53 protein-coding genes and 1 pseudogene (1 of these 54 running past the window's edge) are annotated in these 57671 nt (G+C 66.4%); 32 read left to right on the top strand and 22 right to left on the bottom strand.

The window, feature by feature from the left end; all coding sequences use genetic code 11:
• The 4 genes from ELI80_RS15070 to ELI80_RS15055 all read left to right on the top strand — a co-directional run.
• Positions 1-61: the 3' end of a DUF6362 family protein gene (locus ELI80_RS15070; protein ID WP_136653130.1), read on the top strand. Its footprint begins 368 nt before the window's first position; the window shows 61 of its 429 coding nt (coding positions 369-429); its start codon lies beyond the left edge, outside the window; it ends in the stop codon at positions 59-61.
• 461 nt (positions 62-522) lie between these two features.
• Positions 523-1917 carry a site-specific DNA-methyltransferase gene (locus ELI80_RS15065; protein ID WP_136653129.1) on the top strand — a complete coding sequence of 465 codons (1395 nt, stop codon included), beginning with the start codon at positions 523-525 and terminating at the stop codon, positions 1915-1917.
• A gap of 1 nt (position 1918) precedes the next feature.
• A complete protein-coding gene (locus ELI80_RS16495; protein WP_236641533.1) occupies positions 1919-2794 on the top strand; it encodes a DNA cytosine methyltransferase in 876 nt (291 codons plus the stop codon).
• Positions 2791-3015, top strand: a complete 225-nt coding sequence (locus ELI80_RS15055) for a DUF7220 family protein (RefSeq protein ID WP_036717954.1) — start codon at positions 2791-2793, stop codon at positions 3013-3015. The genes ELI80_RS16495 and ELI80_RS15055 overlap by 4 nt, the downstream gene beginning before the upstream one ends.
• Positions 3016-3068: 53 nt before the next feature.
• Here the strand turns inward: ELI80_RS15055 and ELI80_RS15050 are convergent, their stop codons facing one another.
• From ELI80_RS15050 to ELI80_RS15040, 3 genes are all read right to left on the bottom strand, one after another.
• On the bottom strand, positions 3069-3275 hold the full coding sequence (locus ELI80_RS15050) for a hypothetical protein (protein WP_036717957.1): 207 nt from the start codon (positions 3273-3275) through the stop codon (positions 3069-3071).
• Positions 3272-3808, bottom strand: a complete 537-nt coding sequence (locus tag ELI80_RS15045) for a DUF3489 domain-containing protein (protein WP_136653128.1) — start codon at positions 3806-3808, stop codon at positions 3272-3274. Before ELI80_RS15045 ends, ELI80_RS15050 begins: the two co-directional genes overlap by 4 nt.
• Positions 3809-3904: 96 nt before the next feature.
• Positions 3905-4213, bottom strand: coding sequence for a hypothetical protein (locus ELI80_RS15040; protein WP_136653127.1), 309 nt, complete (start codon positions 4211-4213; stop codon positions 3905-3907).
• Positions 4214-4324: 111 nt separating this feature from the next.
• Here ELI80_RS15040 and ELI80_RS15035 point away from each other — a divergent pair, with 111 nt between their 5' ends.
• The 24 genes from ELI80_RS15035 (at position 4325) to ELI80_RS14920 (ending at position 26553) form a co-directional block, all read left to right on the top strand.
• Complete coding sequence (locus ELI80_RS15035; protein WP_136653126.1) at positions 4325-4921, top strand: hypothetical protein; 597 nt, start codon at positions 4325-4327, stop codon at positions 4919-4921.
• On the top strand, positions 4869-6872 hold the full coding sequence (locus tag ELI80_RS15030; RefSeq protein WP_136653125.1) for a phage terminase large subunit family protein: 2004 nt from the start codon (positions 4869-4871) through the stop codon (positions 6870-6872). Before ELI80_RS15035 ends, ELI80_RS15030 begins: the two co-directional genes overlap by 53 nt.
• A gap of 2 nt (positions 6873-6874) precedes the next feature.
• Positions 6875-7084 carry a phage head-tail joining protein gene (locus ELI80_RS15025; RefSeq protein ID WP_136653124.1) on the top strand — a complete coding sequence of 70 codons (210 nt, stop codon included), beginning with the start codon at positions 6875-6877 and terminating at the stop codon, positions 7082-7084.
• Positions 7084-8625 carry a phage portal protein gene (locus tag ELI80_RS15020; RefSeq protein WP_136653123.1) on the top strand — a complete coding sequence of 514 codons (1542 nt, stop codon included), beginning with the start codon at positions 7084-7086 and terminating at the stop codon, positions 8623-8625. Before ELI80_RS15025 ends, ELI80_RS15020 begins: the two co-directional genes overlap by 1 nt.
• Before the next feature lie 4 nt (positions 8626-8629).
• Positions 8630-10684 (top strand): prohead protease/major capsid protein fusion protein, encoded by a 2055-nt coding sequence (locus ELI80_RS15015; RefSeq protein WP_136653122.1) that lies wholly within the window; start codon positions 8630-8632, stop codon positions 10682-10684.
• Between the two features lie 77 nt (positions 10685-10761).
• Positions 10762-11097: a DUF2190 family protein gene (locus tag ELI80_RS15010; protein ID WP_136653121.1), complete on the top strand. Its 336-nt coding sequence runs from the start codon at positions 10762-10764 to the stop codon at positions 11095-11097.
• A complete protein-coding gene (locus ELI80_RS15005) occupies positions 11097-11408 on the top strand; it encodes a head-tail joining protein (protein ID WP_136653120.1) in 312 nt (103 codons plus the stop codon). Before ELI80_RS15010 ends, ELI80_RS15005 begins: the two co-directional genes overlap by 1 nt.
• A 5-nt stretch (positions 11409-11413) precedes the next feature.
• Positions 11414-12037 (top strand): DUF6441 family protein, encoded by a 624-nt coding sequence (locus tag ELI80_RS15000; RefSeq protein WP_136653119.1) that lies wholly within the window; start codon positions 11414-11416, stop codon positions 12035-12037.
• A 144-nt stretch (positions 12038-12181) separates the two neighbouring features.
• Positions 12182-13267, top strand: coding sequence for a GTP pyrophosphokinase (locus tag ELI80_RS14995; protein ID WP_136653118.1), 1086 nt, complete (start codon positions 12182-12184; stop codon positions 13265-13267).
• 13 nt (positions 13268-13280) lie between these two features.
• Entirely contained in the window at positions 13281-13700 is a 420-nt protein-coding gene (locus tag ELI80_RS14990; protein ID WP_136653117.1) for an acyl-CoA transferase, read from the top strand.
• Positions 13701-13724: 24 nt separating this feature from the next.
• Positions 13725-14666 carry a phage tail tube protein gene (locus tag ELI80_RS14985; RefSeq protein WP_136653116.1) on the top strand — a complete coding sequence of 314 codons (942 nt, stop codon included), beginning with the start codon at positions 13725-13727 and terminating at the stop codon, positions 14664-14666.
• Positions 14666-15103: a phage-derived protein YdaY family protein gene (locus ELI80_RS14980; RefSeq protein ID WP_136653115.1), complete on the top strand. Its 438-nt coding sequence runs from the start codon at positions 14666-14668 to the stop codon at positions 15101-15103. Before ELI80_RS14985 ends, ELI80_RS14980 begins: the two co-directional genes overlap by 1 nt.
• Positions 15104-15201: 98 nt before the next feature.
• Positions 15202-15330, top strand: coding sequence for a DUF7697 family protein (locus ELI80_RS16550; protein ID WP_268939896.1), 129 nt, complete (start codon positions 15202-15204; stop codon positions 15328-15330).
• Positions 15323-17740 (top strand): phage tail tape measure C-terminal domain-containing protein, encoded by a 2418-nt coding sequence (locus ELI80_RS14970; protein ID WP_136653113.1) that lies wholly within the window; start codon positions 15323-15325, stop codon positions 17738-17740. The genes ELI80_RS16550 and ELI80_RS14970 overlap by 8 nt, the downstream gene beginning before the upstream one ends.
• Positions 17740-18366, top strand: coding sequence for a DUF2460 domain-containing protein (locus ELI80_RS14965; RefSeq protein ID WP_036718000.1), 627 nt, complete (start codon positions 17740-17742; stop codon positions 18364-18366). The genes ELI80_RS14970 and ELI80_RS14965 overlap by 1 nt, the downstream gene beginning before the upstream one ends.
• Complete coding sequence (locus tag ELI80_RS14960) at positions 18363-18713, top strand: hypothetical protein (protein WP_036718001.1); 351 nt, start codon at positions 18363-18365, stop codon at positions 18711-18713. The genes ELI80_RS14965 and ELI80_RS14960 overlap by 4 nt, the downstream gene beginning before the upstream one ends.
• Positions 18706-18837 (top strand): hypothetical protein, encoded by a 132-nt coding sequence (locus tag ELI80_RS16545; protein WP_268939895.1) that lies wholly within the window; start codon positions 18706-18708, stop codon positions 18835-18837. The genes ELI80_RS14960 and ELI80_RS16545 overlap by 8 nt, the downstream gene beginning before the upstream one ends.
• 4 nt (positions 18838-18841) lie before the next feature.
• Entirely contained in the window at positions 18842-19501 is a 660-nt protein-coding gene (locus ELI80_RS14955; RefSeq protein ID WP_136653112.1) for a lysozyme, read from the top strand.
• A gap of 3 nt (positions 19502-19504) precedes the next feature.
• Positions 19505-19735 (top strand): hypothetical protein, encoded by a 231-nt coding sequence (locus ELI80_RS14950; protein WP_021099101.1) that lies wholly within the window; start codon positions 19505-19507, stop codon positions 19733-19735.
• A gap of 86 nt (positions 19736-19821) precedes the next feature.
• Positions 19822-20052: a hypothetical protein gene (locus tag ELI80_RS14940; protein WP_136653110.1), complete on the top strand. Its 231-nt coding sequence runs from the start codon at positions 19822-19824 to the stop codon at positions 20050-20052.
• A 126-nt stretch (positions 20053-20178) separates the two neighbouring features.
• Entirely contained in the window at positions 20179-21063 is an 885-nt protein-coding gene (locus ELI80_RS14935) for a phage/gene transfer agent baseplate hub protein (protein ID WP_136653109.1), read from the top strand.
• Positions 21060-21491 (top strand): NlpC/P60 family protein, encoded by a 432-nt coding sequence (locus ELI80_RS14930; protein ID WP_136653108.1) that lies wholly within the window; start codon positions 21060-21062, stop codon positions 21489-21491. The genes ELI80_RS14935 and ELI80_RS14930 overlap by 4 nt, the downstream gene beginning before the upstream one ends.
• A 9-nt stretch (positions 21492-21500) precedes the next feature.
• Positions 21501-25466, top strand: coding sequence for a baseplate multidomain protein megatron (locus tag ELI80_RS14925; protein ID WP_136653107.1), 3966 nt, complete (start codon positions 21501-21503; stop codon positions 25464-25466).
• A gap of 10 nt (positions 25467-25476) precedes the next feature.
• Complete coding sequence (locus tag ELI80_RS14920; protein ID WP_136653106.1) at positions 25477-26553, top strand: DUF2793 domain-containing protein; 1077 nt, start codon at positions 25477-25479, stop codon at positions 26551-26553.
• 38 nt (positions 26554-26591) lie between these two features.
• Here ELI80_RS14920 and ELI80_RS14915 read toward each other — a convergent pair whose 3' ends face one another.
• Positions 26592-27044 carry a very short patch repair endonuclease gene (locus tag ELI80_RS14915; RefSeq protein WP_136653105.1) on the bottom strand — a complete coding sequence of 151 codons (453 nt, stop codon included), beginning with the start codon at positions 27042-27044 and terminating at the stop codon, positions 26592-26594.
• A gap of 67 nt (positions 27045-27111) precedes the next feature.
• On the opposite strand from ELI80_RS14915, the gene ELI80_RS14910 reads away from it, so the two are divergent.
• On the top strand, positions 27112-28668 hold the full coding sequence (locus ELI80_RS14910) for a DNA cytosine methyltransferase (protein ID WP_201740669.1): 1557 nt from the start codon (positions 27112-27114) through the stop codon (positions 28666-28668).
• On the opposite strand, the gene ELI80_RS14905 is transcribed toward ELI80_RS14910, so the two are convergent.
• The 8 genes from ELI80_RS14905 to ELI80_RS14870 all read right to left on the bottom strand — a co-directional run bounded on the left by ELI80_RS14905 (position 28658) and on the right by ELI80_RS14870 (position 41278).
• Positions 28658-29545 (bottom strand): DUF2971 domain-containing protein, encoded by an 888-nt coding sequence (locus ELI80_RS14905; protein ID WP_136653103.1) that lies wholly within the window; start codon positions 29543-29545, stop codon positions 28658-28660. The genes ELI80_RS14910 and ELI80_RS14905 overlap by 11 nt on opposite strands.
• Before the next feature lie 20 nt (positions 29546-29565).
• On the bottom strand, positions 29566-31371 hold the full coding sequence (locus ELI80_RS14900) for an AIPR family protein (RefSeq protein WP_136653102.1): 1806 nt from the start codon (positions 31369-31371) through the stop codon (positions 29566-29568).
• A 1-nt stretch (position 31372) separates the two neighbouring features.
• Entirely contained in the window at positions 31373-32377 is a 1005-nt protein-coding gene (locus tag ELI80_RS14895; RefSeq protein ID WP_136653101.1) for a PD-(D/E)XK motif protein, read from the bottom strand.
• The gene (locus tag ELI80_RS14890; RefSeq protein ID WP_036731428.1) at positions 32361-35228 is read right to left on the bottom strand and encodes a Z1 domain-containing protein; all 2868 of its coding nucleotides are present in this window, start codon (positions 35226-35228) and stop codon (positions 32361-32363) included. Before ELI80_RS14890 ends, ELI80_RS14895 begins: the two co-directional genes overlap by 17 nt.
• On the bottom strand, positions 35225-36691 hold the full coding sequence (locus ELI80_RS14885) for an ATP-binding protein (protein WP_231572720.1): 1467 nt from the start codon (positions 36689-36691) through the stop codon (positions 35225-35227). Before ELI80_RS14885 ends, ELI80_RS14890 begins: the two co-directional genes overlap by 4 nt.
• 32 nt (positions 36692-36723) lie before the next feature.
• Entirely contained in the window at positions 36724-39159 is a 2436-nt protein-coding gene (locus ELI80_RS14880) for a sigma-70 family RNA polymerase sigma factor (RefSeq protein WP_136653100.1), read from the bottom strand.
• A complete protein-coding gene (locus ELI80_RS14875; protein ID WP_036731421.1) occupies positions 39143-40003 on the bottom strand; it encodes a BrxR family helix-turn-helix transcriptional regulator in 861 nt (286 codons plus the stop codon). The genes ELI80_RS14880 and ELI80_RS14875 overlap by 17 nt, the downstream gene beginning before the upstream one ends.
• Before the next feature lie 120 nt (positions 40004-40123).
• Positions 40124-41278 (bottom strand): tyrosine-type recombinase/integrase, encoded by a 1155-nt coding sequence (locus tag ELI80_RS14870; RefSeq protein WP_136653099.1) that lies wholly within the window; start codon positions 41276-41278, stop codon positions 40124-40126.
• A gap of 218 nt (positions 41279-41496) precedes the next feature.
• Between ELI80_RS14870 and ELI80_RS14865 the strand changes: the two genes are divergently transcribed.
• Complete coding sequence (locus ELI80_RS14865) at positions 41497-42936, top strand: DUF6880 family protein (RefSeq protein ID WP_136653098.1); 1440 nt, start codon at positions 41497-41499, stop codon at positions 42934-42936.
• A 186-nt stretch (positions 42937-43122) separates the two neighbouring features.
• On the opposite strand, the gene ELI80_RS14860 is transcribed toward ELI80_RS14865, so the two are convergent.
• The 7 genes from ELI80_RS14860 to ELI80_RS14835 form a co-directional block, all read right to left on the bottom strand.
• On the bottom strand, positions 43123-44394 hold the full coding sequence (locus tag ELI80_RS14860) for a recombinase family protein (protein ID WP_136653097.1): 1272 nt from the start codon (positions 44392-44394) through the stop codon (positions 43123-43125).
• Between the two features lie 75 nt (positions 44395-44469).
• Positions 44470-44673, bottom strand: a complete 204-nt coding sequence (locus ELI80_RS14855) for a helix-turn-helix domain-containing protein (RefSeq protein WP_136651096.1) — start codon at positions 44671-44673, stop codon at positions 44470-44472.
• Positions 44648-44824, bottom strand: a complete 177-nt coding sequence (locus ELI80_RS16120) for a hypothetical protein (RefSeq protein ID WP_161596489.1) — start codon at positions 44822-44824, stop codon at positions 44648-44650. The genes ELI80_RS14855 and ELI80_RS16120 overlap by 26 nt, the downstream gene beginning before the upstream one ends.
• Before the next feature lie 42 nt (positions 44825-44866).
• Positions 44867-45658, bottom strand: coding sequence for a hypothetical protein (locus ELI80_RS14850; protein WP_136653096.1), 792 nt, complete (start codon positions 45656-45658; stop codon positions 44867-44869).
• Positions 45659-47000: 1342 nt separating this feature from the next.
• Complete coding sequence (locus ELI80_RS14845; protein ID WP_136653095.1) at positions 47001-50264, bottom strand: error-prone DNA polymerase; 3264 nt, start codon at positions 50262-50264, stop codon at positions 47001-47003.
• Positions 50261-51784, bottom strand: a complete 1524-nt coding sequence (locus ELI80_RS14840) for a Y-family DNA polymerase (protein ID WP_136653094.1) — start codon at positions 51782-51784, stop codon at positions 50261-50263. The genes ELI80_RS14845 and ELI80_RS14840 overlap by 4 nt, the downstream gene beginning before the upstream one ends.
• Positions 51699-52460 carry an ImuA family protein gene (locus ELI80_RS14835; RefSeq protein ID WP_136653093.1) on the bottom strand — a complete coding sequence of 254 codons (762 nt, stop codon included), beginning with the start codon at positions 52458-52460 and terminating at the stop codon, positions 51699-51701. Before ELI80_RS14835 ends, ELI80_RS14840 begins: the two co-directional genes overlap by 86 nt.
• A gap of 250 nt (positions 52461-52710) precedes the next feature.
• Here ELI80_RS14835 and ELI80_RS14830 point away from each other — a divergent pair, with 250 nt between their 5' ends.
• A complete protein-coding gene (locus ELI80_RS14830; protein WP_236641542.1) occupies positions 52711-53379 on the top strand; it encodes an SOS response-associated peptidase in 669 nt (222 codons plus the stop codon).
• A gap of 93 nt (positions 53380-53472) precedes the next feature.
• Here the strand turns inward: ELI80_RS14830 and ELI80_RS14825 are convergent.
• The 3 genes and pseudogenes from ELI80_RS14825 to ELI80_RS14815 all read right to left on the bottom strand — a co-directional run.
• Positions 53473-54777, bottom strand: a pseudogene (locus tag ELI80_RS14825) (ATP-binding protein); the annotation flags it as partial.
• 232 nt (positions 54778-55009) lie between these two features.
• A complete protein-coding gene (locus tag ELI80_RS14820; RefSeq protein ID WP_136653092.1) occupies positions 55010-55984 on the bottom strand; it encodes a Bug family tripartite tricarboxylate transporter substrate binding protein in 975 nt (324 codons plus the stop codon).
• A gap of 32 nt (positions 55985-56016) precedes the next feature.
• Positions 56017-56760: an RraA family protein gene (locus ELI80_RS14815; RefSeq protein WP_201740668.1), complete on the bottom strand. Its 744-nt coding sequence runs from the start codon at positions 56758-56760 to the stop codon at positions 56017-56019.
• Here ELI80_RS14815 and ELI80_RS14810 point away from each other — a divergent pair.
• Positions 56759-57640: a LysR family transcriptional regulator gene (locus tag ELI80_RS14810; protein WP_161596488.1), complete on the top strand. Its 882-nt coding sequence runs from the start codon at positions 56759-56761 to the stop codon at positions 57638-57640. The genes ELI80_RS14815 and ELI80_RS14810 overlap by 2 nt on opposite strands.
• Positions 57641-57671 lie beyond the last annotated feature (31 nt).

Genomic DNA, 57671 nt, shown 5'->3' with positions numbered 1-57671 from the left:
GCGTCGGTTCAATCGCAACCTGTCGAAGCGGAAGGTGATCGAGCTGGCTGGTGGCGCGTAGCTCTGCGCGCCACAGGGGAAGGTGTGCGGCGGACAGTTTTCGACGGGACAGAAAACCGGTTCAGGGGCTAGGTTCGGGATAAGCTCGGGAGAGGCGCGCGCGGCGCAGCCCCGAACGAAACCATCTTTTCGTTGGCGAGGGCCGTTGGAAAAGGAAAGGCGCTGATCCTTTCCTTGCGGGCCGCTGTCCGCCCCCACTACGCCCCCTCAGACGACTTCGCGGTTCCTTCTGCGCGACATTCGTATGCTGGCGGGCGAAGCGCGGGACATCGCCAGCGACAGGGCCGGATTTTTGGGAAGCCACCCGGAAGCCGGACCCACTCACGCCGCGCACAAACGCCAATGAACGCTGGCCTTCCGACCGGACACCGTTGGTGGCCGCTGGACCCCGCGTGGAGTCCAGCCCGGCATCCGGAGTCCGGAAGCCACCGGCATCCACCCGACCTAGGAACCTTGCCCGCCATGACGCTGAGCTTTGCCCCGGAGGCGATCGAGACGTGGCCGCTGTCGCGCCTGCAGCCCTACGCGAAGAACGCGAAGGCGCACGGGCCGGACCAGGTCGCGAAGATCGCCGCCAGCATGGCCGAGTTCGGCTGGACCGTGCCGTGCCTCGTGGGCGAGGACGGGGAACTGATCGCAGGGCATGGGCGCGTACTGGCCGCGACGCAGCTCGGGCTGACCGAAGCGCCGGTGATCGTGCTGGGCCACCTGACCGAGGCGCAGCGGCGGGCCTACCGGATCGCGGACAACAAGCTGACCGAACTCGGCACTTGGGACGAGGCGCTGCTGTCTGCCGAACTGAACGACCTGCTGGCCGATGATTTCGACCTGTCGCTGGTGGGCTTTTCCGACGGCGAGTTGGACAAGCTGCTGGCCTTCGTGCCGGAGGGGAACGGTGAAGAGGGTGGCGCCGGGGGCTCCGTGCCGCCGGTGACCATCCCTGAACCACCGCGTAATCCTGCGTCGCGCACCGGCGATCTGTGGATCCTTGGCGAACACCGCCTGCTCTGTGGCGACAGCACCAGCGCTGCCGATGTGCGCCGCCTGATGAACGGCGAGCGAGCGATCCTGTTCGCGACGGACCCGCCTTATCTGGTCGATTACGACGGCTCGAACCATCCGACCCGCAACAAGGATTGGTCCGCGTCCTACGGCACGACCTGGGACGACAGCAGCCAGGGCGCCGAGCTCTACGACGGCTTCATTGCCGCCGCGGTAGCCGAGGCGATCACAGAGGACGCGGCCTGGTACTGCTGGCACGCCTCGCGCCGCCAGGCGATGCTGGAAGCCTGCTGGGAAAAGGCCGGCGCCTTCGTCCACCAGCAGATCATCTGGGTGAAGGACCGCGGTGTTCTGACCCGCTCGCATTACCTGTGGAAACACGAGCCCTGCTTCATGGGCTGGCGCCGCCCGAACCGGCCGCCGAAGGTGGCCGAGGAAACGCTGCCATCGACGTGGGCGCTGCCCAGCTTCGCCAAGGACGACCGGCCCGACCATCCGACACCGAAGCCGCTCGATGCGTTCGGCATCCCGATGCGCCAGCTTGTGGCCCGGGGCGGGCTCTGCTACGAGCCGTTCTCGGGTTCGGGTTCGCAGATCATGGCGGGCGAGGCGAACGGCCGACGCGTCTTCGCGATGGAGATCAGCCCGGCCTATGTCGATGTCGCCGTGGAACGCTGGCAGGCGGACACCGGTCGCGAGGCAATCCTCGACGGCGATGGCCGGACCTTCGCCGAGGTGAGGACCGAGCGGCTGGGCGACAGCGTCGAAGCCCCCGCCGATGTTCCGGACGGCGACGTCGCTCCGGTCACGGACGCCGCCCCTGAACCCGCGCGCAAGCGCAAGACCGCCGCGTGACATGGATGACCTGGCTTTACCTTCCTCCGGACGCGCTTCCGGAGCCGGAGACGCATGCCTCTTCGGCCTCTCCCTCTGCTCCGGCGCGGGCGGTCTCGACCTCGGGCTCACCATCGCCATCCCCGGATATCGTGCTGTGGGCCATGTCGAACGGGAAACCTACGCCGCAGCCACTCTCGTGGCGCGGATGGAAGACGCGTCCATGGATCAGGCTGCTGTCTGGGACGATGTTGGAACCTTCGACGGCCGCCCGTGGCGCGGCGCGGTGGACATCGTCACTGCGGGATATCCGTGCCAGCCGTTCTCCGTCGCGGGCAAGCGCCGAGGCGCGGACGATCCGCGCCACCTCTGGCCGCATGTCGCCCGCATCATCGGCGAGGCCGAGCCGCCCTTCGTCTTCCTCGAGAATGTCGCCCATCATCTCCGCCTCGGCTTCCCCGAAGTCGCCGGCGGACTGGTCGGCATGGGCTACCGCCTTGCGGCAGGCCTCTTCACGGCGGCGGAGGTCGGCGCGCCGCACAAGCGCGAGGGTCAGCGCCGGCGGTTCGATTGGCGCGATCTCGCATGCCTTGCAGTCATGAGAGTGCTGAGGAAGCACTCACTATCGTTAGACGGGATGGCGCTGTTCGTCTCGGACCTGCGCGACGACCTCGCCGGGATGAACGACATCTCCGACATCTCGGGCCGGTCCTTCTTCTGCGCGGACTGGGGCAAGAAACAACCCTGTCCGACCGTGGGGCTCGTCACCGAAACGGATCTCTTCGCGGTGCTGAAACGGCGACCCGAGACCGTGATCATCGTGGACGTTGCGACCGTGTACCGTGATGCTGCTGGTGCAATCCCCGTCGTTACGGCCGCGGGAGGTGCCGCGCTGTGAAGCAGAGCCGGATCATGTCGATGGTCGAGGCCGCGACGAATGTCGTCGTCGGCTATGTGCTGGCCATCGCCACGCAGATCGTCGTGTTCCCGTGGTTCGGGATCGAGACGGGGCTTGCGGAGCATCTGACCATCGGCCTCGCCTTCGTCGGCGTCTCGCTGGCGCGCGGCTACCTGCTGCGTCGGTTGTTCGAGGCGATCCGGGTCCAGAGCGCAGAATGAGACACCGCCGCCCAGAATGCGGGGCGGCGGCTCATGGGCATTGGCTGACCGATCTACGCGTCCCCTTGGCGGAGCGTGGCGTGGACCGCGCGCCAATCCACCCCTGCGTCCCTGAGGACCTCGCGCAGCTCCTTGATGAGGCGCCATGGCACTCGGGCCTCGTAGGAATGCTCGTGCTTGCGGAGCGGGGGATATGCCGCCAGCTGCAGCGCGATCCCGAGGATGCGGTGCTGCGGGTCCGGGCGGTCGGCGGGGCTCAACGCCCGGCCCCCTCGCGCATGTCGCAGATGCGGTAGCGACGTGCGCCGCCATCGACCTTCTCGGAGATTATGGTCAGCCCGAGCTTCTTTTTCAGGGCGCCGGACATCGCTCCTCTGACTGTATGACTCAGCCAGCCCGTTTCGGCGACGATCTCGTCGATGGTCGCGCCGCCCTCGGCGCGGAGCATCTCGATCAGGGTCTCCTGCTTGGTGCCCTTCCGGCGCTGGACCGGGGCGGTTGGCGTCTCAGCCGGCAGCGTGTCGTCCTGCTCGTCCGTGATCCCGAGGGTGCTGTAGGCCAGAGGGGTGGCGCGCAGCGTGATCGGGCCGCGCTCCTCGTCGTGCCGCCAGACCGTGTTGACGTCCGTGGCGCCGATTTCCTCGATCAGGCCCTGCTTCAGAAGGCTCTTGCAGACGTTGCCGACGGCGCCGCCCTTGAGGCTGGCGGTGACGGGAAAGACCGCCCCGTCCTCGCGCGCGCAGGCGGTGGACAGGATGACGGCTTGGGCGTCGGAAAGCTGAATCTGGGTCATGGGGTCGTCTCCTTGCTCGAGGCCCGCGTCATGCGGCGCCTTCTACGACCCCGAGCCGCGCAGGGCGCGCGGCGGGAGTTCCGGCAGCGCCGGAGATCAGCGGGCGTGCTCGCCCTCGCCGAAGGCGCTGTCGGTGATGCGCTTCAGGAGGCTGGCGTAGTGTTCGAGGGTGCCGACCATGGCCCAGCCCACCTCTTCGGGGTGGCAGTTGAAATGGTCGTCGCTGAGCGCCTGCAGGCGGGCGAGCATCTCGTCGATCTCGGCCTTCTTGCCGATGAAGGCTGCGAGCGCGTTCGCCCGGTTCCTCGAACCGGTGGCGGAACTGGGCTCACCCTTGTTCCGGCGCGCCTTCTCGGCGCGGGCCTCAAAGCCCGGGGTGGTGATCGGGTTCAGGCGGGTGGTCATCGTAGTGGCTCCTTGGTGAGTTGCATCGCTTCGTTGGAGTGACGTTCGCTCTGTCCGCCGTGCTTATCAACTCGATAAGCACATGATCTTGAATGACAATCGGAGCCGTCGATGCAGGGCATGAGCGAGCGCCAGTACGCCGCCCATGTCGGGCTGTCGCGGGGCGCGATCCAGAAGGCGAAGACGGCCGAACGGCTGGTCCTCCATCCCGACGGCAGCATCAACGCGGCCGCCAGCGACGCCCGGCGTGCCGAGACGACGGACCCGTCGAAGACGAGGAAGCCGCCCGCGCCGAAGCTGAAACCCGTCCCCGAGGCGGCGGTGGCGGCCGTCGGCGACACGCTACGCGAACAGGGGCTGGCAGTCCCCGCCGTCGGCGGCGGGACGACCTTCCTGCAGGCGAAAACCGCGAACGAGGTGCTGAAGGCACAGGAGCGGCGCATCCGTCTCCAGAAGCTGAAGGGGGAGTTGATTGAGCGGGCCCGCGCGCTGGCGCTGGTGTTCCGGCTGGCGCGGGAGGAACGGGACGCGTGGGTGAATTGGCCTGCACGCGCGGCGGCGCTGATGGCGGCCGAGCTCTCGGCCTCGTGCAGCGACGCGACGGGCCAGCAGATCACCGTGGAGCCAGCCGCGATGCAGAAGGTGCTGGAGAAACATGTACGCGCCCACCTCGACGAACTCGCCGAGGTCCGGCCCGACTTCCGGTGAAGATGACGCGCTGACTGACTTCGACGGCGCGGGCGAGATCCTGCGCGCCTGGGGCAACGGGCTGCGGCCTGATCCGGACCTGACCGTCTCGGAATGGGCGGACCGGCACCGGATGCTCTCGGGCCGCGCCTCGGCCGAACCGGGGCGGTATCGCACGGTGCGTACGCCCTACATGCGCGAGATCATGGACCGGCTGTCGCCCGGCGATCCCACGCAGCGGATCGTATTCATGAAGGCCGCACAGGTCGGCGCGACCGAGGCAGGGAACAACTGGATCGGCTTCGCCATCCACCAGGCGCCGGGCCCGATGCTGGCGGTCCAGCCGACGGTAGAACTGGCCAAGCGGAACTCGCGCCAGCGGATCGACCCGCTGATCGACGAGAGCCCGGAGCTGCGGGAACGGGTCAAACCGGCCCGGTCGCGCGACGCGGGCAACACGATGCTGTCCAAGGAGTTCGCGGGCGGCATCCTGATCATGACCGGGGCGAACTCGGCGGTCGGGCTGCGCTCGACCCCGGCGCGGTACATCTTCCTCGACGAGGTCGACGCCTATCCGGCCTCGGCCGACGAGGAAGGCGACCCGGTGACGTTGGCCGAGGCCCGGTCGCTGACCTTCGCGCACCGGCGCAAGGTGCTGCTGGTCTCGACGCCAACGATCCGCGGGCTGAGCCGGATCGAGCGGGAATACGAGGCCAGCGACCAGCGGCGGTTCTTCGTGCCGTGCCCGCATTGCGGGGCGATGCAGTGGCTGAAGTTCGACCGGCTGCGCTGGCAGAAAGGCCGCCCGGAGACGGCCGAGTATCACTGCGAGGGCTGCGACGCGGCAGTCGCGGAACACCACAAGACGGCGATGCTGGAGGGCGGCGAATGGCGGGCGACCGCCACGGCCGCCGATCCGACCACGGTCGGGTATCACCTCTCGGCACTCTACTCGCCGATCGGCTGGCTGAGCTGGGAGCGGATCGTGCGGGCATGGGACGCGGCGCAAGGTTCGGACGAGGCGGTCAAGGCGTTTCGGAACACGATCCTCGGCGAGACATGGGTCGAAACCGGCGAAGCCCCAGACTGGCAGCGGCTCTACGACCGCCGCGAGCGCTGGACCTCCGGCACGGTGCCTGCGGGCGGGCTGTTCCTGACGGCCGGGGCCGACGTGCAGAAGGACCGGATCGAGGTCGATGTCTGGGCCTGGGGTCGCGGGCTGGAAAGCTGGCTCGTCGATCACGTCGTCATCGAGGGCGGGCCGGATCGGCATGACGCTTGGTCGGAATTGACAGCGCTGCTGGACAGAAGCTGGCCGCATGAACGCGGCGCTCATCTGCGCATTGCGCGGCTGGCCATCGACACCGGCTACGAGGCCCCGGCGGTCTATTCCTGGTCGCGCGCGCAGGGGTTCGCGCAGGTGTCGCCGGTCAAGGGCGTCGAGGGGTTCAACCGCTCGAGCCCCGTCTCGGGGCCGACCTTCGTCGACGCGACCGAGGGCGGGAAGCGGCTGCGCCGCGGCGCACGGCTCTGGACCGTGGCGGTGTCGACCTTCAAGGCCGAGACCTACCGCTTCCTGCGGTTGGCGCGTCCGACCGACGAGGACATGGCCGACGGGGCGGCCTTCCCGCCCGGCTCGGTGCACCTGCCGCATTGGGTCGAGAACGAATGGCTCAAGCAGTTCGTGGCCGAACAGCTGGTGACGGTGCGCACGAAGCGCGGCTTCGCCCGGCTGGAGTGGCAGAAGCTGCGCGAGCGCAACGAGGCGCTGGATTGCCGGGTCTACGCCCGCGCCGCCGCCTGGATCGCGGGCGCGGACCGCTGGTCCGACGAGAAATGGCGCGACCTCGAGGATCAACTCGGGGCCGCCCCCACCGACACCGATCCCGCCGGGCAGATCAACCGGCCGGGACAGGCCCCGCAGGGCAAGCGCCGCTCCGACTGGCTCGGACGGCGCGGAGGATGGTTTTGAACATGACCGACTGGACGGAATCCGAGCTCTCGGCGCTGCGCCGCGCCTATGCCAGCGGCACGACCCGCGTCAGCTATGACGGCAAGTCGGTGGACTACGGCGCGGCCGCGGACCTGCTCGCCCGCATCCGAACCATCGAGCGCGCCATCGCGGGCACGACACGGCCGCTGCCGGTGGCCGGTCTCGCGGGCTTCTCGCGCGGGGACCGGTGATGTCGGCGACCTGGTTCGATCACGCCATCGCCACGGTGGCGCCGCGCATGGCGGCCCGCCGCGTGATGGCGCGTCAGGCCTTCGAGACGCTGACGCGCGGTTACGATGGCGCCGCACGCGGACGGCGCACCGAGGGCTGGCGCGCGCCGGGATCCTCCGCCGACACCGAGATCGGCGTGGCCGGGGCGCTGTTGCGCGACCGGATGCGCGATCTCGTGCGCAACAACCCGCACGCGGCCAAGGCCGTCGCGGTGCTGGTCAACAACATCATCGGCGCGGGCATCATGCCCCGCGCCGCGAGCGGCGACGACACGCTCGACCGCAAGGTCGACGCGCTCTTCGAACGCTGGACGGCGGACTGCGACGCCGACGGCCAGCTCGACTTCTACGGGCTGCAGACGCTGATCTGCCGGGAGATGGTCGAGGCGGGCGAGGTTCTGGTGCGCCGCCGCCTGCGCCGATCCTCGGACGGCCTTCCGGTGCCGCTGCAATTGCAGGTGCTGGAGGCCGACTTCCTCGACGCCACCAAATCCGGCGTCCTCGGCGCGGGACGCCTCGTGCAGGGGATCGAGTTCGACCCGGTCGGCAAGCGTCGCGCCTATTGGCTGCACCCGGAACACCCCGGCGATGCCCATGGTGTCTTGCGCGGTGGGCTCGACAGCCGCCCGGTTCCTGCGACCGAGATTGCCCATGTCTATGAAAAGCAGCGCACGCAGGCGCGTGGCGTTCCCTGGGGTGCGCCGGTGATCCGCTCTTTGCGCGACCTCGACGATTACGAAGTGGCCGAACTGGTCCGCAAGAAGACCGAGGCCTGCGTCACCGCCATCGTCTTCGGCGAAGACGAGGCGCAGCAGGGCATCGCGCCCTCGGTGGTCGATGCCGACGGCAACCGGGTCGAGCAGTTCGAACCGGGGCTGATTGCCTATGCACGCGGCGGCAAGGACATCCGCTTCAACCAGCCCTCCGCCACCGGCGGCTATGGCGAATACAAGCGGGCCAGCCTGCACACGATCTCGGCCGGGTTCCGGGTGCCCTACGAGTTGCTGACCGGGGACCTGTCCCAGGTGAACTATTCCTCGATCCGGGCGGGGCTAGTGGAGTTCCGCCGCCAGATCGACGCCGTCCAATGGCAGCTGTTCATTCCGATGTTCTGTGCGCCGGTCTGGCGGTGGTTCACCGAGGCTGCGTGGGCGGCGGGTCAGATCCCGTCGCCCATCGTACCGGTCGAATGGTCGCCGCCGAAGTTCGAGGCGGTCGATCCGCAGAAGGATGCGATGGCGAACCTGCTGTCGATCCGGTCCGGCACCATGACGCTGGCCGAGGTGATCGCCAAACAGGGCCGCAATCCCGACGCCGTGCTGGCCGAGATCGCGGCGACCAACGCCAAGCTCGATGCGCTCGGGCTGGTGCTCGACAGCGACCCGCGCCGCGTCACCAAGACCGGCAGCGCGCAGAGCAACGATCCGGCGACCGATCCCGCCGCCGACGACACAATTGCCAACGCGGAAACCGATCCGGCGCAGGCCGACCAACAGGACTGACCTCATGGACACGATGATCGAACTGCCGGCCATGCGCCGGTCGGCGGAGCTTGCGCCGAACACGGCTGATGCCGACAGCCGCACCGTGGAGGTGGTCTGGTCGGCCGGGGCCCGCGTCCGCCGCGCCACCTTCTTCGGCGAGCCCTATGACGAGGAGCTGAGCCTCGACCCGGCCCATGTCCGGCTCGACCGGCTGAACGCGGGTGCGCCCTTCCTGAAGGTGCACGAGCTCGACACGCTCGACGCGGTGATCGGCTCTGTCGTCCCCGGTTCCGCCCGGATCGAGAACGGGCGCGGCATCGCGCTGGTGCGGATCAGCGAACGCGCCGACGTCGAGCCGATCTGGCGCGACATCCAGGCCGGGCACATCCGCGCGGTCTCCATCGGCTACCAGGTCCACCGCTTCGAGGTCTCGAAGGCCGAGGCCGCCCGCGAGCTTTGGCGGGCGGTCGACTGGACGCCGTTCGAGGTCTCCGCTGTCGCGGTGGGCGCCGACCCCGCCGCGGGCTTCCGCGCCCAGCACCCCCTTCACGACTGCGTCCTCCACCGCCGGGACGCCCCCACACCGCAAGGAGCATCCCCGATGACGGACAAGACCCAGACCGCGGCGCGCAACGCCGCCGCACCCGCCACCACCCAGCCGACCGAGCCGGTCGAAACCGAGGACACCCCCATGACCGAACTGAGCTCGGCTGCGCCCGACCCGAAGGTCGCCGCCAGCGAGACGCGCAGCCAGCCGAAGACGCAGGCAACTCCCTCGCCCGACACCGAGGCGGTCGCGACCCGTGCCCGCGAGGCCGAGCGCGACCGCGTGTCCACCATTTACGATCTGGCAGGGCGGCTGAACCTCGAGCGCGGCTTCGCCGAAGATCTGGTCAAGCGCGGCGTCAGCGTCGACGAGTCCCGCCGCCTGATCCTCGACCAGGTCGCCGCGAAATCCGATGAGACCCGGACCTTCCCGCATGTCTCGGTCCCGCTCGGTGGCCGGGACGAGCGCATCACCCGCCGCGACGCGGTGGCGAATGCGCTGCTCCACCGCTACAGCCCGACGCTGTTCCAGCTCGAAGACGCTGCCCGCCAGTACCGCGGCATGACCCTGCTGGAACTCGCCCGCGAAAGCCTCGGCAATGCCGGGGTCAACACGCGGGGCCTGTCGCGCGATGAGGTGGCGACGCGGGCGCTGCACTCGACCTCGGACTTCCCCGAGATCCTGTCGGCGGTCACCAACAAGACCCTGCGGCAGGCCTACGACGCCTATCCCCGGACGTTCATGCTGTTCTGCCGCCAGGTGCTGGCCACCGACTTCAAGGCGATGCACCGGGTCCAGCTCGGCGAGGCCCCGCAGCTGCTGGAGGTCGGCGAGAGCGGCGAGTTCAAGCGCGGCACGCTGGGCGAGAGCAAGGAGAGCTACAAGGTGAAGACCTATGGCCGGGTGGTCGCCATCACCCGCCAGACGCTGATCAACGACGATCTCGACGCCTTCACCCGCATCCCGGCGATGTACGGCAACTCCATCGCCCAGCTGGAGTCGGACGTGGTCTGGGGCATCATCACCGCCAACCCGGCGATGGCCGACGGCAACGCGCTCTTCCACACCACCCACAAGAACCTCGCGGGCACTGGTGCTGCGCTCGACGTGAGCAGCGTCGGCGCGGCCCGCGCCGCGATGGCCAAGCAGACCGGGCTCGACAAGAAGACGGTGCTGAACGTCCGCCCGGCCTTCCTGATCGTGCCCGCCTCGCTGGAGCTGAAGGCCGAGCAGCTGGTCGCGCAGAACCTGGTGCCCGCCGCGACGTCCAGCGTGGTGCCGCAATCGATCCGCACCCTCGCGCCGATCAGCGAGCCACGCCTCGACGCCGCCAGCGAGACCGCCTGGTATCTGGCAGCCAGCCCGAACCAGATCGACACGATCGAGTACGCCTATCTCGAGGGCCAGCAGGGCGCCTACATCGAGACCCGCAACGGCTTCGACGTCGACGGCGTCGAGATCAAGTGCCGCCTCGACTTCGGCGCCAAGGCCATCGACTGGCGCGGCCTCTACAAGAACCCGGGCGCGTAAGCCGCACCCCATGCTGAACCCTGACACACGGGCGGTCCAATCGGGCCGCCCTTCGTCTTTCCACGAGGATCCCCATCATGAAGAACCACGTCCAGCCCGGCAACACCATCACCCTGACCGCGCCCTACGCTGTCGCATCGGGCGATGGCCTGCTCGTCGGTGCCATCTTCGGCGTCGCCGCTGGCACTGCCGCCGTTGGCGAGGCGGTCGAGGCCGCGCTCACCGGCGTCTACGATCTGAAGAAGGTCGCATCGCAAGCCTGGGCCGCAGGTGACAAGGTCTATTGGGACAACACCGCCAAGGAAGCGACCAAGACCACCACGTCGAACACCCTGATCGGCGTGGCTGTGGTCGCGGTGGCGGGCGGCGCAGGCGACACCATCGGCCGGGTGCGACTGAACGGGGCCTTCTGATGAGCGCCTTCGCCGCCGCTGTCGGCGCGCTTTTCGCCGATCCGAACATGGGGCAGGATGCGGTCTACATCGCCGATGGCGGCGCGCGCCTGCTGGTGCGCGTCGTTGCCCGGCGTGCTGATGCGCTCACCGACTTCGGTGACGCGCGGCTCTGGTCCGAAACCACCCGGATCGACCTGCGGGTGGCCGAGGTGCCAGCCCCGCGCCCCGGCGACCGCATCGAGATCGACGGCGACGCCTTCCTGATCCAGGGCGAGCCCGTTCGCGACCGTGAGCGGCTGGTCTGGACCGTCGACCTGCGCCCGGTTTGACCACGATGAAGCTCAAGCTCGACATCGATCCCGACATCGTGGCGATGATGGCGGCGGAGGTCGCTGCGGGCGAACGAGCCGTGTCGGCTGCAATCCGCGAGGCCGGGACTGGGCTGAAATCGGCCTGGCGGTTGCAGATCACCGGCGCGGGGCTCGGGCCCCGGCTTGCCAACTCCATCCGCAGCCAGAACTTCCCGAGGTCGGGCGACAGCCTCGACGCCGCCTCGCTCGTCTGGTCCAAGGCGCCGGTCATCGTGGGCGCGCATGACACCGGACCGCTGATCCGCTCGAAGAATGGATTCTGGCTGGCGATCCCGCTGCCCGCCGCGGGCAAGTCCCTGCGCGGCGGCAGGATCACGCCCGGCGAATGGGAGCGGCGACGAGGGCTGCACCTCCGCTTCGTCTATCGCCGCACCGGCCCGAGTCTGCTGGTGGCCGAGGGACGGCTGAACACGAAGGGCCAGGCGGTGATGTCGCGCTCGAAGACCGGCCGCGGCAAGGTCACCGCGCCGATCTTCCTGCTGGTGCCGCAGGTCAAGCTGCCAAAGCGGCTGGACCTGGCGCGGGATGCGGACCGGGCGCTGGACAGTGTGCCGGGGTTGATCGTGGCGAACTGGGTAAGAAGGTGACAGGAAACTGGGCAGGAGCCCAAACGAAGCAAAAAATAACCCCGTTTACAGCTGACGTCGCAGTTGGTCTAACGATATACAACGAAGTGTCCGTAAGGGCGGGCAATTGAACGATGAGGGTGCCAAGCCCATGGAGTGCCTGAAATGAGCTCTTTGGATTTCGATGCAGAGAAGAAGTCTTTTCGTGAGTTCTACAATGAGAACCTCGGGAATCTGCACGCTGCTTTGAGCTCGTTTGCGACGCTCATTGAATCACTCGTCCAATCAAAATCCGATGTCGCCATTTCAAGTGTAAATGGTCGGGTCAAAGACAGAGAAGAATGTATCAGCAAGTTCACTAGAAAATACCGCACGGCCCTTGAGGCGTCAAAAACTCCATATACTATCCAGGATAAAATCACCGACATTATTGGCCTTAGGATAGTCTGTCTGTATGAGGACGATGTTGAAAGCGTTAAGAGGGCAATTTTAGAAGAGTTTGATGTTCTTGAAATTACAGATAAGATATCCCAGGTCGAGGGAACTGAGGATTCATTTGGCTACAAGGGATTGCATCTCGATTTGAAGCTGAATGAAATGCGCAAAGCGATGGCAGAGTACCGACTCTATGCCAATTACGCTTTTGAACTTCAGATTCGTACAGTTGTTCAAGATTCATGGAGTATCTTGGATCACAAGATCAAGTACAAGAAATCAATACCAAATAATTTGAAGAGACGCATTAATACCTTGGCGGCCTTATTTGAGTTGGCCGATAGAGAGTTTCGCGCGATCCGTGATGAAACCAGAATGGAACTAAAGCAAACAGAGGAGATTTATCAAGAGATCGACGCTGAAACAAAAGAGTCGGAGGGAGATAATGGGGGATCCGAACAGGCCTCAGTTCAGCCAGGAAAATACGCGCCGCTCAACGCATTCTATTTCCTTAGGATAGCGCAGCACTTTTTCCCAAAGTTTGACTTCGAACCCCACAAGGTTGACGGGTTCACTCAGGAGATTGTGTCATTAAAGCCGAACCTGAGCCGTGGAAAATTCAACTTCTACTTGAGGGAAACCATCGCGACTGTGAAGCATTACCAAGCCGAATTTGAGAAATCCGGAGAACGGATGAACCCTTTCACCATGATGCGGCATTGCCTTTATCTGGGTGATAAGGTCGTGTTCGCAGCGATTTTGACAGATACCGCGCGAGAGCGGTTCGACGGATGGCTGAACGATCAGAACAAATGAAGTTGATATCGGCATGCCCACCCTTCGCGAAACCATCCTCGCCGCGCTGCACGCGCGGCTCTCGGCGCTGCCCGCCACCGCCCTGCGCGGCGAGGTTCTGCCCGAGCGTGTGTCGACCGAGGGCCTGCTGATCCTGCGCGATGGCGAGCCGGGGGAGCCGGAGGTGACGTTGTCGCCCCTGCGGTATCACTACCAGCACCGCGCCGAGATCGAAGCAGTCGTGCAGGGCACCGACCGTGACACCGCCTTCGACACTTTGACCGCCAGCATTGGCGCGGCGCTCGCCGCCGACCGCACGCTTGGCGGGCTCTGCGACTGGGTCGAGGCAGAAGCGCCGCGCCCGGTCGATCTGCCGGTCGAGGGCGCGGCCAGTCTGAAGGCGGCCGTGATCCCTGTGGTGCTGCACTATTCCACGGCCGACCCGCTGGCCTGACCCCGACAACCCGAGGAGAACACCATGGCACGAGCCCAGGGGGCGCGGGCGCTGATGGCGCTTGCGTTCGAGACGACCTATGGAACGCCGCCCGCCAGCGGCTTCACCCGCATGCCCTTCGCCAGCACCTCGCTCGGCGCCGAGCAGCCGCTGCTGAACTCGGAGCTGCTCGGCTACGGCCGAGACCCGCTGGCGCCGATCAAGGACGCGGTGACGGCCGATGGCGATGTCGTCGTGCCGCTCGACGCGGAGGCGTTCGGGTTCTGGCTGAAGGCGGCCTTCGGCACGCCCACGACCACGGGCGCGGAGGCCCCCTACAGCCACGAGTTCCAGTCGGGCTCCTGGACGCTCCCCAGCATGTCGATCGAGACCGGCATGCCCGAGGTGCCGCGCTACGCGATGTACTCGGGCTGCGTGCTCGACCAGATCACCTGGCAGATGCAGCGCTCCGGCCTGCTGACCGCCACCGCGCGGCTGGTGGCGCAGGGCGAGACGGTCGGCACGACCACCAGCGCCGGGACACCGGCGGCGCTCGAGCTGAAGCGCTTCGGCCATTTCAACGGGGCGATCAGCCGCAATGGCACCGCCCTCGGCAATGTGGTCTCGGCGGAGATCACCTATGCCAACAACCTCGACCGGATCGAGACCATCCGCGCGGACGGCCGCATCGACGGCGCCGACCCGTCCATCGCCGCGCTCACCGGCCGGATCGAGGTGCGCTTCGCTGACCAGACGCTGGTGACGCAGGCCATCAACGGCGAGGCCTGCGAGATGGGATTCGTCTACGTCCTGCCTTCGGGCGAGAGCTTCACCTTCACGGTGCACGCCGTCTACCTGCCGCGCCCGCGCATCGAGATTTCGGGCCCGCAGGGCGTGCAGGCGACGTTCGACTGGCAGGCCGCCCGCGACGGCGTCGTCGGCCGGATGTGCACTGCAACCCTCGTGAACGACGTGGAGACGTATTGATGCTGACGCTCGACCTGACGAACGCGCCCCGCTGGCATGACCTCGCGCCCGGCGTCCGGGTGCAGCTGCGCCCGCTGACCACCGCACTGATGGTGGCGACACGCAGCGATCCGGCCGTCGAGGCGGTTCCCGAGGAGGCGTCCGACGAGGAGCGCGCTGTCGCCTTCGCGAAGGCGCTGGCGCGGCGGGCGGTGCTCGCCTGGGAGGGCATCGGCGACGCGGACGGCAACCCCATCGACCCAAGCCCGGAGGCCATCGACGCGCTGCTCGATGTCTGGCCGATCTTCGAGGCCTTCCAGCTGACCTACGTCTCCAAGGGGCTGCTGCTGGAACAGGAAAAAAACGCCTCCACGCCCTCGCCGAATGGTCCTTCGGCGGGGGCGACCGATACTGCCAAGCCTGCCCGCAAGCCTGCCCGGACTGCCCGGCGCGGCTGAACCGACCGGTCACATTCGAGGGTTGGCAGGTCTGGGACCTGGTCGGCCGCCTCGGCGGCCAACTGCGGGTTCTGCCCGGCGCGGTGATCGGCTGGGACATGTCGGCGGCGCTGGCGCTCGGGGACGCCATCGGCATCCCGCCCTTGGCCATGGCCGAACTGCTGCCCGTCATCGAGGCGGTGATGGTCGCCAAACTCAACGAACAGATGGAACGCCCCGATGGCTGAAAAGCGTGTGTCCGTCCGCCTCGCCGCGGTCGGCGGCCGACAAGTGCGCGCCGAGCTGGAAGGCGTGGGCGAGGCCGGAGCGCGCGGCTTCGGACGGCTCAGCCGGGAGATGGAAGCTGCGAACGCCCGGCTCGCGGCCTTCTCGCGTCGGGTCCGGGTCGCCGCCGCTGCCGCAGTTGCCGCCGCGACCGCCGCTGGCGTGGCGATGATCCGCTCCGGGCTGCAGACCGTCGATGCGCAGGCCAAGCTCGCGCAATCGCTCGGCACCACCGTCGCTTCGATCCAGACGCTCGAGCGGGCGGGCGAGCTGGCGGGCGTTTCCATGTCTGGCATTGAACAGGCGACGAAGGATTTGACGCGCCGCCTCAGCCAGGCGGCGGCCGGGGCCGGCCCCGCCGCCGATGCGCTGGACCGGCTCGGGCTGTCTGCCACCGACCTGATCGCCCTGCCGCTGGACCAGCGTGTGGGTGCAATCAACGCCGCCATCGAGAGCTTCGTGCCCGCCGCCGAGCGCGCGGCGGTGGCGGGGCAGCTCTTCGGCGAGGAAGGCTCCATCGCCATGTCGCGGATCGACACCGCGACGCTGCGCCAGGCGACGGAGGACGTGCTCGCCTTCGGTGTCGTCGTCTCGGAGCAGGATGCCGACCAGATCGAGCGGACGAACGATGCCATCTCGCGGCTCGGCCTGATCTGGCGCGGGCTCTCCAACCAGCTAGCCGTCGCCGCGGCTCCGGCGCTGGAAGCCGTCGCCAACGCCATGGCGGCGGTCGCCAGCCGCACCGGGCCGCTCGGCATCGCGATCCGCGGTCTCTTCGACAACATCGGCCGCCTGACCACCTACGCAGCGACCTTCGCCGCCTTCCTCGCGGGACGCTGGGTCGCCGGCATGGCCGCCGCGGCGCTCTCCGTCCGGGGTCTCGCCACGGCGCTGGTCGTCCTGCGCGGCGCGCTGATCCGCACCGGCATCGGTGCCCTGATCGTTGGCGCGGGCGAGCTCGTCTACCAGTTCACCCGCCTCGTCTCGGGCGCGGGTGGCTTTGGCGAGGCGATGTCGCTCCTGAAGGACCTCGCCGTCGAGGTCTGGGAACGCATCAGGATGGGCGCCGCAGCGGCGGGCGCTGCGGCCACAGCGATGTTCTTCGACCTGAAGGCTGATGCCGCATCAGGGATGCAGAGCGCCATCGAGAGCGTGGTGGGCTTCGGCAACACGGCCGCGAACACGTTCGAGGGGGCATACGAGGCGATCAAGGCGATCTGGGGCCTGCTACCGGCGGCCATCGGCGATCTGGCCTTCCAGGCGGCCAACAGCCTGGTCGACGGCGTCGAGGCGATGCTGAACGGCGTGGTCTCGCGCATCAACGGCTTCATCGGGGGGATCAACCAGGGGCTGGAAGCCCTCGGGTCCGAGCGGCGCATCTCGCTGGTGCCCGACCTCGACCTCGGCGAGATCGAGAACCGTTTCGAGGGCGCGGCCAGTGCCGCCACGACAGCTGCGCAGGAGGCGTTCGACCGGGCCTTCGAGGACAACCCGCTCACCGCGCCCGATCTTGGCCTGACAGAAGCGGCGAACCGGGCGCTCGAGTCCGCGAATGTCTACCGCAGCGCCGCGCGCGATCTCGCCGAGGGCGCTCGCGCGCCCCTCGAAAGCTGGCAGGCGCTGCGCGATGCGGTGCGGGGTGCCGACGAAGCCAGTGCCGATGTATTAACCGAGGCCACCAGCGCGGCCGAGCGGCTGGAGACGGCGCTCGGCGATGCCGGACGCGCCGCCACGGGTGCAGGTGCTGCGGCCGGAGCTGCTGCTGCGGTAGCGGAGCCCGCGACCGAGGCCGCCGTCACCGGCTGGCAGGCCGTCACCTCAGCGCTCTCCGACTACGCCAGCAAGGCCCGCGACATCGGCGGTGACATCGGCCAGAGCCTCGTCGGCGCATTCCAGTCGGCCGAGAACGCGGTGGGCGAGTTCGTTAAGACCGGCAAGCTGAACTTCCGCGATCTCGTCACCTCGCTGCTGGCCGATCTCGCCCAGCTGGCGGCGCGGCGGTTCATCCTCGGGCCGATCGCCAATGCACTCTCCGGCGTCTTCTCCGGCGCGGGCGGCATCTTCGCCAACGTCCTGCATGCGGGCGGGATGGTCGGTGCGGCGGGGCCCGCGCGCATGGTCCCGGCGATGGCCTTCGCCGCCGCGCCTCGGATGCATGGCGGCGGCATGGCGGGCCTCCGCCACGACGAGGTGCCCGCGATCCTGCAACGCGGGGAACGCGTGCTGTCGCGGCGGGAGGCGCAGAGCTACAGCGGGGGCGGCGGCGTCAACGTCACCATCATGGCGCGTGACGCCGAGAGCTTCCGGCAGTCGCGCACGCAGGTCGCGGCGGACATCGCCCGCGCCGTGTCGCTAGGCCGGAGGGGCATGTGATGGCGTTCCACGAGGTCCGGTTTCCCGACAACATCAGCCGCGGCGCGCGGGGCGGGCCGGAGCGGCGCACCCAGATCATCGAACTCGCCTCCGGGGACGAGGAGCGGAACGCCAGCTGGGCCAACTCGCGCCGCCGCTACGACGTCGCCTATGGCATCCGCCGCGCCGACGATCTCGCCGCCGTCGTCGCCTTCTTCGAGGCGCGGAACGGGCGGCTCCATGGCTTCCGGTTCAAGGACTGGGGCGACCACAAGTCCTGCCTGCCCTCGGGCACGCCGTCGCCGACCGACCAGCCGATCGGCATCGGCGACAGTGCAATGACCGCCTTCCAGCTGGTCAAGCGCTACGCCTCAGGCGCGCAATCCTGGACGCGCGCCATCGCCAAGCCGGTGGCGGGCACCGTGCGCATCGCGCTGTCGGGCGTCGAGCAGCCCTCCGGCTGGTCGGTCGATGCCACGACCGGCGTCGTCAGCTTTGGCGCCGCGCCAGGCTCCGGCGTCTCCATCACTGCGGGCTTCGAGTTCGACGTGCCGGTCCGCTTCGACACCGACGTGCTCGACGTGACGCTCGACCTCGAGCGGCTCGGCTCGATCACCTCCATTCCGCTGTTGGAACTGCGCCGATGAACGACGAATCCCGCTTTATTGCTGCGGTTCTGAAAGAACTCGCCACGTCCACGGCGGTGATCCTCGCCGCTTGGGGCGCTCTCGGCGGCGCCACGAACGCACTGACCACGAAGATGCGGCTGCGCGATGCGCTGCGGCACATCCTGCTCGGCGGGCTGATCGCGGCCGGGATGGGCAGCCTCTCCATGGCCGTGATCACCGCCTGGCTGGGGCTGTCGCCCGAGACGATCCCCGCGGGCGGGGCGGCAGGATCGGCGGCCTATCTCGTCGGCGTCTTCGGCCCGGCCTTCATCGAGATGCTGCTCGCCCGCCTGCGCCGCGTCAACGAAAGCGCTGGCGATGAATGAACTTCTCCGCCTCGCGCGCTCCTTCCGCTGCGACCCCGCCGACCCCCGGCAGGCCTTCGCCCATCGCCTGCGCATCGGCCTCGTCGTTGCGGCACTGATCCTGATCCTCTCGCTTTTCCGGTAATCCCATGCACATGACCGACCGGGGCCTGCTGGCCCTCGTCCGGCACGAAGGCATCGTGCCCGGACCCTATCTCGATGTGAAACAGGTCTGGACCTTCGGCATCGGCCACACGGTCGCGGCCGGGCCACCCGATCCGGCCACCATGCCGCGCGGCATGCCTGCCGATCGCGACGCCGGGATCCGCGAGGCGTTCCGGGTCTTCCGCGCCGACCTCGCGCGCTACGAGGCCGCTGTCCTGCGCGCCGTGAAGGTGCCGCTGGCGCCGCACGAGTTCGATGCGCTGGTCAGCTTTCACTACAACACCGGGGGTATCGCGAAGGCCGCGCTGACCCGGCACCTCAATGCCGGCAATCGCGTTGCCGCCGCCGGCGCGTTTCTGAACTGGCGGCGACCAGCCTCCATCATCCCCCGCCGGGAGGCCGAGCGCGACCTGTTCCGCCATGGTCGCTATCCCGGCGGCACGATCCCGGTCTGGTCCGTGGATCGCACGGGCCGCGTGGACTTCTCGCGGCCGGTCCGTCGCCTGACCGAAGACGAGGCTCTGGCGCTGCTGCGGCCGTCGCCGCTGCCGAGGCCGCCGGTCCTCGATCCTGCTCCCGACGCCCCCACCGGCTGGCTCGCCCGGCTGGCCGCCTTCTTCTCCACCCTGATCCAGAGGGCCTGACCCATGCGCTACGTTCGCCCCAACTCGCTCACCTGGTGGGCGGGACTGCTCGCCATGCTTACCGGCATCGCGTCTCTTTCGCTGCCCGCCACAGGTTCGCTCGGCGAACTGTCCCGTCTCGTCGCGCTGCTTGCCGGCTCGGGCGATGCCTCGCCGGCCGGGCTGATGTTCCTCGGGCTGGGCCTGATCGGCCTGCGCGACCGGATCGAGCGCGGGTTCCGTGGCGATGCTTGAGTTTCTCGCGGGTCTGGTCGTGGGCGGCTGTCTCGGGGTCTTCGTCGTCGCCCTCTGCGTCGCCGCCGCGCACGGGGAGCGGGACGGTGGCTGAGTTCCTGATCTGGCTGGTCGCGGCTCTGGGCGCGGTCGGAGGTGTCGTCCTCGGCCGCGTCTGGGGGCGTGCGGAAGGGGAACGCGCGGGCAAACGGGAGGCGGAACGCGATGCCATCGAAGACAAGAACAACCGCGTCGAGCGCGGGCGCGACGCGATTCGCGACGGCCGCGGTGCTGGCGATCCTGCTGAGCGGCTGCGCCGCAACGATGGGCGCTGGTGATGCGGGCTGCGCGTCCTACGCCGAGGCTCGGCTAGGCCGACCTGCTGCCGAGACCGTCGCGGAGGTTCCGCCGGACTGGGCGGACTGGATCGCCGATCTCGACGACCGCATGACGGGAACCTGCCGATGAAATCCCTCTCGCCCAACCTTCAGGCGCATCTCGACGAGGGCACAACGACGCTCGCCTGGTGCTGGCGGATCGCCCGCACCGATGGCGTCACCTTCGGCTTCACCGACCACGACCGGACGCTGAGTTTTGACGGGACGGACTTCGAACCCGAGAGCGGGCTCACGGCATCCGAGGTGCGCTCGGGCTCGGACTTGTCGGTCGATGCGCAGGATGCCGAAGGCGTGCTGACCTCCGACCGGATCACCGAGACCGACATTCTCGATGGGCGCTGGGACAACGCCGAGGTCGAGGTCTGGCGGGTGAACTGGTCCGACACCGGCCAGCGCGTGCTGATGCGGCGGGGCGCCATCGGTCAGATCCGGCGCGGGCGGCTCGCCTTCGTCGCCGAAGTCCGCTCGCTGGCGCATGTGCTGGGCCAGACGGTGGGGCGGACGTTTCAGGCGACCTGCGATGCCGCGCTCGGCGATGGGCGTTGCGGTGTCGATCTGGAGAACCCGGCGTTCAAGGGCACGGGCGCCGTCATCGACCTTCTGCGCGACCGTGCCTTCACGGCCTCGGGCCTCGGCGGCTTCGCCTCCGGCTGGTTCACCTTCGGCACCGTCGACTGGACGAGCGGCGCGAACGCCGGGCGGCGCACCGAGGTGCTGGGCCATGACGTTACGGATGGCATCGCGGTGCTGACGCTGCTCGAGGCGCCGGTGCGCGCGATCGCCGAGGGCGACGCCTTCACCATCCGCGCAGGCTGCGACAAGCGCATGGAGACCTGCGGCGTGAAGTTCGCCAACACCGTCAACTTCCGCGGCTTCCCGCACATCCCCGGCCAGGACGCGGTGCTGCGCTATGCAACGAAGGATGGCGGGCACGAGGGGTCGGTGCTGTGAACGCCGATCCCGCACGCGTCATCGCCACCGCGCGCTCCTGGCTCGGCACGCCGTATCATGATCAGGCCAGCCTGCGCGGCGTCGGCTGCGATTGCCTCGGGCTCGCCCGGGGCGTCTGGCGCGAGGTCGTCGGTCCCGAGCCATTTTTGATCCCGCCCTACAGCCGGGACTGGGGCGAGACGAGCCCGCGCGAGGTACTGGCCGAGGGGGCGCGTCGCATGATGATCGAGGTATCGCCTAGCGAGCCCGGTCCCGGCGCGCTGGTGCTCTTCCGCATGAAGCCCCGCGCCATCGCCAAGCATGTCGGGATCCTGACCGGGCCCGACTCCTTCCTCCACGCCTACGAGCGGCTCGGCGTGATCGAGGAACCGCTCACGCAACCTTGGCGGCGGCGCATCGCCTTCGCCTTCCTGTTCCCGCAACGCTGAGACCAGACCATGGCCACCCTCGTTCTCGGTGCGGCTGGCGCCGCCATTGGCGGCAGCATCGGCGGCGCGATCCTCGGCGTCAGCGCCGCCACCATCGGCGGCTTCATCGGCTCGACGATCGGTTCGGTCGTCGACAGCTGGATCATCTCGTCGCTGGCGCCCACCCAGCGCATCGAGGGCGCGCGGCTCGACACGCTGCGCATCACCTCGGCCACCGAAGGCGCAGTGATCCCGCGGCTCTACGGCCGGATGCGGATGGGCGGCAACATCATCTGGGCGACGGATTTCCGTGAGGAAACGAAGACCACCACGCAGGGCGGCGGCAAGGGCGGCGGGGGCGGCAAGGTCAAGACGACCGAGTATCTGTACTACGCCAGCTTCGCTGTCGCCTTGTGCGAGGGCCCGATCACCGGCATCGGGCGCATCTGGGCCGACGGCAAGCCGATGGACCTCTCCGGCGTCACCTGGCGCTGGTATCCGGGCGACGAGGCGCAGACGGCGGACCCGTTCATCGCGGCGAAAATGGGCGCGGCCAACACTCCAGCCTATCGCGGCACGGCCTACGTCGTCTTCGAGGAGTTGGCGCTCTCGACCTACGGCAACCGCCTGCCGCAGCTCTCCTTCGAGGTCTTCCGACCGCTCGCCGATCCCGACACCGCCGAGGGCCTGACCCGCGCCGTCACCATGATCCCCGCCTCGGGCGAGTTCACCTACGCGACGCAGGCGATCCGGAAGACCGATGGCGGCGCGACGGTGCCGGAGAACCTGAACGCGCTGGCCGCCTCCACCGACATGGTGGAGGCGCTGGACCGGCTGCAGGCGATGGCCCCGGCGGTCGACAGCGTCAGCCTCGTTGTGGCCTGGTTCGGCGACGATCTGCGCGCGGGCTCCTGCAAGGTGCGGCCGGGCGTCGAGGTGTCGGCCAAGTCGACCACGCCTGCCAGCTGGTCGGTCAACGGCGTGAGCCGCGCCAATGCCTTCCTCGTCAGCCGCGACGACCAGGATCGCCCGGTCTATGGCGGCACGCCGTCCGACTTCGCGGTGGTGCAGGCGATCCAGGAGATGAAGGCGCGCGGGCTGCGCGTCACCTTCTATCCCTTCATCCTGATGGACGTGCCGCCCGGCAACACCCAGCCGAACCCATATTCCGACAACGCGGCCGGGACGGGTCAGCCTGCCTTCCCGTGGCGGGGGCGGATCACCTGTTCGCCTGCCGCTGGCTACGCCGGGACCGTGGACAAGACCGCCACGGCCGCAAGCCAGGTCGCGGCGCTGTTTGGCGCGGCCACGCCGGCAAGCTTCAGCGTCTCGGGTCAGACGGTTTCCTGGACCGGCTCGCCCGGCGACTGGGGCCTGCGGCGCATGGTGCTGCACTATGCCCATCTCTGCGCGGCGGCGGGCGGGGTGGACGCCTTCCTGATCGGCACAGAGATGCCGGGGCTGACCACGATCCGCTCGGGGGCCAGCACCTATCCTGCCGTGCAGGCCTATCGGGACCTCCTCGCGGATGTCCGCTCGATCCTCGGCGCGGGCACGGCGATCAGCTATGCGGCCGACTGGAGCGAGTATTTCGGGCATCAGCCGGACGACGGCAGCGGTGACGTGTTCTTCCACCTCGATCCGCTCTGGGCCGATCCGGAGATCGATTTCGTCGGGATCGACAACTATATGCCGCTGTCGGACTGGCGGGACGGGTTCGAGCATCTCGACGCGGCCGAGGGCTGGCCCGCGATCTACGACCGGGCCTACCTGCAGGCGAACATCGCGGGCGGCGAAGGCTTCGACTGGTTCTACGCCAGCGCGGCGGACCGATCCGCGCAGGTGCGGACCGCGATTACAGACGGCGCGGCGGCCAAGCCGTGGGTCTTCCGCTACAAGGATCTGCGCGCCTGGTGGTCGAACGCGCATTACGACCGCCCCGGTGGAGTGGAGAGCGGCACGCCGACGGCGTGGGTGCCGCAGTCCAAGCGGGTCTGGTTCACCGAGCTGGGCTGCCCCGCCATCGATCGTGGCACCAACCAGCCGAACGTCTTCTTCGATCCGAAGTCGTCCGAGAGCTTCACGCCGCATTTCTCGCGGGGCTGGCGGGACGACGCCATCCAGCGCGCCTATCTTGAGGCGACGTACCTCTGGTGGGGCGAGACCGCGAACAACCCGCTGTCGTCGGTCTACGGCGGCCGCATGGTGCATGTGCCCGAATGCGCCGCCTGGACCTGGGACGCGCGGCCCTATCCCTTCTTCCCGGCGCTGACCGATGTCTGGACGGACGGGGCGAACTGGCGGCTCGGGCACTGGCTGACCGGGCGCCTCGGCGCCGTTTCGCTGGCAGCCCTCGTGCGCCACCTCTGCCTGCGCGCTGGGCTGGCGGAAACCCTGATCGACGTCTCCGGCCTCTGGGGCGCGGTCGAGGGCTATGTGATCGGGGCGCTGGAAAGCCCGCGGGCCTCGATTTCCACGCTGGCGCGGCATTTCGGCTTCGACGCCGTGGAAACCGAAGGCGTGATCCGCTTTGTCATGCGCGGCCGGGCGTCTGTCGCCACCGTCGCGCCCGACGATCTGGTGTCCACCCGCGAAGGCGACGTGCTGGAACTGACGCGCGGCCAGGAGACGGAACTGCCGCAGGCCCTGAAATGGCAGGTCGCGCGGGCGGACGAGGACTACGACGCGGCCCTCGTCGAGGCGCGGCGCATCACCGTGGACACGACGCGGATCGCGTCCGAGTCCTTCCCGATGGCGGTGCCGCCCGAGGAAGCCGAGCGCCGCTGCCGCCGCGCGCTGATGGAGGCATGGGTGGGGCGCGAGACGGCTGCGTTCCGTTTGCCGCCCTCGCGGCTCGCGCTCGATCCGGCCGATGCGATCCGGTTCGAGCATGACGGGCGGCTGGTCGATCTGCGGCTCGTCTGCATCGCCGACGCCGAGGCGCGCGGCATCGAGGCGGTGCGCCAGGACCGGGCGACCTACGACCTGCCGCCCGGCGATCCCCGCGCCGCGTCGCTGACGCGGGCCGTGGTGTTCGGCGCGCCGGATGCGGTGCTGCTGGACCTGCCGCAGCTGACCGAGGACCAGCCCGCGCATCGGCCGCTGGTTGCGGCACACGCCGTGCCATGGCCGGGCGAGATGGCGGTGTTCCGCAGCCCCGCGACCGATGGCTTCGAGCTGCTGACGACGTTTGGCAGCCGCGCCCGGATCGGGACGTTGGTCTCGGACTTCTTTGCGGGACCGACGTCGCGCTTCGACCTCGGAAACGCGCTGGTGGTCGATCTGCTGACCGGCACGCTGGAAAGCGTCACGGACCTGACTCTGTTCGGCGGGGCGAACGCGCTCGCCATCGAGAGCGCGCCCGGCGTGTGGGAGATCGTTCAGGCGGGCGCGGCGGAACTGCTGGCGCCCGGCCGCTATCGCCTGACCCGGCTCCTGCGCGGGCAGCGCGGCACCGAGGGCGCCATGGGCAACCCGGCGCCCGCTGGCGCCCGCGTAGTCGTGCTGGACACGGCGCTGGCGTCCCTGCCGATCGCCGAGGCCGATCTCGGCATCCCGTGGAACTGGCGCATTGGCCCCGCGAGCCGCCCGGTCAGCGACGAGACCTACGTGGGGCAGACCTTCACGCCTGAGGGCGTCGGGCTGCGGCCGTTCTCGGCCGCCCATGTCGAGCAGCCGTGGCGTAGGCCTCGCACGCCCGGCGATCTGACGATCCGCTGGACGCGCCGGTCCCGCGCGCTGGCGGCCGACAGCTGGGGCGGGCTCGAGGTGCCGCTGGCCGAGGAACTGGAAGCCTACGAGGTGGAGATCCTCGACGGTCCTACTGTGAAGCGGGTGCTGAGCACGACCGCCACCAGCGCGCTCTACACCGCCGCCCAGCAGATCGCCGACTGGGGCGGGCCGCTCGGTCCCGGCGACACGCTCGACATCCGCATCTTCCAGCTCTCCGCCCTTGTCGGGCGGGGCGTGCCCAAGACCATCACGCTGATACTCTGAAGGCCATCCCATGTCCGACGCCACGACCCATCTCCTGCTGCCCTACATCCTGGCGGCGCAGGCCCAGAAGCACGTCACCCACAACGAGGCGCTGCGGATCCTCGACGGTCTCGTCCATCTCTCGGTGCTCGACCGGGATCTGGCAGCACCCCCAGCGAGCCCCGCCGATGGCGACCGCTACATCGTCGCCTCGGGCGCGAAGGGTGACTGGGCGGGCTGGGACCTGAACGTCGCGCTCTGGACCGACGGCGCCTGGCTGCGCCTGCCACCGCGCACCGGCTGGCGGGCGTGGGTCGAGGACGAGGGCCTGCTGATGGTCTACGACGGGTCTGGCTGGGTCGGCACCACGCCCGCGGCGCTGCAGAATATGGCGCTGCTCGGGCTCGGCACCACAGCGGATGCGTCGAACCCGTTCTCGGCCAAGCTGAACGCCGCGCTCTGGACCGCGAGGACCGTGGCCGAGGGCGGGACCGGCGATCTGTTCTACACCATGAACAAGGAGGCCGCGGGCGACGATCTCGGGCTGACGCTGCAGACCGACTTTTCTACCCGCGCGCTGGTCGGCCTCTTCGGCTCCGACCGCTTCCGCCTCGCGGTCTCCGCCGACGGCAGCACCTTCTTCGACGGACTCAGCGTCGACAACGCCACCGGCATCGTCGATCAGCCCCGGCTGCCGCGCTTCAAGGCATACACGAACTACGACAACTACGTCGGCGTCGGGACCTGGACGAAGATCGGCCTGAACAACACCGACTACAACGATCAGGGCGCGTTCGACGCCGCGAACAACCACTTCGTGGCGCCGGTGGACGGCACCTACCTCTTCGGCGCGACGCTGCTCTACAAGATCAACGCCAGCGCCACGGCCCGCATGCGCGGGCGGCTCGTGCTGAACGGCACGACCGAAATCCGCGGCTCCCTCGGCGAAATCTCCGCCACCCATGTCTCGCTCGCCACCGCCATCTGGCTGCAGACCATGGTGCCGCTCACCGCAGGCGATACCGTCGAGCTTCAGGGGTATTTCCGGGTCGCGGACGGCTATTTGGCAGCCGACCACACGTCCTTTTGGGGCTGCAAGATCGGCTGAGCGCAACGTCCGGATCGAGGTCCGGCTCAGGAGGGCTGCTAAACGTCCGCGCCGATTTCTATCTGATCTTCGTCAGACAGCAGCCAGGTCGACAGCAGTTCGGCCGAAGCGGCAACTTGATCCGGCTTCCGCAGTGCGCATTCCCACACCGTTGCCACGCGCCGTCCACCGTCCAGAAGCGTCGTGCGAACGGTGCGGTCCCGAGCTACGTTCGCGTCGAACTTTGCCCGCCAGAACTCCGGCCGGGTTGCCGGGACGGTTGCGTAGCGGCACCCCTTATGTCGATGCCAGAAGCAACCATGCACGAACACCACTGCGCGGTGCTTCGGAAGGACAAGGTCCGGTCGACCGTGAACCTTGCCGGAATGAAGCCGGAAGCGAAAACCGCGCGCGTGCAATGCCCGCCTGAGAGCCAGCTCGGGCTTGGTGTTCTTTCCCCTGATCCCCGACATCATCCGGGAACGGGTCTGCTGGTCCACGATATCAGTCACATCCGTCCTGGTTTTCGTCCCTGAACCTGGTATACACCGGCTGAATGAAATTCGTCAGGAGCCTGATTTGCCTTCCACTTTCGGCATTGTCGATCTGTTCGCCGGTCCGGGCGGACTTGGCGAGGGGTTCGCTTCCCTCGTCGAGGACGGCCATGCGCCGTTCCGGATCGGCATTTCGGTCGAGAAGGAGGCGTCGGCCCATCGGACCCTGACGCTGCGTGCCTTTCTGCGCGAGTACCGTGCACGTCATGGCGTCTTGCCGAAAGAGTTCATCGATTTCCATGCCGGGCTGGCATCCGAACCGGACTGGTCAGCCGTCGATGCCGAAGCGTGGCAGCATACCATCGACGAAGCCCGGGCGCTCGAGCTCGGCACCGGGGCTGCTGCGACCGCCATAGATGGCGCCATTGCGACGCTGAAGGCAAAGTACGACGACACGATCCTGATCGGCGGCCCGCCCTGTCAGGCCTATTCCCTGGTGGGGCGCGCCCGCTCCAGAGGCAAGGTCGGTTACGTTCCGGAGGAGGATGCGCGCCACTACCTCTTTCGCGAGTACATCCGGGTTCTCGACAAGCTTCGCCCCGCCGCCTTCGTGATGGAAAACGTGAAGGGCATGCTTTCGTCCACTGTCGAGAGCCGACTTGTCTTCGAGATGCTGATGGAGGATCTCTCCTCGCTTGGCACGGGTCACGCCCATCACTACGAACTTCGTGCCGTCGGGGTTGAGGATGGAAAGGCCAGCCTGCAGGAGGCGGCACAGCCTTCGGATTTCATCGTGCGCGCCGAGGCGTTCGGAGTCCCGCAGCGTCGCCACAGGGTGATCATCATCGGCATCCGTTCGGACCTCGCAGGACGGGCCGCCGATGCGGAGATCGCTGTATCCGGGATGGCGCGGACTGTCCGCGATGTCATCGAAACGATGCCCGCCTTGCGAAGCGGCATCAGCCGCGGGCGCGACGACGCCACTGCCTGGCGAGGAGAAGTCCTCGACGCCGCGAAGCTGCTGGCCGGCATCTCCAAGGGGAAGGAGAAGCATGCGCTCCGTGAAGCGTTCCTGACCGTTTCGGAGCGGATGAAGGAAAACTCGCCTACCGTTCGGGCTGCGTCACGGTTGCCAGACGACTATGGCACTTCGAACGATGAGTTGCTGCAGTGGATCGAGCGACCGGAACTTCGCGCGATCGCCCAGCACGAGACGCGCGGGCACATGGCATCGGATCTGGGTCGCTACCTGTTTGCTGCCGTGTTCGGAACCGTCCATGGCTACAGCCCGAAGGCGGCCGATTTCCCTCTGATGCTCAGCCCCGATCACCGCAACTGGCACAGTGGTGTCTTCAATGATCGCTTCCGGGTTCAGCTGGCGGACGAGGCATCGACCACGGTCACGAGCCACATCTCGAAAGATGGCCACTACTTCATTCACCCCGATCCGATCCAGTGCCGGAGCCTGACGGTGCGCGAAGCTGCTCGGCTGCAGACATTTCCCGACGATTACCTATTCCTCGGCAACCGCACGCAGCAGTATGTCCAGGTCGGAAACGCCGTTCCGCCGTTCCTTGCAAAGCAGATCGCGCGCCTAGTTTTGGAAAGCCTTCTGGCTAGCAATGGGCAGTTTAATCGATAATCAAAGTGTAAACACCCTTCGCACGACGAGCGGTCCTCACCGGAACTCCAGGGTAGTGTTTCGCCATTAAGGCCAGAATTTGCACTCGATAGTGGACCGGCATGCGCTCTCCCAGAATGATTTCCTTAATCGCCCCGCGCGGGTACGGCCGAAGGATCGGTTTGGTGTCGCTCTGCGGCGATTGAACCAGAAGACGCCGCTCTCCCTCATATTTCCATTCCGTAGGCTTTGCAGCGAAGACAAGTTGCCATATCTCTTTCATCTGCCGCAGCGCCTCTGCACCAGCCTGTTCGTAAAATGGGATCCAGCTCATTTCGTCTGTCTTCCCCAAGTGCTGGATTCTTGTTTCCGTCTCCTCGACCGCCATCTGATGATACCAGTCCTGGTCCCGAGCGATCGCGTAGACAAAGCTGTCCAAAGTTGGTGGTGCATCAATGTAGGCTACGTCCACAACATAACCTTCTGGTTCGGCTTTGGTGACCAAGTTCTCATCAAATACAATGCAAAATCCGCGAAGACCGTCTGCGTAGTGAGACCACATAAGCAGGTTGTTCCGTTGCGAGCCGAAACATGCAATTCGGACTCCGTCCCTCATCTCTTTGAATGGTGGTTGGTATTCCTTGCATTCGTTGAAGTACGCAATCACATCCTCGTCCTGAGGTGAACAACCTTCCATGCCCCACGCCCTGAGCGCCGCCGCAAAGCGCTCAGGTTCACGCAATGCGTCGGGAACTCCCTCATAGATGTTGCTCCAGAATTCAAACGGGTCATTATAGGCTGAATAGTGCTGACAATAGAGCACACCGCCCGCGAGGTTACTCAGGGAGTATTCCGTCGGACCGCAAAATTTCAACAAATCCCGCTTAGATTCTGGCATGCCAGTGCGCCGCCTTCAATTCAGAGAGACTTGATCTCAGAAATAGACACCGAATGATGCGGGTAGTCCGCCGCTCTGACCTTTGCCCAGGTGTCCGCACGTTTCGCGACTTCTGAAATCTGCTGACCCGGAGCGATCCTGTTGAACTCTGCGTTCACGATCACGGCCCAGTCCCAGAGCAGATCCCGCAAACCACCCGAAATCCCTTGCCGCATCCATATCTGCTCAAGGTCGAGCCGATCACCAAGTCGATCGGCAACCACCGATACGACGTAAGTCGCGATGTTGACCCATCCCTGGCGAAACACCTCCTTTGCTTCCTTTGTCTTGATCATGCTTTCGATCGCTTTGAACAGAATGACCTTGGCGATCATCGCCCGATACCAGCGGGCATCGAGCGGGCTGGGCACAATGGTCGGATCGTCATCGAGTGCAGCCATGAAGGCCGCGAAGTTCTTCTCGCCAGCCATGGCGACCTGGTTCGGCTTGCAGCGCCACGCTTCGTGGTACTTGGCGATGTCGTTCTTGGTCAGCTTGCGTTTCGGCGGGATCATCTCCTTCAGGTTTCGCCTTTTGGCCGGCGTGGTGCCTTCTCTCAGAAGCATGACGTTGTAGGCGCCAGCTGCGCGCTCGTAGAACCATCGCGTTGCACCGTCAGGGCACCACGTGTCGTTCGCGAGTTTCTCAAGCTCTCGATGGAACGGGCGGTTTGCCGACAGGTCGGACATTTTCACCGCGTTCTGACTGTTCGCATAGCGGGACACGTTGCTGATCAGTCTCTCGCGCGCTTCGTCCTGCGATCCCTTGAGGATGATGATCTTGGCCGGGACCATGACGTGGCTCAGATCGATGGTGCGATCATCGCGGGATGAGAAGTAGATGGTCGAGGTCGTCTGGCCGCCGTTCACGATCTGCAGACCCTTCAGGAAGGACAGGCCCAGATTCCCGTCCTCAGTCCGCTCGAAGGCCGCTTCGTCGCAGACAAGCACGAGGCCATTGTTGAAGGCGAGGAAGTGCTCCGGTTCCTTTCGCAGCGTTTCGACGATGCCCTTGTTGACCGCGCGCTTGTTCCCCAGAAAGGTGCGGATATTGGCTTCGAGCAGGGTCGTCCCGTAGCGCAGATAGAGATCCCGGATGAGCTGCCCGGGAATGGCAGTAAGGGCATACTCGTAGTCAGCATCAGGGTCTGGGACATGTACGCAGGGAAGCGCCCGACCGATCGACTGGACGAAACTCACGGCCAGCTCGTCTCGCGGTTTGCCCTCGGTGTGGCGGAACAGCCTCTCCATATCCATGGCCTCGACGGCCACCATCTTCTCGTGAACCTCTTTGTTCGAGAACCGCTTGGTCTTGGTCTTGCCATCGGTGATCACGAACACACGAAGTCGGTCGATGTCGCCCCAGCGAGAACGAATGGTCGCAACCAGATCCCTGACCGGATGCGTCGGATCAATCCTTGCATCGAGGTTGCCGCTTGCCGCTCGAAACAGAAAGCGAACGCCTTCGCTTGCGGTTGCGGTGGCATCCGAGTCCCTGAGATCGTTCAGTTCTTCGGTCCCGAAATAGTGGGTCACGAAAAGGTCGAGAGCCGTTTCATCGGAGCTGAGCGCATAGCCCGTAATGCGGAGTTTCGCGTTGCCGACCTTGCCGCTCCAGTGACAAACGGTTGGTGCCTCGCAGATCCCGGTTTCTGCGACATGCTCCATGACCATTTCCGCAAAGACGAGCTCATCCGAAGGAAAGGGGCCTTCGCCGGCCTCTACGCGCTCGGCGATGATTGTCTGCAGATCGGAACGAAAGTTGCGGTGAAAATCATCGAGGCTCATGTCAATCCAGTCCAAATTCGTTGATCAACTCCGAAAGTCCGATCGAGGGAACTTCGAGCGCGTCGAGGTCGAGCACATAGGCAGCTGAGCGGATGGCAGCTGGAAGCGCCGCGCGCGTGAGACGCGGCATGTCACCTTCCGCGCGGAACGCCCTTGCGTCCTTCAATGTCAGTGTGCGCCCGTAGAGCGCTGCATGCTCGTCGAGGTACCCCATCACCATGAGCAGTGCTTCGAACCCGCGTTGCACTCCGGCCAGTCCGAACCTCTTTCGGAGTTCAGTCACAAGACTGACGAGCGAGATCCCATCGGTGGTTTCCTCGAAGCGGAAGGCGCACAGGAAGATCGGCGCCCGGTCACCATCCAGCTGTTCGATGCTGTTGATCCGCGCGAGGAAACTGCCGGTGCGGATCGTACTCTTCACCTCTACAGCGCCCCCCCGAACGTGGAAGTCCTGCGCCGCTCGCAACGGTCCCTGCCAGCAGTCGAGAGCACCCGCCCCAAAGGAAGTGTCCGCCAGCAATCTGAGCATCCAAAGCTCGCCGAGCAGGCCGATCTGCGCGTCGGACGAAAGAGGGCGCTGTGATCGGGCCATGAAAGCCTGCCACTCCCTGACCCGCTCGAGGAACGCCTCCATAACGTCGCGGCCCGCGCCGTTGGCTGCAGTCTCCAGCGCTCTCAAGACATCCACGACCATGATGGCGAAGATGTCGGGTGAGCCCTCTGGCTGCCTGACGAGAGCAATCGCCGTCTTGCCTGCGAATACGGTCTGCCCCTCGATGCAGGCGACGTCGAAGCCCTTGCCTTCAGGAAGCCTTGCTGGGTTCACCGGCCAAGATCCCGGAAAGGAGACGATCAGCGCCTCCCGCCCGAGTGGAAACTGACAACCCGCCTCAACCGAGACCGCGCCCATATCGGTGAGATGTACAAACCGCCAGTCTTCCGCCGCTTCCTGTCGCGCGAGCGCTCGCCAGGCACGAGCAATCCCCTCTTCAGTCCACCCAGTCATTGAGGCCCCCCCACAGTACGCTGTTGGCAATGTACCTCGAGTTGGAGACCCTTCTCTCGGAAGTGCTTGACGGAAAACTGATTGCCCAGGCCACGACGGGATCGGCATCCTTCAGTTCATCGACACCCGCACCCTCGGGATCGAGCAGATAGAGCATGAGAAGGCCTCGTTCCCGACGAGTCGGAATGCCCGCTTCGGCGACGCCTTCCCCGAGTACGTGACGGATCTGTGGGCCTCTCGGTTCGGACGGCGGCTCCTTGCCTTCGTTTCGATCCGTGTCGTTGCGCCAGGTCTTCTGGCTGAGTTCGAGCGCTGCCTTCCATTCCGCCTCGGTCAGATCGATGGCCTGATCGCGAGGCGAGATCAGGGTCTTGATCGAGTATCGATCGGTATGTTCGGTGGTGCGCTTGCGCTGGAGCATGTTGACCGAGCAACCGCCTACTTTGCGGTGCTTGTCGTCCGGACCGCTGTCCTTCCCGATCAGCGCGACGGTCCAGCTCGTGAGCTCGCGATCCTTGTTCATTTCCTCGATGAAGTCCGCAATCAGCGGACTCATGATCCTGAAGCTGGCGGAGTGGGTCCTGTAGTCCCGCAGAAACGAGATGACGTTCAGGGCTGACACATTCCGCCAGAGGTGACCGTTCCACTTCTGACCTTGTGGAACGAAATGCTGATCGTTCAGATCCGTCGATGGACCGAGTGCGCTGATGAACCGATCCGTGGCATTGAAGTTTGCAGTGATGTCCTCCTTGCGGTTGGGAAACACGATGGTCTGCAAAAGGTCGCCCGAGTAGGTCAGCTGCATCGCGCGAGCGTTTCTCATCTTGGCCCGAGAGGTCACCGTCAGCACGGAATGCGATTTCACCCGCAGACCGAACTGTTTTGGCGTAGCGCCGGCCGCGACCATGTTGTCAAACTCCTGGCGGAGCTCTTCTGCGGCATCGGCGATGTGGCCGAACCACTCCACCATTTCCTGCGATGTGTAGAGGCGGCAGACATCGAGGTAGCCGTCGCGATAGCCGAACCATCGCCCCATCTGCATTAGCGTGTCGTACATGCGTGCGGTTCGAAGGAAGTAGCTCGTGCAGAGACCCTCGAGCGTCAGACCACGCGCCAGCTTGTCGCCGCCGATGGCAATCACCTTAAGGCCGGTGCCATCATTTTCGGCGTAGTCGAGTGCGTCCTTGGCCGTGCCGTTGATCTCGCGGACGCGAATGTCGGACAGTACGTCGGGGAGGACGGCACGAATGTCGGCCCACGAGAAGTCCTCCAGCGTTTCACCCTCGACGAGGGCGGAACGGATCCCCTGCATCCCTGGCAGAAAGGTTTCCTGATACTCCGTGCGCATGGACGCCTCGAGGTTCTCGAGCTCGATGCCGCGGGTGTAGCGGCCCTTCAGATCTCGCACGTACTCTGCGACCTGGTTGACGACGGCGTTCTGCACCGAGGTGAAGCGGGTAACGTGGATGAGCATCGAGGAGTGTTTGCTGCCCTGTCCGCGCAGCTTCCTCACGGCACAGGCATAGACGAAGGAGCGGATCGCTTCTGCAAGCGAGTCCGGCACACGGTCATCCCCCTGCCATCGCGGCCGGTAGCCGTTCTTGTGTCGTGGCGGCATCCACGGCTGGAACTCATCGTCCAAAAGCGGGCGCACCAGAGGCAGGTCTTCCGGCGTGCTGGAAGCTGATCCGAAGACACGACCCGGTCCGACATAATTCGATGGCGCCGCAAGGCTGGTGATGAAGGCTGCGGGGAAGAGATCCGGTCCGTGCTCCTGAGTCTCCCCGCGGTCATGAATGAAGATGTTCGCAAAAGGTGTCGCCGTGTAGCCGACATAAGCCTTCCGCGAGAAATGGTGGAGGATCGACCGGATCAACCTGTTGATCGTCTTGGGCTCGTGTTCGAGATCCGGGTTGCCGAACTCGTCCACGACATCTTCACCGGTGTCGACAGATCCGTGATCGGACTCGTCGTCGATCACCATGAGGGGCAGGTTGGTGACGAGTTTGCGACCTGTTTCGGGGTCGACGTGATTGGCCACACGGTTGCGGATCCAGTGCAGCAGGCGCTCCAGCACCGTCTTGTTCTTCTTGACGACGAACAACCACGGTCGCTGTTCCGGGCTGATGTTCATCTTCGCGGCAACGGCCGTGTTGAAGTCGCCCTTGTCGCTCCGATTCGTTGCAGCATTGGGACGGACCGACATGTCCTTGTCGATCAGTCCGACCCCCACTGCTGGGAGCTCGTCAGCATCCGCGATGGTGGCAAAACCGAGAAACCCCTCGTCCAGGCGGATCTGGGTCTGTGCTCTGAGGTTGTTGTGCAGGCCGGCGAGCACGATGATGATCTTGTATCCAGCGTCGGCGGCCTTGCAGATCAGTCCGGTATAATTGCCTGTCTTCCCCGACTGAACGTGGCCAACGACCAGTCCGCGACGATCCCAGGCGCCTTCCCGGGTCGGGTCCTCGAGCTGTGAGAGGACTTCGTCAGTGGCGACGTCGAGCGCGTCGAGGGCTGTCCAGGGGATGCGCGCTTCCATGTACTCCGAGTAGCGCTGCCAATAGGTCCAGCCCTTCTTTCTTTCTGCATCAAGCCAGGCAACATGGTCCTCACCGCTCGACAGGGTGGCGTTCTCGCCCACCGTGCGGCTTGACCGGCGGATCAGTTCGTCAACGAGCGCGTCCCGATCAACAAGGGCGAAATCGTCCTCCATCATGATCGACAGCTTGGTCAGCTCCTTCTCGATCATTTCCGGAGTGACAGGGCTCTGAGCGCGTTCCGCAGCAAGGCGGAGCATGTTCTGGGCCATGGAAAGGATTGAATCGAAGGCCTTCTGGTTTGAAATCGTCATTGCGTGTCTTTCGCTGCAAGGGCTGCAACCAGGCCGAGGTGCCGGTCGAATGGGGGCGTGCGACCGAGTCGCTCGCGCGCCTCGGTCGGGCTGAGCCCGCGGAACTTCACCAGTGCTTCAAACATCGAGGACAGGGTCTCCATCACCTCGTTGTCAGCCGCTCCGGCGAAACCAGTTCTCGGCGTCTCCTTGTCTTCCGCCGTATCCAGCCAGATACGCTGCACGGGCACTGTCTCCTCGATTAACCTCAGAAGAGCGAGGATGTCGGGCTTGAGTGGCCCGGCGCGATCGAGGATCGAGGCGACAAGATCATGGTCACGAGCGATCCGGTAAGACGTTCCTTGTGCCGAACGCCGCACTTGCCAGGCTTCGGCGACTGCGTTCGGGCGCGTGCCTGAGGCCGGGGTCACGTGTCCCCGGTGGGCGAAGACCCGCCGCGCCGTGTCGCGTGTTTCTGTTGCGAGACGATGAAGCTGGGATCGCAGGCGCACCGGGGGGCTGGCCGTTGATTTCAGGACATTGATCTTCCAATCGGCATCCGCGCTGTTCGGTATGTCGAGCCGGATACGAGCGAGCCTGTGAGCTTCATCGCGCGGCCATGGCTTGCCGCCATCGCCGAGGCCAAGCCAACCCCCAGCGAGAAGGAGACGCTTGTTGCGGTATACGTAGAAGCCCTCCTGCTGCGTCCATCCTCCGGGCCCCGCCGCCGCTTCCTGTTCGGCAGGCTTGAGCATGTCGCGATGCGGAAGGACGTGGCATTGCCCGATCACACCGGTGGTGTGGAGGATCCGATACTCGGGGCTTTCGAGCGCCTTGCCGGGATGACCGATGAGGTACGGATCCCAAGGCTTCAATCCTCTGCCATTGAGCGAGAGGCGCAGCATGGGCATTTGGCCATCAAGGAGCCGATGAAAGGTCATCGCAAGATGCGCCTCCACGCGATCCGCGAGCTCGATCATGTCGGTGGCCGCGAAGCCATCGGTCACGATACGGTCCAGTTTCTCCCAGAGAACGACGGTGCCGTGGGCCATCTGGTCCAGCGGCTCAAGCAGATGCTCTGATCCCGGCGCCGGCCCCTCGAAGAGCGGCCACTCGGTGCCTGGTTCCTGACCGATGAGATCGAGGTCCCAGCGCAAACAGACGACCGGTCCACCTTCCTTCCGACTGGCGACGGTCAGGCGACGAGCCTGAGAGAAGCTGGCCGTCTTCAGGCCCAGCCCGAAGCGCCCAAGGTCAGTGGCGGCGCGTTCAGTCCTCGGATCGCGAGCGCCAAGGCGCATGCCGGCCTCCAGAGCCGCGTCGTCCATGCCGTCACCGTCATCGACGATTCTTGCCCAGCTTTCTGGACCGGCCCACTCAAGATGAACGGCGACGTCGCGTGCATTTGCAGCGATGGAATTGTCGACCAGATCGGCAAGTGCGGTGGGAGGCGAGTAGCCGAGCCCGCGCAAAGATTCGAGCATCGAACCGGCATGCGGGGGGGCATTTCGCACAGTCATTGGCATTGCCCCCTGTCGGAGTCTACTAGACCGAGGCGGCTCAGTTTGCCAATTACTGCATTCCGGCTGGTTCCCCCTAGTTCCTGCGCAATCTCACTTGCGCTCATACCGGCTGCCCAGAGTTCTTTGAGGCGATCTATCCGACTTTCGGACCAAGACGTCAGTGTTTGACTCTTTTTTACAGGTTCCGCTGGGCTGTGCTGCTCTCGCTCGGCCGAAGAGGAAGCTCTTGTCCCGCGGCTGCTGTCGTAGCCCAGCAATTCCTGGAGCCGACGCTTGCGCCCCGGATGGGAAAGGCGATCAAGGCCCTTCGCTTCGATCTGGCGAATGCGCTCGCGCGTCACGCCGTAGATCTGACCAATTTCCTCGAGGGTCATGTTAGAATCGCGCCCTATACCAAAGCGCATCCGGATCACATCAGCCTGACGTTCCGGCAGATCAGCCAGTGCGTCTGTCACGATCCTTTCGGTTTCTGCCTGGTCGAAGACATCCACTTCTGGAGGTTCGGGCAGCAGGTTGTCCCAGTCGTCAAGGCTTGCGGGATATTCGGCTTCACGCGGGATGCCGCGGAACTGTCTGACCTCGTCGATTGTCCATTCCAGATCTTCGGCGAGCTCGAGGTCGGAGACAGCGCCACCGACCCGAACGTCCAGCCTCTCGAGGGCGCGATCAAGCTTGGTGATCTTCTCGTTACGATGCACGGGGATGCGGATCGCCGCGCCTTCATCAGCGCGCCATCGCATGATGGCCTGTCTCATCCAGTAAGTGGCGTAGATGAGGAAGCGATAACCACGTTCGGGATCAAATCGCCTTGTGGAACGCTGCAGACCCATGAACGCCACTTGGAAGACGTCCTCTGGATCCTCGCCTTCCTCCACGTTCCGCGAGGCAAACCGCCGCACGTAAGGCAGGTGCTCGCGGATAAGGTGTTCGGTAGCGGATTCGGAGATCAGGATTTCGGCTTCCAGCTCACTGGCCTCGGCTTGGCACGCTGGGAACTGCTCCAGTCTGCGGACCAACTCCTTGTGGAATGCGAGAGAGAGTTCCAATGCCTCGAGCGCAGCAAGTGCCTCTCTTCGTCGTTTGCCGTCCATTACCCGGCCAGTAGTGTGCCACGACCTCAGGGCGTCCGCGGCGGACATTACTTCGGACGTCTCCGCATGGCCCGGTCGCGAGGGAATAATGGTTCTCAGGGAGACCGAGCCGGGGTCTCGCGAACCGTCGCGGATGCGGTCCATGACGTCGAGGATCGTTTCGACGGCGGTCTCGGAGGCCAGGATGCCCAGCTGGAGTTCCTGCTTGGCCCGCATCATTGGCTCCAGCAACTGCAGCTCTTCTGATTTGTCCATGACGAAGCGCTGTGTGCCGGGAAGCCGCGTCCGACGCGTAAGGGCTGCCTCTATCGCGTCAGCAAGGTCATCGGACGATGTGTCCGAGACGGCGTCCCAGAGGTCGGCATCATGCCCCGTCGCTTGAGCGAGATCGAAGCCGGCTGCTTCCAGGTTGCGCTGGAGATTGATGCGCAGTTCCTCGAGATCACCATTCCCTTCGCAATGGGCGACCAGGCGGTCGATATCGTCGAGGGAGCACCGACCCTTTGCCAGAATCTCCTCTGCCCAGGTGAAGCAGAGATCTGGGTCGATCGACATCCGCGTGCCGGTCTGGACGACCGCTCGTTTGACCGATTGTCGGCCGCGGTTGCGGACCTGCAGGAAGTCACTCTCTGCACCGTGATCGGCGGCCGCAGCGGCACTGGAGCCGATGCCCTCTCCGGAAATTGGTGCTTGTGAAAGGTCGAGATCCCAATCCCCGTCCTCGTCATCCGAAACCACGGGTGACGAACTGACGAGCGCAACGAATGTCCCCGATGCCGTATCGCCCGCGTACTGATCGAAGAATTCCTCTGGTTCTGCCTCAGCTTCGAAATTCAGCAGGTCATCCAGGTCGTCAACCCTATCGGCTGGCTCAGTCTCCTGAATTCCCGCGAAACGGTGCTCCCGAACTGCATTGTGCCCGGCAACGACAGAGTCGACCACGAGTGAAACCTCGCGCTCGCTAACCGTCTCCGTCTCCGTTTCCGGCGACCTCGCAACAAGCGAAGACAGAAGCTGCGCGGTGAGACCGTGACCTTCGGCAAATGCCACATCAGCAGGCGTCTGTCGGTCGTGGTTCAGTACGCCGGGGTCAGCACCCGACCGAATGAAGAGATCGCAAACGGCAAGATTGCCCATGCGCGCAGCAAGGTGGAGCGGCGTATCTCCCTTAGGGTCGGCCGCGTGGAGGCGGGAGGATGCCGCAAAATCGGCAAGCCGCTCGAGCTTCCCTTCGGCGATCAGCCGGATCTCGAAAGGGCCAAGAACATGGCTCTCCGGTTCGCTCGTCGCCTCGTCGCGACTGCCGAAGATGCGGGACAGTCTATCCATGATCTTCATGAATGACCTCCCTGTTGAGAAGTATGATCTGCTGGTCTTGTGGCTTCCTCGCGCTGGGATCAGTATCGAGTCCCAGACGTCTCAGCGCGTAGTACAACAGCGCACGTCGGACCTTGATCTTCGCCTTGCCGCCACGCATCCCGTAGTCGAGCGCGATGACCTTTGCCTGAGTTTCCGACAGGGCGGGGTGGGGCCCGACCTCCAGCGTGACCTCGGAATGCCAGTCGCGATCATCGTCGGCTGACGCTTCGCTCTCACGCGATCCTCGAATCTCCAGCACCCGCGAGAGCAGGAAGTCCTTGAAGCAGTCATCGGTCAGGCAGAACGCCCGTGTGTGCCAGCGGAACCCGTCGAACCCGATGGCGTGCGGAGCGATCCAGCGCCAACGCGGCTCGGGGCTAGACAGGGACTGGTACTTCACCTCGATCGCCTCGGACCGGCGGATGGCGCCGACAACCGAGCGAAGTGTCACCGGCTCAACGCCGCGAACCGGCGTCGGGGCGGATGCGTAGGGTGGCAGTTCAGGGATCCAGCAATCCTCGCGCTCCAGCACATCGTCGGCAACCAGGCGGATTTGGGCGAGGTAGTGCGCTGCGTCCGGCGGGCGGAATTTGCAGTCGAAGTCTGGGCCGCGGACGTAGGTCCGCGCGCTCTTGTCGTAGACCATGTTGTCCGGTGCCAGCGCGATGTAGCGGTTCAGGTCCGAGGACGCCTGGTTCACCGAGACGCCGAACTGCTGCATCACGTCGATACGATTGACGTGTCCCTCCCAGAACAGACGGAACTCGATGAACTCGAGGCGCTGCTCGATCCCCCAGCGAAGTTCGGCCTTGTCCCGGTCCACGTTGCGCTCCCGCCCAGCCCTGCGCACACGCGAACTGTGCGCGCCCAATTTCTGGGCTTTCTTGGACCGTAGCCGTGAGGGATTGCGCAATCAATCGAAAAGGGGCGCGTCGGGGCGCGATTATCCCAAGGATTGCCTGAGGTTCTGCGCCACCGCATCGGCAGCCATCCGCACCGGCTCGGCCGCCAGATGGGCGTAGCGCGCCGTGGTCTGGACCTGCGTGTGGCCAAGGAGCTTGCCGATCATCGGCAGTCCCTGACCCGAGGCGACGGCGGTCGACGCGAAGGTGTGGCGCAGGTCGTGTATGCGGACGTCCTTCACCCCGGCGCGGGCGCGAACGCGCTGCCAGAAGGGCTGGAGATCGCTCAGGCGCTTGCCCGACAGGGTGCCGGTGATGACCCACGGGTTCTCGTCGATGCGCTGAGCGTCGCGGAGCAGATCGACGACGGGCTGGCCGAGATGGACGACCTTGGCGCCGGACTTGGAATCCGGCAGGCGCAGGACGCGCTCGGCCAGATCGACGTATTCCCATTTCAGCGTCATGATCTCATTCAGCCGACACCCAGTCAGGATCAGCAGGCGCGCGGCGAGGATGGCCGAGGGCAGTTCGATCCCCTCTACCTCCATCTCGCGCAGGACCTCGCCGATCCGGCGGAGTTCGGCCGCGCTGAGAAAGCGCTCGCGCTTCTCCTCGGGGTATTTCCGGATGTGCTTTCGCGGGTTGGTGCCGTCCGGACGCAGGCCCCACATCTCGGCGAGGCTGAACATCTTCGAGACCACTTCGAGGCAGCGGTTCGCCTGATAGGGGATATGGCGGAGGTCGTGGTGGAACTTCGCCACGTCCGCCCGGGTGGTGCCCGTGACCGTCAGCTGCCCGAGCGCGGGCAGGATGAAGCGTTCGAGGTTCCGGCGATATTCCTTGGCTGTGCTGGCCTTCACGCGGATCGCGATGTGTTCCCTGTCGAACCGCTCGGCCAGCTCCTTCACCGTGATCGCCCTGCGCCCCGCGTCCCGCTCGGCGGCGGGGTCCGCGCCATTGCGCGCGGCGGCGACGATGGAGATGGCGCGGTTGCGCGCCTGCTCGCAGGTCAGCACCGTGCTGGGCCCGAGGCTGATCCGCCGGGACCGGCGTCCGGCGCGGTACTGGACCACGTAGCCCTTGCGCCCGCTCGGCAGCACCCGCAGCCCGAAGCCAGGGATCTCACTGTCCCAGACGAAGTATTCGGCGGAGCGGGCTTCTGCGGCGTCGACGAGGCGTTTGGTGATCCTGGGCATGGCACTCTTCGGTGGTTCTTTCGCCGTTCCACAGTGCTGAAGCGCGGGCGACAGTCAACGACCACATTGAAATCGCAAAGAAAAAGGAAATGCCTCGCGTTTCCGCGCAAGGCGTTTCGGCGCGATGGTGCGGGAAATCGACGAGCCGCGCGAATCAGAACGCAGGTTCCGGTGCTCGCGGACCGCTGATAGGCTCGGCGAAAAGAACTGGCGATCCGATGGCCTCCAAGACCACCCTCAATGCGAAGAACCTCGAAGCGCTGGGCGCCGAGCGCCTGGCGCAATTGCTGATCGAGGTCAGCACCGGCAACGCGGCTGCCAAGCGCAAGCTGCGGCTGGCGCTGGCCGGGGCCCAGAGCCCGAGGGAGGCCGCGCGGGAGATCACCAAGCGGCTGACCAGCATCGCCCGCGCCCGCAGCTTCATCACCTGGAAGAACCGCAAGGCGCTCGTCACGGATCTCGAAACCCAGCGGCGCGCCATCGTCGAGCAGATCGCGCCGGCCGATCCGGACGAGGCGCTGGTGCTCATGTGGCGGTTCATGGCGCTCGCCACGCCGGTGTTCGAGCGCTGCGACGACTCCAGCGGCACCGTCATCGGCATCTTCCACCAGGCCTGCGCCGATCTGGGTCAGCTCGCCGAGAAGGTCCGGCCTGATCCGCATGCGCTCGCCGGCACTGTCCTCGATGCGCTGCAGGACAACGGCTATGGCCAGTATGACGGCCTGATCGGCATCATGGCGCAAGCGCTCGGCGACGAGGGGTTGGCGGCCCTGAAATCGATGGCCGAAGAACTCGGTCGCTCGCCTGTGCCGGTGCCGCCGAAGGACCAATGGAAAGCGGTGGGCTGGGGCCCGGGCGGCACCACCTACGAGCACGAGATGCGGGCGCGCGAGCGCGCTAGCACGGTCGCCATGGCGCTCAAGGACATCGCCGACGCGCAGGGCGACGTCGACGGCTTCATCGCCCAGTACGATCCGAAGACGCGCAAGGTGCCGCAGATCGCGGCCGAGATCGCGCAGCGCCTGCTCGCGGCCGGCAGGGCCGGCGAGGCGCTGGGGTTCCTCGAGCGCGCGGAGCTCGGCGACAGCTTGCGGGTTCCGCTGGCCTGGCAGGACGTTCGCCTTCAGACGCTGGAGGCGCTGGGTCGCGGCGAGGAGGCGCAGGCGTTCCGGTGGGACTGCTTCGAGCGCACGCTCTCCGACAGTTACCTGCGGGCGTATCTCAAGCGGCTTCCCGACTTCGACGACATCGAGGCCGAGGAGCGGGCGATGGCGCACGCCATGGCCTATCCGAGCCTTCTTCACGCCCTGCAGTTCTTCCTCGACTGGCCGGCTCTGGATCGCGCCGCAGACCTCCTGGTGGCCCGGCACGACGAGATCGACGGCGACCACTACGAGTATCTCGCCCCCGCGGCGGAGGCCCTGTCAGAACGTCATCCGCTGGCTGCGACGCTGGTGCTCCGCGCGATGATCGACTTCACGCTCATCCGATCGCGGGCGAAGCGGTATCGCTATGCCGCCGAGCACCTGGTCGCCTGCGCCCGGCTCGCGCGCGACATCCCGGACTTCGGAACGTTCGAGACGCACGACGCCTACGTCGCCCGGCTGAAGGAGGAGCACGGCAGGAAGTTCGGCTTCTGGTCGCTCACCGCCGCCTGATGGTCGTGCTACCGGAAAATCAGGTCTCGGCCCGTTGGAAGCATTATGGAAGCACGAGGCGGAAAAACGCTGCGCAATCCTGACAGATCGCGCGAAGCCGGGCCGCGTCTCCGGGATCGCCAAGTGGCGGAAATTCCGCAAGAATTCGCGGTTCCGAGTGATTGTTCATGGTTCGTTCGGCACGACTCATAACCTGAAGGTCACAGGTTCAAATCCTGTCCCCGCAACCACTTCTACCGAACCGACTGACAGCTTCTGGCCTGCCTCCGGCTGGGCAAGCCCGATCAATGCCGTGATCGCGCCGTCGAGCGTGATCCGGGCGTTTCCACCATTACTCTCAATCGTTGCAGACTGGATCAGCGAGCGAATCGCTTCAATCGCCATGGGCCGGATCTCCGGGTCGGACAAGGTCTGGCTGAGCTGCTCCACCTTGCGGCGATACATGGCGCTGAGATTGGGATGCAGCCGGACCGAAGTGGGCGGCGGCGCGGCCAGCTCCGCATCGAGATCGGCGCGTCTTGCCTCCAGTTCTTCAAGCCTGTCCTTCAATCCGGGCGTTCTGATGCCGTCCGCAATAGCATCGTAGAGGCCGTTCAGGCGCCGGACCAACTCCGTTCGCTCCTGTTCGAGTCGGCCACGCGAGGCACTCTCCTGAGCTCGTCCAGCGTTCACAGCCATACCGTAGTTGGTAATGAAGCGGGCGACCGCATCCGGCTGCATGAGGCGCTCCCGCAGCAGGGTCAGAACGACCTCCTCGAGTTCGACGCGTCGGTATCCCCGTGTCTGATCGCAGGTGCCGAGCTTGCGGGCCGCCGAGCAGGCCAGATAGTCTTTCCCGACTGCCGCGAAGCCGCTGCCACAAGACCCGCAGCGGAGCAGCCCCGTGAGCAGGTGAATGCTCCGCTTCTTCTCCCAGAAGCGAGTGGCCTTGATCGCCTGCACCCGCGGGCTGGCAGTGATCTCTCCTTGCCGCACCTTCACCCGCTGCCAGAGGTCCTCGTCGATGATCCGCAGTGCCGGCACGTCGGTGGTGATCCAGTCCTCCGGCGGGTTCTGTCGCGAGATGCGCCGTCCAGTCCCGGGATCCTTCACATAGCGCAGCCGATTCCAGACCAGTCGGCCGACATAGAGTTCGTTGTTGATCAATCCGCTGCCGCGAGCCCGATGGCCCCGGATCGCGGTATCACGCCAGGCCATGCCGCGCGGCCCAGGGATGGACTCGGCGTTCAGGCGACGCGCGATCAGCTTGGGCGAGAGACCGTCGGCAAATTCCCGGAAGATGCGACGGATGATGGCCGCATGATCCTCGTTGATGGTGCGTTCACCCGTGACCAGTTCGCCGTCAGGGCCGAGGCGCCGGACCACGTCGTAGCCGTAGCTGTTCCCGCCACCGGACTTGCCAGCCTCGACCCGGCCACGCAGTCCGCGCCGGGTCTTCGCCGCCAGATCCTTCCGCAATTATGACGCTCCACCTCTTCCCGAAACGTCCTTAACAGGTCGACATATCTCGACAATAGTGGACACTAGGGCCCCTCAGCCGAGCGCGCGCCGATAGGCGGCATGGGCGCTCGGATCGATCCGCAGCAGGCGGCCGCCGGGGCCGATCCGCATGGCCTCCAGGAGGCCAGCAGCGATCGCCCGGCGCACGGTCTTCTCGGAACATTGATCGAGGGTCGCCACCTCCTTGACGGTGAGGAGCGCGCGGGCGCGATCAGGTGTCTTGCGGGGCATCGGCATTGGCGGGCTCCGTGAAATTGTCAGCACCCGCCGCGGCCTCGCGCGCTGTCTGTTCGGCGAGCAGTGCGATCAGTCGATCAAGCGCTGCGTCCACTTGGCGCAGCGCCGTGGTATCGGCTGAAACAGGCGCAGGTGCGGGCATGTGTGCCATGCCCGGACCATCTCAAAACTGGCGCCGTGGGGTGAAAGGTTATCAATCACCGAAAGTTGGAGGTATCGAGAACATGTCCGGCCCGTTTTGACTGCGGCGGAAGTTGTCAATGTCTTTCTTCAGGGTGCCTCTGGCAATCGTGGTCGGTGGGCTGGTCAGCATTGGCACGACCTGATCGATGAACTCGATCAGTGGGCCTTGGAGCCCATTGCCTGACTCCTCTTCAGGACGGGTCGTGTAGCTGACCTTCCGACTGGCATCCTGCCACGCGTAACAGCAGGTCTCGACGATATATTGTCGGCGCTTGTCGCGGGTCTTCCGCTTGTTTGTTGGAGACATGTCAGCTGCCGATCCCGGTTGCGCCAGCATCTGCTCGGCCACCACGCCGAGTTGCGTGTTTGCCGCCACGGCCGCCGTCAACTGCTCTTTGAGGTCGCCGAGCATCCTTCTGTCGCCCGTTTCCGCAGCGAACTGTTCGGAAAGCAGCATGACGCGGTCGACTAACTGTCCCAGCTTGCGCGAAGCGTGCCGGGCTTCTGCCCGGACTGTTTGGAGTGTGGCCTCGGCCCGATCGATGGCGACGGACCTCCGGACCTCCACAAGGTTGATGGCCCCATCTTCATCCAGGCAAAATCCAAGCTGGTTTGAAAATCGAACGAGCACATCGCGCGGCAGTCCGGACCGCTGTGCAAGCTGATCGATCTGTTCCAGGCTCAGTGCGCCACGCTCATCGTAGTTGCCTACCCGCCAGCCATACCCGTCGACCACCTCCATATGGGGGTAGATCGCGTAATCGGCGCGGGGTGAGGGCGGCGTCTTCGGTTTCTTTTCCATGAACTGCCCTTGCTCTCGGGTGCGAGCCCCCGTTTTGGTCCGGCCGGCCTCTTGAGGGTATTGATCCACGCAAGTTCGGGCAATCAGGAACCTTGGGCACTGCTGACGCACGCCGTCATCATCCTCCGCAAGCCGGCAGCGGTCCGGCCGCCCGCGGCACGGTTTATACCGACGCTCCTCCGTGACGGGGCCACCTGAAAAGAGCGATGGTCACCGTTTGCGGAGTTCCGGGCCACCAATACTCCGACACGATCCGGGGACTACCCCACCCCGCGCCGAACCGACTCCTTCTGGGCCGGCGCAGAAACACGACAATGAAACCCACCGGCGGGTGCTGGCGTCATCGGGACGCAAAGAATGACCGGGGACCGCGCAAGCTGCAATGGCTGGCGCGGGGCGGGAGAAAAGCCCGCGGGGAAGCGGCTGGCCATCGACAAACGGCATCGTGTGGATACGGATCAGACGAAGGGCCTTCCCCTGCAGGACGGGGGGAAGGAGCGGGGGCCGGATATTGTCTCGTTCCCGGAGTGAAGCATGCTCTGCTGGCTCCAGATGCAGGTCAATCCACGCCCCTGCGAAGGGGGGCGACGTGCATCAGCAGGGTGACGAGCGGGTCGTCGTTGTCGTTTCGATCCACGCCCCGACGAGGGCGGCGACGCGTCACCTCATCCGCCAGCACTTGCAGATCCGGTTTTCGATCCACGCAGCGCCTGTCCGGCTGGTGGCTTCGGGTCCACTCGAGCGACCAGGTGGTCGCGGTCAATTTTGCGGATGACAGCGGCCTCGATATTGATGCAGACGAGGCTCGCCTGCGCAGGCCGGGTGAGGAAGCCTGTCTTTTCTGGACGGCTATGGGCCCTGTCACCAGCGCCCCTAAACACCCCGCCGACGCACAGATTGACCTTGAGGTATCTACGGTCTCCGATGGGGCTGCGTTCGAGATCCCGGCTGCGGATAAAGCCCGGCAATCCGATCCCGACAGCGATGGGCTGCGATCCTAGCCGCGGATCCGTGTGACTTTATCGGCATCCCTGGCAGATTTTCGATCTACACCCTGAAGAACAGAGTTGGGCCCTATTTCCCGAATACCGCCGGATTCTCTTGGCTGCGCCATTGGCGGTCCACCTATCCATGTTCGTGACTGTGTCCGCACTCCCGTCGGGCCTGAGGCGGGCGTCTGCCGACGAGCGTCGTCCGTCCCGGGCCGTTCTGCCGGGAGGATCGGCAGCGTTTCTGGCGTGCGCGGTGGATGGTGCCATTTGGGCGGACGCTCCCTTGACGATGTTCATCGTCGGCACCGGGGATGGGCGCCCCGAGCCGCGGACACAGCGTTGAGCGGCTCTTACCTGAAATCCCGGGTCTTCACCCTGATCGCGTCGAGATGCAGGTCCGGGATGTAGATATCGCGGGTGCGCAGACCCTTCGACGGCGTGCGCGCATCGACGAGGGCAGAGCCCCTGCGGACCTCGTCACCCCTGCCGTGGGAAAGCGGGAAGGCTGCCTGTCGGTCGCCGATGCTGGCCAGTTCCCGCGACAGGTCCGTGATCCTGTGGGCGACCAGGTGAACGACCTCGCCCTCGCGCTGCACCCGGCCCTTCACTGCGATCATGCCGGCGGAGAGCACGATGCGGCGGTGCCGCTCGAACACCTTCGGCCAGACGACGAGGTTGGCGATGCCGGTCTCGTCCTCGAGGGTGATGAACATGACGCCCTTCGCCGAGCCGGGCCGCTGGCGGACGAGGACGATGCCGGCGGCTTCCAGCCAGCGGCCGTCGCGCGTGTCCATGGCGTCCCTGCAGGTGACGATGCGCCGACGTCGCAGGTCCTCACGCAGGAAGGCGACCGGGTGCTCGCGCAGCGAAAGGCCGGTGCGGCTGTAATCCTCGACCACCTCGCGCCCGGGGAGCATGGGGCGCAGCGGGATGGCAGGCTCGTCGGCTTCCGCGACCGACGCGCCCTCGCGCTCCGCAGCGGCGGCGAACAGCGGCAGTTCCGCGTCGCGCAGACCCTTGATGGCCCAGAGCGCCTCGCGTCTTGCAAGACAGAGATTCGGGCGGAAGCCGTCGGCCTCCGCGATCCGGGTCAGCGCAGCGACCGGCACCCCGGCCCGGCGCCAGAGATCGTCGACCGAGGCGAAGGGGTGATCGGCGCGGGCCGTGACGATCGCGGCGGCATGGGCGTTGGCGAGGCCCTTCACCATCCGCAGGCCGAGGCGGACGGCGAAGCGGCTGTCGTCACCGGTGGGCTCCAGCGTGCAGTCCCAGCGGCTGGCGTTGACGCAGACGGGACGGACCTCGACGCCGTGGTCGCGGGCATCGCGGACGATTTGCGCTGGAGCGTAGAAGCCCATCGGCTGCGAGTTCAGCAGCGCCGCGCAGAAGACGTCGGGGTGCCAGCATTTCAGCCAGGCGCTGGCATAGGCGATCAGCGCAAAGCTCGCGGCATGGCTTTCCGGGAAGCCGTAGCTGCCGAAGCCCTCCAGCTGCCGGAAGGTGCGCTCGGCGAAGTCCGCTGCATAGCCGCGGGCGACCATGCCGGAGATCAGCTTGCCCTTGAACGCCGAGACCCCGCCGGTGAACTTGAAGGTCGCCATGGACTTCCTCAGCAGGTCCGCCTCGCCCGGCGTGAAGCCCGCGCATTCGATCGCGACCCGCATCGCTTGTTCCTGGAACAGCGGCACGCCCAGCGTCTTGCCGAGCACCTTCTCCAGCTCGGGGGTGGGATATTCGACCGGCTCCAGCCCGGCCCGCCGGCGCAGATAGGGATGCACCATGTCGCCCTGGATTGGCCCGGGCCGGACGATGGCGACCTGCACCACGAGGTCGTAATAGGTCCTTGGCTTGAGACGCGGCAGCATCGACATCTGCGCCCGGCTCTCGATCTGGAAGGTGCCGAGCGTATCGGCGCGGCGGATCATCGCGTAGGTGCGGGGGTCCTCGGCCGGGATCGTGGCGAGATCGAGGCTGATCCCCTTGTTCTCGGCCAGCAGATCGAGGCCCTTGGCCATGCAGGTCAACATGCCGAGCGCCAGCACATCGACCTTCATGAAGCGCAGCGCGTCGATGTCATCCTTGTCCCATTCGATGATCTGGCGATCCTCCATCGCCGCTGGCTCGATCGGCACCAGATCGTCGAGCCGGTCATGGGTCAGTACGAACCCGCCCGGATGCTGGCTGAGGTGCCGGGGTGCGCCGCGCAGCTGGGCGACCAGTTCCATGGTGAGACGGATACGGCGGTCGGCGGGATCGAGGTTCAGCTCGGCGATCTGGGTGTCGGTGACGCCCTCCTCGGACCAAGCCCAAAGCTGCGAGGAAAGCGCCCGGATCAGGTCCTCGGGCAGGCCCATGGCCTTGCCGACATCGCGCAGCGCGCCTTTCGCGCGGTAGCGGATCACCGTCGCGCAGAGGGCGGCGCGATCGCGGCCGTAGTGGTCGTAGACCCACTGGATGACCTCCTCGCGCCGCTCATGCTCGAAGTCCACGTCGATATCGGGCGGCTCGTGGCGTTCCTCGGAGACGAAGCGTTCGAACAGCAGGTCGTTGCGGCCAGGATCGATCGAGGTGATGCCGAGGACGTAGCAGACCGCCGAGTTCGCGGCCGAGCCGCGCCCCTGGCAGAGGATGCCGCGAGAGCGGGCGAAGCGGACGATGCTGTGGACGGTCAGGAAATAGGGCGCGTAGTCGAGCCGGCCGATCAGCGTCAGCTCGTGGTTCAGGGTGGCGGTGACGTCGTCGGGCACACCCTCGGGATAGCGCTCGCGGGCGCCGGTCCAGGTCAACTGCTCCAGCGTCTGCTGCGGGGTGAGGCTCGGGTCGTCGCGTTCCTCGGGATACTGGTAGGCGAGTTCATCCAGCGAGAAGCGGCAGCGGTCGGCGATCTCCAGCGTGCGGGCCAGCGCCTCGGGGTAGCGCGCGAACAGCCGCGCCATCTCGGCCGGGGGCTTGAGGTAGCGGTCGGCATGGCGCTCGCGGCGCAAGCCAAGTTCCTCCACGGTGACGTTGTGGCGGATGGCGGTGACGACGTCCTGCAGGATGCGCCGGCCCGGCTCGTGATAGAGCACGTCGTTGGTGACGACCGTGGCGACGCCCACCTGCGCCGCAAGGTTCGACAGATCATGCAGCCGCAACTGGTCGTTCGGCCGCCGGCGCAGGGTCAGGGCCAGGTAGGCGCGGTCGCCGAACGCGCCCTGCAGGCGGCGGAGTTGCAGACCGCAGGTATCGTCGGCAAGGTCCGGCACCAGCACCGCGATCTGCCCTTCGCCATAGGCGACCAGATCGTCCCAGCCGAGATCGCACTTGCCCTTGCCCGCGCGCCCCTTGCCGAGCGACAGCAGTCGGCAGAGCCGGGCATATGCCGCGCGGTCGGTCGGATAGACCAGCACCGCCATCCCGCAGGCGAGGTCCAGCCGGCAGCCGACGATCAGCCGCACCCCGGTCGCCTTCGCCGCCTCGTGGGCGCGGACGATGCCGGCCAGCGAGTTCCGGTCCGTGACCGCCAGAGCCTCGATGCCCATCAGGGCGGCGGTGGCGAACAGCTCCTGCGCCGAGGAGGCCCCCCGCAGGAACGAGAACTGCGAGGTCACCTGCAGCTCGGCGTAGCGGTTCATCCGAAAACCCCGTGCAGGAACCAGCGGTGCGAACCGGTGGCGCTGTCCTCGCCGTCGCCCGCCCGGAAGATCCAGTAGCGTTCGCCGGCATCGTCCTCGACGCGGAAGTAGTCGCGCACGGCGATCATCTCGGCGTCGCGCTTCCACCACTCGCCGAAGATCCGCTCCGGCCCGTCGGCGCGGCGCACATGGCGGCGGATGCCGCGCCACGAGAACCAGGCTGGCGGATGGTCGGGCAGCAGCGCCATGGTTTCGATCGGCTCGGACCGGGGCAGCAGCCGGGACGGCCGCGGCCAGTGGCCCGGCCAGCCGGCGCCGGTCTCCTCGGCCAGCGCCGGGATCCGGCGGACAGAGCGCTCGGGGACATCGCTGGCCACGGGGGCGAAGCGGTAGATCGCGTGGGCGCCGACCCGGTTGGCGAGCGTGTCGATGAGGCCTGCGAGATCGGGCGCAGGCTCCTCCAGCAGGCTGCTCGGCGCCTGTTTCGGCAACAACGGTTCGGTGAGGATGGCCGACAACGTCATGATCTCGATGCCGAGGCCGGGGGCGATGGTCTCGATCTTCTCGCAGAGCAGGCGCGTGAGGTGCCGCGGATCGCGGGCCGGCCTTGCCAGTCCGATGCGGACGATCTGCCTGTCGTTGTCGATCCGGTGGCAGATGAGGTCCAGCCGGCGGGCGCCGAGGCCGGATGCCTCCAGCCTCTCGCAAAGCGGCACGACCAGCTTGCCGATATACCGGGCGATGGTCTCCCGCGCGGCGATCGGCTCGGCGAAGCTGCGGCGGATCTCGATCAGCTCGGCGGGCCGGACCGGCGCGATGGGTTCGGCGAGCGCGCCCAGGGCTTGATCCAGCCGGCAGCAGAGCTCCGGCCCGAAACGCCGGGTCAGCGGGGCGCGGGGTTGGCCGATCAGGTCGCCGATGCTGGCAAAGCCGAGATCGCGCAGGCTCGCCGAGATGTTGGGCGAGAGCCGCAGCGCCTCCAGCGGCAACGGCGCCAGCACCGCCTCGGTCGAGCCGGGTGCCGCCAGGCAGGTCGGGCTTGCGGCATGGCGCGCCAGCGCGTGCGCGGCACCCCATGTGTCCGCGACGGCTGCCCTCGCCGAGAGGCCGGACATGACCAGCCGTCCGACCAGCGCCTCCAGCATCGCGGCTTCGCCGCCATGCAGGTGATCGGTGCCGGTCGAGTCGATGACGATGCCGTCCGGCGGGTCCACCGCCACCACCGGGCTGAAGCGCTGCAGCAGCCACAGCGCGAGCCGCTCCAGGCTCGCGGCATCCGCCGCCGGATCGGATGATTCGACGGCCAGTCCCGGCACCAGCGCCTGCGCCGTGCTGACCGGCATGCCCGCGCGCAGCTCCAGCGCCTGCGCCGCCTCATCCACGGCGGTCAGCACTCGCCGGTTGCCGACCCGGCCGGCCAGGACCAGCGGCAGCTCAGCCGGCGGCGCTGCGTCGCCCGCCTGCCGCCGCAGCCGGTCCGTCGGCCAGGTCGGCAGGCAGACCGAGACGACCCGTGCCATCGCATGCCTCCAGTTCGATATCGAGACTTTCCCCCGCTCGCGCCCGGATCAACTCGACGAGCCAGCGCTCACGCCCGAGACCCGGCACCGGCAAGGGGGACGACGGCAGCACCGAGACCCGCCAGCGGGTCATCGCCGCCGTGGGCTGTCCGAAGTCGCTGGCCTCCGCCTGCCGGCGCCAGCGCCGCAGCGCGAGAGCCATGGTGCCGCCTTCCCGCGCCGCCAGGTGCAGCCGCCGTGAGGCCGCCATCGGCAGCTTCGGCACTTCGCCGACGACGGCGCCAAGCCCGCCATGGCGCAACCCTTCCTCCATGCAGACGAGCACCGCCTTGTCGTCGCCCGCCTCGACATGAATGACCCGGTCGGAGAGAAGCCCGGCTTGCTCGAGTCCCGGCGCGAACAGATCCGGATGTACGACGCACCAGAGCACCGGGCCGGTCAGACGGGCGGCGATTCCGGCCGCGAAACAGGCTGCGACCGCGCCGTCGAGCGCGCCATGGCCGCCCCCGGCGATCTCGTGCAGGCAGCCGAGCGCAAGCCCCCCGCCCGGTAGCCTGCGGTCGAGTGGCGGAATACCGAAGGGCAGCACCCCGCCCGCCGGGCCGCCCTCGCCCTGGATCCGGGCGATCCGGGCGCGCAGCGCAGCGATGGTGGGACTGTTGACCTCGGCAGGCATAAGGTGGCGGGCTCGACTTCGATGTGGAGGTGGTTCTCTCTTTGTTCTTGCGTTTAGTGAGAGTCAATGCCAAGAAGGGAGCCGCGCCCCAGTTCGTTGTGGTGGTCGCCTCGTTGTAGTCGGTGTCGACAGACGCATGTGCGTGGCGCGGGCGTAGCGCACACGATCTGGACCAAGGAGTTTTGTTCGCGCAAACAGGCCGGACACCTGGTGGCAAACGATCTGGTCAGAACTTTGCTACCATCCTGAAGTGCAGGGGGCCGTCCACATTTGTAATCTGTATAATCTCACCACGAACCAGCAGGCGATCCGGGACCTGGTCAGGATCACCCGAGACAGCATCGGTAATCTCGAGCCAAGCATTGACGTCTACCCGGACCGTCCTGCGCCCGTCATCCGCAACACCGAAAACGGTCCCGAGCTCGCAAGGCTGACCTGGGGTATGCCCACGCCGCCGCAGTTCCTGAAGGCGCCCGGCGCGCCCGACACCGGCGTCACCAACATCCGCAACACCTCAAGCCCTCACTGGCGCCGATGGCTCGGAGTCGAGAGCCGCTGCGTCGTGCCTGCCACGGCCTTCTCGGAATATGGCCAGCAGCCCGATCCCGTCACCAGGCGCAAGCCGCTCCACTGGTTCGCGCTCGACGAGACCCAGCCGGTGTTCTTCTTTGCAGGCATCTGGACAACGTGGCATGGCACACGCGGATCGAACCGGACGCCGCGCGAGGGGCGGCATGAGTTGTTCGCGTTCCTCACCACGGAGCCGAACGGGGTGGTCGAGCCCATACACCCGAAGGCCATGCCGGTCATCTTGACCACGCAGGACGAGGTGGAGATATGGCTCAGCGCCGATTGGAGCGATGCGAAGCTGCTGCAGCGTCCTTTGCCCGACGCTCTCCTGAGCGAGGTTGCGCGATAAGTTTGGCGCGACGGTGATGCACCGGCTGGTGGCGGAACGATTCTTAAAGGTCAAGAGTGGGCGGGGAGCGGAAGTTCGCTACAGACGCGCGGACTTTAGCAGGTTGATGACGAAGTCGATGTTGGTGGATACGCCGCGCACCCGGAATTCGCGCAGTGCCCGGTCCATCCGGCGGATCGCCGCGTCGGGCGACTGCGCCCAGGCCGTGACCTTGACCAGCAGCGAATCGTAGAACCGCGTGATGACCGCGCCGGAATAGGCGGTGCCGCCGTCCAGCCGGATGCCGTTGCCGGTGGCGCTGCGGTATGCGGTGATGCGGCCGTAGTCGGGGATGGAGTTGTTCTGCGGGTCCTCGGTCGTGACCCGGCACTGAATGGCGTGGCCGCGCAGGGTCACGGCGTCTTGCGTGGCCGCCCCCGTCGCCTCGGCCAGCGCCGCCCCTTCGGCGATGCGGATCTGGGCCTGCACGATGTCGATGCCGGTGACTTCCTCGGTGACGGTGTGTTCCACCTGGACCCGCGGGTTCACCTCGATGAAATAGAACGCCTGCGAGTCCATATCCATCAGGAACTCGACCGTGCCGGCATTGCGGTAGCCGACGGCGTTGCCGATCCTCAGCGCCAGGGCGCAGACCTCGGCCCGCTGGGCGTCGGTCAGGTAGGGGGCGGGCGCGCGTTCCACGACCTTCTGGTTGCGGCGCTGCACGGTGCAGTCGCGCTCATACAGGTGGTAAAGCCCGCCTTGGCCGTCACCCAGTAACTGCACCTCGACGTGGCGGGCGCGCTGGATCATCTTTTCCAGATAGCCCTCGCCGTTGCCGAAGGCGGCCTCGGCCTCGCGCCGCCCCTCGCGCACCTTCTCGGGCAGTTCGGCGGCCGACAGGATGGGCCGCATTCCCCGGCCTCCACCGCCCCAACTGGCCTTCAGCATCAGCGGATAGCCGATTTCCTCGGCGGCCCGCGCCACCTCGGCCATGTCGTCGCCCAGCACCTCGGTCGCGGGGATCACCGGCACGCCGGCCTCGATGGCGACCCGCCGGGCTGATGCCTTGTCGCCCAAGGCCCGCATGGTTTCCGCGGTCGGCCCGATGAAGGCGATGCCGGCGGCGGTGCAGGCGTCCACGAACTCGGGGTTCTCGCTCAGCAGCCCGTAGCCCGGATGGATCGCGTCTGCGCCCGAGGCGCGGGCCACCCGGATGATCTCGGGGATCGAGAGGTACGCCGCGACCGGCCCCAGTCCCTCGCCGATCCGGTAGGCCTCATCCGCCTTGAAGCGGTGGAGGCCCAGCTTGTCCTCCTCGGCGTAGATCGCAACCGTCCGCTTCCCAAGCTCGTTCGCGGCCCGCAGCACGCGGATCGCAATCTCGCCACGGTTCGCGACAAGGATCTTCTGGAACATCGGCGGCCTCCCCTGTGGCTGGCGCAATTCATTGCACGAGCAAATCAGTTCATTGGACGGTGGAGCCTGCGATGGCCCGCCCCAGGCGAAACTCTCGCCCCCATCGCCTGCAACGCGCACTGCCGGCCCGCGACCCGGACGCTTTGCGACGCCCGGGGGCCCACTTCAAAGGCCGCCCCGTTTCGCGAGGCGACCATGGTCGTTTGCGGCTGGCCTTGGCCTCAGTCGCGCATCACTCGATACTGGCGCCCGAGACGCCGACGATCTCGCGGTAGCGGTCGATCTCGCTGCGGAAGAAGGCGCCGACCTCTTCGGGGGATTGCGGATCGCGCAGGATCGCCCCCATTTCCAGCAGCCGGTCGCGCACCTCGGGGTCTGTCAGCACGGCGGTGATCTCGTCGTGCAGCTTGCCGATGACCGGCTCGGGCGTACCCTTCGGGGCGACGATGGCGTACCAGGCCGACGCTTGCATGGCCGGCAGCCCCGCTTCCTCCATCGTCGGCACATCGGGCAGCGCCGGCAGCCGTTCGGATGCGGCGACGGCAAGCGCACGAAGCTCGCCCCCTTTCACCATGGTCAGCGAGCCCGTATCCAGCATCAGGTCGACATGCCCGGCAATTAGGTCGGTCACGGCAGGGCCGCTTCCCTGGTAGGGCACATGCTCCATCTGTGCTCCGGTCAGATGGGACAGCATCGATCCGGCCAGGTGCTGCGACGACCCGACGCCACCCGAAGCGTAGTTCAGTTGCCCGGGATTGGCCTTGGCGTGCTCGACCAGTTCAAGCGCGGTGGTGAAGGGCGAGGTCTTGGGAACCTCCAGCAGGTTCGGGATCGACGCGACGAAGGCAATCGGCGCGAAGTCCTCTACGGGATCGAAGCCCAGCGTGCTGTAAAGATGCGGGTTCGCGGCGTTGGTAGAGCTGGTGGCCATCAGCAGCGTGTAGCCGTCGGCCTCTTCGCGCACGAAGCTGGCCGTACCGATATTCCCGCCAGCGCCGGGACGGTTGTCGACGATGATCGTCTGGCCGACACGCTCGCCCAGCTTTTGCGCAATGATCCGCGCGAGCGAGTCGGTGGCGCCGCCGGGCGGCCACGGCACGACCAGCGTCATCGACTTGTCAGGGTATTCGGCCTGCGCAGCCATCGGCATCGCCGCAGCGAAGGCCAGCGCCAGTGCGGCCGTAAAGCGTCCGAGCATGGATCGCATGGTGGTTTCCTCCCGATTGAACAGATAGCGGATCAGGGGCGAAGCGGCACGCTCGCAGCCACCGCGGCCTCGACCCAGGACTCGTCATAGGTGCCGTTCTTGATTGCGCCAAGCGTGTCGGCTTCGTCCGCGAGCTTGCTGCGGGCGGCGGCCGCGACGGCCGCGGCATCGTCGGGTCGCACGAAGACCACCCCGTCCTCGTCCCCCAGCACGAAATCGCCCGGAAATACCGGCTGCCCGTCGATCACGATCGGGCAGCCGACCTCTCCCGGGCCGTTCTTGTAGGGCCCGCGGTGCGTCACGCCGCGCGCGTAGCAGGGGAACCCCGCATCCCGGAACGCAGCGACGTCGCGGACCGAGCCGTCTATGACGAACCCTGCGGCGCCCCGGTCCCGTGCCACGGCCATGATGATCTCGCCGATCAGCGCGCGCTCGGTGCAGCCGCCGCCATCGACAACGATGACAGAACCCGGCGTCACCCGGCGCAGCGCATCATGGATGAAGAGGTTGTCCCCGGCGCGCACCCGGACCGTCAGCGCGCGGCCGACCATCGGGGCGTCGCCATGTCGCGGCGCCAGCGCGGCGGTGCCCGACAGGCGGCCCATGCAATCGCTGATCACAGATGTCGGCAGCCCTTCGAACATCGTTGCCGGGTCGGTTGGGGCGCCGTCGTATGTCATGTCATCTCTCGTGAATTGGATTGCAACGAAGATGACTTCGATCCATCCATTCCAAAAGCGATATTTTTCGAACGCAGGAGGTGATTTTTTCGACATGCCGACGTTCAGGCAAATGGAGGCCTTCCTGTGGGCGACGCGGCTGAAAAGCTTCGCCGAGGCGTCGCGGCACCTGAACGTGACGCAGTCCACCTTGTCCAAGCGCATCTCCGAATTCGAAGCCGCCGTAGGTGGGACGCTGTTCACCCGATCAGGCCACGGCGCGGTGCCGACAGTCCTAGGAGAGGACATCCGCGACCTGGTGGAACAGATGCTGGATCTTCGCGAGGCGCTGCGGGCGCGGACTGAAGAGGGACGCCCGCCCAAGGGCAAGGTCGCGTTCGGCGTGACCGAGCTTGGCGCAAGCCTGTGGTTGCCCAGGTGGGTTGCCCACATGCGCGCACAGTTTCCCGAGGTCGAGCTGGAGCCCTGCGTTGATGTCTCTGCACCGCTGCTTGCGGGCTTTCGCGCGGGACGGATCGCGATGGCCGTGCTGCCGCTTGCCCCCGCGGAAGAGGGGCTGACGGTGACGAAAGTGGCGCAGATGGACTTTGCGCTCATGGCCAGCCCCATGCTCGATCCGCCAGCGCGGCTGGACCGAGAGGCGCTTGAGCAATGGCCGATTCTCGCCCAGTCCGGCGGCTCCGGGTTGACGGTCCGCTTCGACGCCTGGGCCCTGGCCCACGGGCTGACGCTGCGCCGCAGCCTTGCCAGCAACAGCCTAGTGGCGATCAGCGAGCTGGTGCTGGCCGGGCTGGGCGCCGCGTTCTTGCCGCTGGAACCGTATCGCGCCCATCTCACCGACGGCAGGTTGCATCGCATCGATGGGCCCGTGCCCTGGCCGAGCCTGCCCTATTACCTCATCTCGCGCCATGGAGCCCCGTCCCGCGCAAGCGAGGCGCTGCGGCAAACGATTGTCGGCAGCCTAACAGGCCGCTGAAATAGTCGGCTCTCGACGTAGTTTGCAGAAC

Source organism: Paracoccus aeridis (assembly GCF_004923205.2).
Classification (GTDB): Bacteria; Pseudomonadota; Alphaproteobacteria; order Rhodobacterales; family Rhodobacteraceae; genus Paracoccus; species Paracoccus aeridis.
This window is presented reverse-complemented; position numbering and strand designations above follow the sequence as displayed.

Coding starts and splice junctions, on each gene's coding strand:
- ELI80_RS15065 (WP_136653129.1), top strand. CDS start 523: ATGACGCTGAGCTTTGCCCCGGAGGCGATCGAGACGTGGCCGCTGTCG.
- ELI80_RS16495 (WP_236641533.1), top strand. CDS start 1,919: ATGGATGACCTGGCTTTACCTTCCTCCGGACGCGCTTCCGGAGCCGGA.
- ELI80_RS15045 (WP_136653128.1), bottom strand. CDS start 3,808: ATGACCCAGATTCAGCTTTCCGACGCCCAAGCCGTCATCCTGTCCACC.
- ELI80_RS15040 (WP_136653127.1), bottom strand. CDS start 4,213: ATGACCACCCGCCTGAACCCGATCACCACCCCGGGCTTTGAGGCCCGC.
- ELI80_RS15035 (WP_136653126.1), top strand. CDS start 4,325: ATGCAGGGCATGAGCGAGCGCCAGTACGCCGCCCATGTCGGGCTGTCG.
- ELI80_RS15030 (WP_136653125.1), top strand. CDS start 4,869: ATGTACGCGCCCACCTCGACGAACTCGCCGAGGTCCGGCCCGACTTCC.
- ELI80_RS15025 (WP_136653124.1), top strand. CDS start 6,875: ATGACCGACTGGACGGAATCCGAGCTCTCGGCGCTGCGCCGCGCCTAT.
- ELI80_RS15020 (WP_136653123.1), top strand. CDS start 7,084: ATGTCGGCGACCTGGTTCGATCACGCCATCGCCACGGTGGCGCCGCGC.
- ELI80_RS15015 (WP_136653122.1), top strand. CDS start 8,630: ATGGACACGATGATCGAACTGCCGGCCATGCGCCGGTCGGCGGAGCTT.
- ELI80_RS15010 (WP_136653121.1), top strand. CDS start 10,762: ATGAAGAACCACGTCCAGCCCGGCAACACCATCACCCTGACCGCGCCC.
- ELI80_RS15005 (WP_136653120.1), top strand. CDS start 11,097: ATGAGCGCCTTCGCCGCCGCTGTCGGCGCGCTTTTCGCCGATCCGAAC.
- ELI80_RS15000 (WP_136653119.1), top strand. CDS start 11,414: ATGAAGCTCAAGCTCGACATCGATCCCGACATCGTGGCGATGATGGCG.
- ELI80_RS14995 (WP_136653118.1), top strand. CDS start 12,182: ATGAGCTCTTTGGATTTCGATGCAGAGAAGAAGTCTTTTCGTGAGTTC.
- ELI80_RS14990 (WP_136653117.1), top strand. CDS start 13,281: ATGCCCACCCTTCGCGAAACCATCCTCGCCGCGCTGCACGCGCGGCTC.
- ELI80_RS14985 (WP_136653116.1), top strand. CDS start 13,725: ATGGCACGAGCCCAGGGGGCGCGGGCGCTGATGGCGCTTGCGTTCGAG.
- ELI80_RS14980 (WP_136653115.1), top strand. CDS start 14,666: ATGCTGACGCTCGACCTGACGAACGCGCCCCGCTGGCATGACCTCGCG.
- ELI80_RS16550 (WP_268939896.1), top strand. CDS start 15,202: ATGTCGGCGGCGCTGGCGCTCGGGGACGCCATCGGCATCCCGCCCTTG.
- ELI80_RS14970 (WP_136653113.1), top strand. CDS start 15,323: ATGGCTGAAAAGCGTGTGTCCGTCCGCCTCGCCGCGGTCGGCGGCCGA.
- ELI80_RS14965 (WP_036718000.1), top strand. CDS start 17,740: ATGGCGTTCCACGAGGTCCGGTTTCCCGACAACATCAGCCGCGGCGCG.
- ELI80_RS14960 (WP_036718001.1), top strand. CDS start 18,363: ATGAACGACGAATCCCGCTTTATTGCTGCGGTTCTGAAAGAACTCGCC.
- ELI80_RS16545 (WP_268939895.1), top strand. CDS start 18,706: ATGAATGAACTTCTCCGCCTCGCGCGCTCCTTCCGCTGCGACCCCGCC.
- ELI80_RS14955 (WP_136653112.1), top strand. CDS start 18,842: ATGCACATGACCGACCGGGGCCTGCTGGCCCTCGTCCGGCACGAAGGC.
- ELI80_RS14950 (WP_021099101.1), top strand. CDS start 19,505: ATGCGCTACGTTCGCCCCAACTCGCTCACCTGGTGGGCGGGACTGCTC.
- ELI80_RS14935 (WP_136653109.1), top strand. CDS start 20,179: ATGAAATCCCTCTCGCCCAACCTTCAGGCGCATCTCGACGAGGGCACA.
- ELI80_RS14925 (WP_136653107.1), top strand. CDS start 21,501: ATGGCCACCCTCGTTCTCGGTGCGGCTGGCGCCGCCATTGGCGGCAGC.
- ELI80_RS14920 (WP_136653106.1), top strand. CDS start 25,477: ATGTCCGACGCCACGACCCATCTCCTGCTGCCCTACATCCTGGCGGCG.
- ELI80_RS14905 (WP_136653103.1), bottom strand. CDS start 29,545: ATGCCAGAATCTAAGCGGGATTTGTTGAAATTTTGCGGTCCGACGGAA.
- ELI80_RS14900 (WP_136653102.1), bottom strand. CDS start 31,371: ATGAGCCTCGATGATTTTCACCGCAACTTTCGTTCCGATCTGCAGACA.
- ELI80_RS14895 (WP_136653101.1), bottom strand. CDS start 32,377: ATGACTGGGTGGACTGAAGAGGGGATTGCTCGTGCCTGGCGAGCGCTC.
- ELI80_RS14890 (WP_036731428.1), bottom strand. CDS start 35,228: ATGACGATTTCAAACCAGAAGGCCTTCGATTCAATCCTTTCCATGGCC.
- ELI80_RS14885 (WP_231572720.1), bottom strand. CDS start 36,691: ATGCTCGAATCTTTGCGCGGGCTCGGCTACTCGCCTCCCACCGCACTT.
- ELI80_RS14880 (WP_136653100.1), bottom strand. CDS start 39,159: ATGAAGATCATGGATAGACTGTCCCGCATCTTCGGCAGTCGCGACGAG.
- ELI80_RS14870 (WP_136653099.1), bottom strand. CDS start 41,278: ATGCCCAGGATCACCAAACGCCTCGTCGACGCCGCAGAAGCCCGCTCC.
- ELI80_RS14865 (WP_136653098.1), top strand. CDS start 41,497: ATGGCCTCCAAGACCACCCTCAATGCGAAGAACCTCGAAGCGCTGGGC.
- ELI80_RS14855 (WP_136651096.1), bottom strand. CDS start 44,673: ATGCCGATGCCCCGCAAGACACCTGATCGCGCCCGCGCGCTCCTCACC.
- ELI80_RS16120 (WP_161596489.1), bottom strand. CDS start 44,824: ATGGCACACATGCCCGCACCTGCGCCTGTTTCAGCCGATACCACGGCG.
- ELI80_RS14850 (WP_136653096.1), bottom strand. CDS start 45,658: ATGGAAAAGAAACCGAAGACGCCGCCCTCACCCCGCGCCGATTACGCG.
- ELI80_RS14845 (WP_136653095.1), bottom strand. CDS start 50,264: ATGAACCGCTACGCCGAGCTGCAGGTGACCTCGCAGTTCTCGTTCCTG.
- ELI80_RS14840 (WP_136653094.1), bottom strand. CDS start 51,784: ATGGCACGGGTCGTCTCGGTCTGCCTGCCGACCTGGCCGACGGACCGG.
- ELI80_RS14835 (WP_136653093.1), bottom strand. CDS start 52,460: ATGCCTGCCGAGGTCAACAGTCCCACCATCGCTGCGCTGCGCGCCCGG.
- ELI80_RS14820 (WP_136653092.1), bottom strand. CDS start 55,984: ATGCGATCCATGCTCGGACGCTTTACGGCCGCACTGGCGCTGGCCTTC.
- ELI80_RS14810 (WP_161596488.1), top strand. CDS start 56,759: ATGCCGACGTTCAGGCAAATGGAGGCCTTCCTGTGGGCGACGCGGCTG.
- ELI80_RS14815 (WP_201740668.1), bottom strand. CDS start 56,760: ATGTCGAAAAAATCACCTCCTGCGTTCGAAAAATATCGCTTTTGGAAT.